Below are 57,671 nucleotides of genomic sequence, written 5' to 3'. Positions count from 1 at the left end.
TACTGCGATCATTTATCTTCCCCCTCCTTTTTGTCTGTTTCCTGTGCCTTCAGAAATTCTTCCGCTTCACTGGCACTGTTGATCTCCGGTTTCTTTTCTTCTTTCTTTTCGGAAGGTTTCTTTTTATCATCCTCGGTCAGTTCAAGGAAGATTTCCTCCAGAGATACTTTCTTAGACTGCATTTCCAGAATCGGGCAATGTACATCTGCCATCTTGAAGAAAACATCTTCGCGGATATCTGTGTCTTCTTTGGTAGAAAGCGTTACATTCCATACATGTTCTTCTTTAGCAGAAGCCACTGTAACGTCTTTGACACCTTCAATCTGTCCAAGAGCCGTACGGATACGATCTTTCTCGCCTTTTACAAGCAGATTCAGGGTATTGGAACCTTCTGCAAGTTTACCGAGATTCTCCGGCGTATCACTGGCAACCAGCTTTCCGTGAGAAATGATCAGTACGTAATCACAGACCGCACTTACTTCAGAAAGAATATGAGAACTCAGAATAACGGTATGTTTCTTTTTAAGACTCTTGATCAGATCACGAATCTCAATGATCTGTTTCGGATCCAGTCCTACTGTCGGCTCATCCAGAATAATCACTTCCGGATAACCCAGAATTGCCTGTGCAAGACCGACCCTCTGTCTGTAACCTTTGGAAAGATTCTTTATCAGACGATTTTTCATGTCTGTGATTTTTACCATCTCCATGACTTCTTCTACCATGGATTTCTTTTGATCTTTTGGAATTTTTTTGAGATCAGCAACGAAATTCATATATTCGCCCACTGTCATATCGAAATAAAGAGGCGGCATTTCCGGCAGATAGCCGATACATTTTTTGGCCTGCTCTGGTTCATCCAGTATATCATGACCGTCGATAGTTACCGTCCCCTCCGTAGATGCTATATAACCGGTAATCATATTCATGGTCGTAGATTTACCAGCTCCGTTTGGCCCCAGAAAGCCGTAGATTTTGCCTTTCTCAATCTTAAAAGAAAGGTGGTCAACCGCAGTATGGTCTCCATAACGTTTGACCAGATTGTTTACTTCAATCACAAGTCTCTCCTCCTTTTTCTATTAACAGAACTTTTTTATTCTGCAATTTTTAAGAATAAAACCCAAAACAAAAGATGCCTCCAGGTGAAACAGAGATAGGGGGTACCTGGAAGCATCTTCCATCATGAGCCGGACTTTTTGTCCGCTCTGGAAATATTCTATGAGGAAGTTGTGATAAAAATAGGATAAATCTGTGATGTTTCTGTGAAAATACAGTGCACTTGTAAAAAGCTTTTGCAGAAAAGTTTTGTGAAAAAGCTTCTTTTCTATGAAAGTGGCTCTTTCAACGGTGTTCCTGCTTTACGCGGATAACGTCCCGGTGTTGCTTTCATTTTCTCGATCACGACAAGAGAACGCTGAATCTCGGAATCCGGAAGGTTAAAATAAACGACATCCTGAATCTTTCCACCGAGAATTTTAACTGCTTTTTCTGCCTGCTGCAGTTCTTCCTGAACTGTCCCGGACTTATAAGAAATAAAATGTCCGCCAACTTTTACATACGGAAGGCAGTACTCAGACAGCGTAGCCAGATTGGATACTGCGCGGGACACGCACAGATCATACTGTTCCCGGTATGCTTTGTTTTTGGCAAATTCTTCGGCTCTTCCATGGATGGCTGTGATGTTTTCCAGCTTCAGCAGAGCAAATGTTTCTTCAAGGAAATTTACTCTCTTTTTCAGAGAATCGAGAAGGCATGCCTCCAGATGTGGAAATGCGATCTTAAGTGGCACTCCCGGAAATCCGGCTCCTGTTCCAATATCCATGATTTTTTCAACTTTTGTCATATCTACAGCCTTCACACAGGCAAGGCTGTCCAGAAAATGCTTTACCAACACTTCCTGAAATTCTGTAATTCCAGTCAGATTCATGACTTTGTTTTTTTCTACCAGATATTCATAAAATGTAATAAACTGCTCTTTTTGCACATCATTCAGGGCAATTCCAAGTTCTTCACAACCCTGCTCCAGTACTTTCAGATCATAAGACACTCTTCGGTCCTCCTGTTCTTGAAAATTTGTTTTCTCATGAATTTCTTCTGTATTGTTCCAGATATACCAGCAATACAGAGATATCTGCCGGTGATACGCCGGAAATACGAGACGCCTGTCCAATGGAGATCGGACGGTACTCTTCCAGTTTCTGTCTTGCCTCAATGCGAAGACTGCCGACTTTTTCATAATCCAGATCTTCCGGAATCTTCTTGGCTTCCAGTTTCTTGAACTGCTCTACCTGTTTGAGCTGTCTCTTGATATAGCCTTCGTACTTCAGATTTATTTCTACCTGCTGTTTTACATCCCATGGGAGTTCTGGTCTCTCCGGATCGATTGGTGCCAGATCTTCATAATTCAGTTCCGGTCTGCGGATCAGTTCTGCAATCGTTGTACCTGATTTCAGAAGAGTGCTTCCTTTTTCTTCCAGCAGTTTCTGCACTTCCGGATTTCCTCCGATCGTTGCATGCTCCGTACGGTCGATTTCTTTCTGGATAGCCTCTTCTTTCCTGAGGACTGCCTGATAAGTTTCCTCATCGATCAATCCAACCTGATAACCTTTCTTGCGGAGACGAAGATCTGCATTATCCTGTCTCAGAAGCAGACGGTATTCCGCACGACTGGTCATCATTCGATATGGCTCATGATTCTCTTTGGTAACCAGGTCATCGATCAACACACCAATATAAGCTTCTGAACGGTCCAGTACCAGCTGTTCCTGTCCCTTGACTTCCATTGCCGCATTGATTCCGGCAATCAGTCCCTGTGCTGCTGCTTCTTCATATCCGGAGCTTCCATTGAACTGGCCGCCGCTAAAAAGCCCCTTGATCTTTTTGAATTCCAGCGTCGGGTAAAGCTGACGTGGATTAATGCAGTCATATTCGATCGCATAAGCATTCTTGACGATTTTTGCGTGTTCCAGTCCCGGAACAGAATGATACATGGCATCCTGAACATCCTCAGGAAGCGAACTGGACATTCCTCCGATATACATCTCATTCGTATACAGCCCTTCCGGTTCAATAAATACCTGATGACGGTTTTTATCTGCAAAACGAACTACTTTATCTTCAATGGATGGACAATATCTCGGTCCGGTTCCCTCGATCATACCGGAATACAACGGAGAACGATCCAGGTTGTTGCGGATGATCTCATGTGTTTTTTCATTGGTATAAGTCAACCAGCAGGATTTCTGTGGAATCTGTACAGACTCCGGATCTGTGGAAAATGAGAACGGAACAACTCTCTCATCCCCAAACTGCTCTTCCATCTTGGAATAATCAATGGTATTTCCTGCGATTCGTGCCGGAGTTCCTGTCTTGAAACGGAACATTTCGATTCCAAGTTCCTTAAGGGAATCCGTCAGATAATTTGCCGCCTGTAATCCGTTCGGACCAGTATAATTACTTACATCTCCATAGATGCATCTTGCTTTGAGGTAAGTTCCTGTACAGAGTACGACCGCCTGGCAATGATAAACAGCACCTGAATAAAGCTGTACTCCGGTAATCTTACCATCTTCCACCAGAAGTTTCGTGACTTCACCCTGTTTGATCGTCAGATTTTCCTGATTCTCCAGCGTTTTTCTCATTTCGGTACTATATGCCTGTTTGTCTGCCTGTGCCCGCAGTGAATGCACCGCCGGACCCTTTGACTTATTCAGCATCTTGGACTGAATAAAAGTTTTATCGATATTTTTACCCATCTCTCCGCCAAGTGCATCCAGTTCTTTGACCAGATGTCCCTTGGAACTTCCGCCTACATTCGGATTACATGGCATCAGTGCAATACTGTCTACGCTTACAGTAAACATTACGGTGTCCAGCCCCAGACGTGCACCGGCAAGTGCAGCTTCACAGCCTGCATGTCCTGCGCCTACTACAACAATATCGCAGGTCTTTTCCAGAGTTCTGTTCTCCATTGTTTTTCTTCCCTTCTTACTTTATTATCTATCTGTTATGATACTTACGGATTGTTACATGCTACGCACTCTTATATTATTTTCCAACACAGAATTTACTGAATATCTCGTTTACAAGATCTTCTCCCACGGACTCACCTACAATGCGTCCAAGACTCTCGTATGCGTTCATCAGATCGATGGAAAAGAAATCCTCCGGCATTCCCATCTCAATACTGCCCAATACAAGTTTCAGACTCTCTTTCGCCTCTTCAAGTGCAGCTCTATGACGTGCATTGGTTATATAAACCTCATCATTAAAAGAAAGCTCTCCATGGAAAAACATTCTCTTGATCTCATCTTCCAACTGGCTGATTCCGGTTTCTTCTACAACAGATACCGAAATTACCGGACTGCCTGTTTTTGTTCTAAGTTCTTCAATATCAACAGCTGCCGTAAGGTCTGTTTTATTATAGATGACAATACTCTTTCGCCCGGCAAGAAGTTCCATGATCTCACGATCATTGTCATCCAGCGGAAGTGACGAATCCACTACATAAAGAATCAGATCTGCGTCCTCCGCCATCTGTTTTGCCTTGCCTACACCAATCTTTTCGACAACATCTTCTGTCTCCCGGATTCCGGCAGTATCGATCACGCGAAGCGTGATCCCATTCAGGGAAATATATTCCTCCAGAATATCTCTTGTGGTTCCGGCAATCTCTGTAACGATCGCACGGTCTTCTCCAACCAGAAAATTCAGAAGAGAAGATTTTCCGGCATTCGGTTTTCCAAGGATAACTGTCTTTATTCCTTCCTGAATCATTCTTCCGTCATCAGCCGTTTTCAACAGCTCGCTGATGTTTTCGCACTCTTTTTCCACAATTCCCTGTAGCTCCTGTGGATAGCCTGTGAGGTCAAAATGCTCCGGATCATCCAGTGCCGTCTCAATATATGCAATCTGATGAAGCAGTTTTGCACGGATTTCCCTAACTGCTCTCTGCACAGATCCTTTTAACTGCTCTACAGAACTCTTTAGTGCCATAGAATTTTTTGCCTGGATAACATCCATAACAGCCTCCGCCTGAGACAGATCCAGCCTGCCGTTCAGAAAGGCCCGTTTTGTAAATTCTCCTGGTTCTGCGATAACTGCACCGTTTTTCAATACAGTTTCCAGAACACGTTTCATGGCGTATACTCCACCATGACAATCTATTTCTACAGTATCCTCACCAGTATAAGTGTGAGGTCCTTTCATGATCATAACCAGTACTTCATCTACAACTTCTTCACCATCATAGATAAATCCATAATGGATGGTATGGCTGCTGACTTCACGGATATCTTTCCTGCCGTTTTTGGAACGGTAGATCTTCGCGATCACATTCATGGCTTCTTCGCCACTGATGCGGACGATACCGATGCCTGAAGCGCTCATTGCTGTAGAGATTGCTGCAATTGTTGCGTCCATATTTCCTCCTTATAAATGAACCACCTGCTGACGCAGATATCTTTATTTTTTATAAAGTACAATTACTCCATGTCTTTGACATTCCCTTAATCGTACAAAAAAAATGTTACCCCAGAAGAAAGCACACGTTCATTACGTGTTATTCACGCTTTCACCTAGAATAACATTTTATATTTCAGTTGTGAACTGTTTTCACTACCGATTTAGTATCTTTTTAATTTAACAACTACATGACGGTAAGGTTCTTCGCCCTCACTGACTGTTTCAACAAATTTGTTGCCCTGCAATGCGGAGTGGATGATTCTTCTCTCATAAGGATTCATCGGCTCAAGTACAACAGGTTTTCTGGTCTTCTTTACTTTGTAGGCAATTCCTCTTGCCAGGTTTTCCAGAGTTTCTTTACGACGTCTTCTGTAATCCTCTGTATCCAGTTTGACACGAATATAATCTGATTTGCCTTTGTTTACAACAAGACTTGTCAGATACTGAAGAGAATCCAGTGTCTGTCCTCTCTTACCGATGAGGATTCCCATATCTTCGCCTTCAAAATCAACTTCCAGACATCCGTCTGTTGTGTTGTATTTGGAAGTAATCTGTACTTCGCCAAGATCCATGGAACCAAATACATCACGAAGGAATACAAGTGCTCTCTCTTCGATATCTTTGATCTCCTCAGGATCTGTAATGATTTCGATCGGTTTTGACGCCTTTACTGTTTTTTCCTTCGCCGGTCTTTCTTTTGGTTCTCTCGCCGGCTTCTCTTTTGCCGGTTTTTCGCGGAACTGTTTTTCCTTTACAGGTCTCGGCTGTTTTTCTTCTTTTGATGCTTTTGCGGTTTCTGTCTTGATTTCCGGTTTCACATCGTTCTGTCTGGAAACGGATTTCGGTGCAGATTTCTTTGTTTCTTTTACGGTTTCTTCTTTAAAAGCATCAAGTTTAACAGAATCAACGATCTTTTCGATCTCGTTTTCTTCGAAATTATTTTCTACCTTACGAGCTTTGATGATTGCCGGTTTGCTTCCGATTCCAAAGAATCCGGAACTTCCCTCGCTGATTACCTGAATATCAAGCTGGTCACTGGATACACCAAGTTCAATACATGCCTTGGTGATTGCTTCGCTTTTTGTTTTGGCGGAAAACTGCATATATTCATCCATGATAAAACCCCGACCTTCCTTTCCTGTTTCTCTTTATTTCTTCTTATTACGTTCTTCGAAATCTCTTACCAGATTTGCTTTGGCTGTGATGCTGCCTGCTTTTGCATGAGACGCATTCTTATAAGCATCTTCTACCTTTTTCGCACGGCTTGCTTCATCTGTTCCGCTCATGCCTTTTTCTACTTTGTTGATATTTCTGGCACTCTGATGAGCCTGGTTTGTGATCTTCTGAGGTGGAAGTCCTTCTTTTGCTCTCTTGGCTTCCATTTTTCTCATATTTTCATTTACAAGATCATCAATATCCATCTTATTCAGATGACGGTTAATAAGTACCTGCTGAATACTTCTTACAACTGCACTGGCGATCCAGTAAATACCAAGACCTACCGGGAATGTAAAACAGAAAAATGCGGACATAAGCGGCATTACTGTATTCATCGTCTTCATGGAACTTGCCATGGCATTGTTATCATCGTTGCCATTCTGTGTTGCTGCCTGCGGCATAAGCTTAAGATTCAGCATCTGTGTTGCCCATGAAAGAAGCGGAATTGCAAGAGCTGCAATGATAAGGATCAGGGATCCTGTCTTAATATAGCTCAGTGGCTGGTCAGCAATGTTCAGTACACCAAATGTCTGCATCTTCTGGATTTCAGAAGCAGTTTTGCTGATCTGATCAGAGAATCCTGAGAACTGACTGATATTCTGTAAAGATTCCCACTGAGACGGAGACAAGGCGTACAGGAAATCTACGATAGAATCTGCATTCTCAGTAACCTGTCTTACTCGTGTCATTTTGTTATCTGTGATAAAGTTATTGATGATATCTGTAAATCCGTCTACTGCGAGGATCTTTGTGCAGACACCATTAAATACATTATAAACACTGCCAACATATGCAGGAATGTTCTGGATTACCTGATACAGAGCATACAGAATCGGCAGCTGAATAGCGAGCTGTACGCAGCTTCCTGTCGCAGATACACCGTATTTCTGGTATACTGCCTGAGTCTCTTCCTGCATCTTCATCATAGAATCCTGGTCTTTTTTACCCTGATATTTCTTCTGGATCTTCTGAATCTCCGGCTGCATGATCGCACTCAGCTTGGAGAATTTCTGCTGTTTGATCTGCAGAGGAGTCATAAAAAGATAGATCAGAATACTGAAAATAATAATACACAGACCAAGGTTCTGAATTCCGAACATGTCCAGTACTTTGTAGATACCGTTCATGATCCAGCCCATTACGACTGCGATCTGACCAATGATCGGGGTACCACTCTTAGTAGCCAAAATCATACTTTCCAATTTTCTAGTTCCTCCTGGATAATCTTATGAAACAGTATGTTATCTGCTCCATTTACCTTTATGGTACGGGATCATATCCTCCATGAGAAAAAGGATTACAGCGTAATATTCTCCATATTGCAAGTAATCCTCCCTTAAGCGCACCATATTTTTCGATTGCTTCCAAACCATATTGAGAACATGTGGGAATATAAGGACATTTTGTTCTCTTCATCGGTGATATATATTTTTGATAGAGACGTATCATTTTAATAAGAAGTTTCTTTATCATCTGATTCTGCTCCTGTGATCTCATGTCTCTGTGCCAGATTCATAAAGGCACTCTCAATCTCCTGATAACTTCTGTCCTTTGCAGAATTACGGGCGATCACAACAATATCAATATTTCTGTCAAATGCTTCTTCATTTAAACGATAACTTTCTCTGATCAACCTGGTGAGTCTGTGGCGGACCACACTATTCCCTACTTTTTTGCTTACTGATATTCCCAGACGATTCTTCATGTGCTGATTAGGCAGCACGTACATCACCAGATACCGATTTGCTTTTGATGTTCCACGCTTGTAAACCTGTTGAAAATCTCTGTTTTTCTTTAAGGACTCTGAATATTTCATCGAATCCTCCTTTTTTCATTATAGAAGAAAAGACCACATCAACTGCGGTCTTATATCTTTAGGCTGATAACTGTTTTCTTCCTTTTAATCTTCTGGCAGCTAATACTTTACGGCCACCCTTTGTGCTCATACGAGCTCTGAATCCATGAACTTTAGCTCTGGATCTTTTCTTTGGCTGAAATGTCATTTTCATAGGTAAAGCACCTCCTTTATCTATTATAGCGTATTCGTAATATTTTCCTAGAACATCATTTCAATTATATTCATAATGTACCTGTTCGTCAAGCCAAAAATATTAAAAAAATCAAGAAAAATCAGCATTCTGGCCTATTGTGGATTAACCCACATATTTATGTGGAAAGTTCAGGTTGACGTAAAGTTATCCACTTTTTGTGGATAACTTGTGGATAACTCACGTTTTCCCTATGAAATTATCCCCATTTTTCGACTATGTTTTACACAATATGCGGAAAAAAGCCTGTATTTTACAATATTTTTGCTGTGGATACAGTTATACACAATCCCCATGGCCTGTTTTCCACTATTTCCAATCTTATGTAAACCTACGGGAAATTATCCACCATTTTAGGGTTATACACATGTGGATAAAGTGGAAAACTATCCTCATTCCCTGTGAATTTTCCCCATTCAAACCCCAAATAATCATTGCGATTCCCTACAATTTATTATAATATATAAAAGGATATTTATGTCTTATCAACAGTTACGACTTATATAATATACTTTCAAAGAAACCAGGAGATAGAAACATGGATAAAGTTATTGAAAATTGGGATGAAATTCTGCAAACAGTCAAAGCAGATTATGATGTGGGCGACGTTGCGTTTAATACCTGGCTCAAACCGCTAAAAGTCTATGATGTCAGAGATAAAGTGATCACGATTCTTGTTCCTTCGGAACAGGTTGTTTTGATAAACCTTCTTAATAAGAAGTATAAGCTTCTCCTTCAGGTCACAATCTGCGAAATCACCGGAATGGAAGAATGCGAAGTCAAATTCATATCTCCTGATGAGGCACCAAAAAAAGAAGTTTCTTCTTATGATAATGCAACATCCGAAAACAGCATGTCGGATATTGACCGCCGCTGTGAAGAAGCTCACCTCAATCCCAAATATATTTTTGATACCTTTATCGTCGGTAACAACAATAAATTTGCACAGGCTGCAGCACTCGCTGTTGCAGAATCTCCGGGAGATACTTACAATCCGCTCTTTATATATGGAGGCGCCGGACTTGGCAAAACTCATCTTATGCATTCCATCGCTCACTATATTATCGAACACGATGAAAACAGCAAAGTCCTGTACGTTACCAGCGAAGAATTTACCAATGAGCTGATCGAGACAATTCGTAACGGAAACAATTCCGCCATGTCCAAATTCCGTGAAAAATACCGAAACATCGATGTTCTTCTCGTCGATGATATTCAGTTTATTATAGGAAAGGAATCTACACAGGAGGAATTTTTCCACACATTTAACAGCCTTCACAGCGCCAAAAAGCAGATCATCATATCTTCAGATAAGCCACCAAAAGATATGGAAATCCTGGAAGAACGCTTCCGTTCAAGGTTCGAATGGGGTCTGATCGCAGACATCACACTTCCAGATTATGAGACACGAATGGCTATTCTTCACAAAAAAGAAGAACTGGAAGGCTATAATATCAGCGAAGAAGTCATCAATTATATTGCAACAAATATCAAATCCAACATTCGAGAGCTGGAGGGAGCTTTCAATAAAGTAATGGCAAGCTCCAAACTGGAGAAAAAAGAAGTTACTCTCGAACTTGCCGAGCAGGCACTGAAAGATATCATTTCTCCGGATGAGCAGAAAGTTATCACGCCGGATTACATCATTTCCGTGGTTGCCGAACATTATCATGTTACCGTTGCAGACCTCTGTGGCAATAAACGAAGTTCAAAAATCGTTATGCCAAGACAGATTGCCATGTATCTTTGCCGTGATATCATCGATACTTCGCTCAAGACTATCGGCAAAAATCTCGGAGACCGTGATCATACTACAGTTATGCACGGGATAGAGAAGATTGAGAACGAATTAAAGACAAATGACAACCTCAGAAACTCTATTGATACTCTTAAGAAAAAAATTAATCCACAGGGTTAAGTGACTTTTCCACATGCATTTTCAGCTTTGAAAGTTGCTTATACACGGAGTTATACAGTTAAGAAATCCCCGTTTTTCAAGCTTTGAAAGACTTTTTCACATTATTCACACCCCCTAAGGCGGCTACGGCGGATTTCTTAATATCTTTTTATTTATAAAGCCAATTCTGAAACATGAAGGGAGTTATACACACAATGAAAATCATCTGTTCCAAAAACAATCTTTTAAAAAGTGTCAGCATATCTTTGAAAGCTGTTCCTTCCAAAACAACCATGCCAATCCTTGAATGTATCCTTATGGATGCAACCACAAATCAGATCAAGTTTACATCCAATGATATGGAACTTGGTATTGAAACAATCGTGGATGGTCATATCGAAGAAAAAGGTATGGTTGCTCTTGATGCAAAGATTTTTTATGAAATTATAAGAAGACTTCCGGATAATGATGTTACTATTTGTACCGACAGCAATTATGTGGCAACTATTACCTGTGAAAAAGCAAAATTTACAATTCCTGGCAAATCAGGAGAAGATTTTGCATATCTTCCGGTTATTGAAAAAGAGGAATCCCTTTCTCTGTCACAGTTTACTTTGAAAGAAATGATCCGCCAGACTATTTTTTCTATTGCAGTAAACGAAAATAACCGTCTTATGACAGGAGAACTGTTTGAGATCAAAGATAACTGTTTGAAAATCGTATCTCTGGATGGACATCGTATTTCCATTCGCAAGATGCCACTGAAAAAAGAATATTCTGATCGTAAGATCGTTGTTCCCGGAAAAACACTGAGTGAGATCAGTAAGATTTTATCCGGTGAAATTGATGATCAGGTCAGCATTTACTTTACAAAAAATCATATCCTTTTTGAATTTGACCAGACTATGGTGGTATCTCGACTGATTGAAGGAGAATATTTCCGTATTGATCAGATGCTTTCCAGTGATTATGATACAAAAGTCAGTGTAAACAAAAAAGAATTTCTGGATTGTATTGACCGTGCAACACTTCTTGTTCGCGAAGGTGACAAAAAACCAATCGTTATTGAGATCAGGGACAACAGCATGGAGCTGAAAATTGATTCTGCAATGGGATCTATGAATGAAGAGATCGATATTGAAAAAGCAGGTAAGGATATTGTGATCGGATTTAACCCGAAATTCCTGATTGATGCTTTGAAAGTTATTGACGATGAAGTGATTCATATGTATCTGATGAATCCAAAGGCACCGTGTTTTATCAGAGATGATGAAGAAAACTACACATATCTGATTCTTCCGGTAAACATCAGTCAGAATTCCAGATAATGCGAGGTGAACTGTTTTGGAAATTACAATAAAAGATGAATTTATTAAACTTGGACAGGCTTTGAAACTTGCCGGAGTTGTAGAAGATGGAGTAGAAGCCAAATATGCAATACAGGATGGACTTGTTCAGGTAAATGGGGAAGTGGACCTGCGAAGAGGCCGTAAGGTTTATGAAGGTGATGTGATCACATTTGAAAACCAGGAAATCAAAGTTATCAGATAATTATGTACATTGAATCTATAGAACTTAAAAACTTCAGAAATTATCAGGATCTGCAGCTGGGACTTGATAAGGGGACAAATATTTTTTACGGAGATAATGCGCAGGGAAAGACCAATATACTGGAATCTGTCTATATCTGCGGAACGACCAAATCACACAAAGGCAGCAAGGATAAAGAAATCATCCGGTTTGGGGAAGATGAATCCCATATCCGGATGATGCTTAAAAAAGACGGGATTTCTTACAAAATTGATATGCATCTCCGCAAAAATAAGGCAAAAGGTGTGGCGATCAATGGATTGCCGATCAAGAAAGCAAGAGAATTATTCGGGATCGTAAATCTTGTATTTTTTTCACCGGAAGATTTGAATATTATCAAAAACGGACCGGGGGAGAGAAGAAGATTTATAGATCTCGAATTATGTCAACTGGATAATATTTATCTGACAGATCTGTCAGGGTATAATCATATCCTGAACCAGAGGAACCGTCTTCTGAAGGATCTGTATATGAATCCTTCTTTGAAAGAAACCCTGGATATATGGGATCTGCAGATGGTACAGTATGGAAAAAAGATTATTGACAAAAGAAGCGAATTTATAAGAGACCTCAACGAAGTGATCCAGGGAATCCACCGGAATCTGACCGGAGGAGAGGAACATATTGAAGTGCTTTATGAGCCAAGCTCTGATGCAGACTGTTTTGAAGAAACTTTGAAACATAACAGAGAACGAGATATAAAAATGAAAATGACTTCAGCAGGTCCGCATCGAGATGATCTCAGCTTTGTTGTAAATGGAATCGATATACGAAAATATGGTTCTCAGGGACAGCAGAGGACGGCTGCACTGTCTTTGAAACTTTCAGAGATCTATCTTGTGAAACAGAAAATCAAAGATACACCGGTTCTTCTTCTGGATGATGTACTTTCAGAGTTGGACAGTAACAGACAGACCTATCTTCTGGACAGCATTCATGATATTCAGACACTGATCACATGTACAGGTCTTGATGATTTTGTAAGTCATCAGTTTCATATCAATAAAGTTTTTCGTGTTGTCAGAGGAGAAGTTTTTAACCCGGTAAATTAGATGATTTTGGGACCGGAAAGAGTTTTGACAAGCATATAAGCATATGTTAAACTGTTTTTAATATTGGAAAGTTGGTGAATACATTGGACAAAGAGGAATTTCGGATCAAGCTTGAAGAAATAAATCGCCTTGTAGAAAATAAGAACTACAAGGATGCCATGGAAGTGGTTGACAGTATTGACTGGCGACGTGTTAAGAATGTCCGTACTTTATGTGTTGTAGGTGAGATTTACGCAGCAAATAAGAGGTACGAGGACAGTAGAGAAATTTTTCTTCTCGCTTATCACAGAGCACCCATCGGCAAAAATATTTTGTACCGTTTAATTGAGATATCTCTCAAGATGAAAGATATCAGTGAAGCAGAAGAATTTTATGAAGAATTTCTGGAAATTGCACCGAACGACAATACACAGTACATTCTGAAATATAAAATCTGCAAAGAAAAACAGGTTCCACTGGAAGATCAGATTAAGATTCTGGAGGAATATAAAGAAAAAGAATTTACAGAGAGATGGTCTTATGAACTGGCGAAACTCTATTATCAGAATGGAGAGACTGAAAAGTGTCTGGATCTCTGTAATGAAATGGTAATCTGGTTCAGTGATGGCAAATATGTTATAAAAGCACTGGATCTCAAGAACCGAATGGGAATGCTCACAGGAGCAGAAAAGGAAAAATACGAAAAAGAATTTGTTCCGAACCTCACTCCGCTTGAAGAGGCCGACTCTGTTGATACAGAAAACAAAGAAAAAGAAGTGGAAGCAACACCGGTTGCAGAAGAAGATGGTCCTGCGATTGACAGCGTTATGATTGATGAACGTGATGTGAACAGTGCAGAGAGTCTTCAGGAAAAGATTTCCAAGGGAATCCGAGATATTTTCAGTGGCAAAAAGAAAGATGAAAAGGAAGAATTCTCAGAGGAAAAAGATGAAACAGAAGCGGAAGTTCAGGAAGAAATGATCAAAGACAGTTCTTCTGACAGTGAAAAGGAAGACGTTCCGGATCTGGAGCCGGAGGATGCTGTTATCCATGAACCGAAACGACCAGGGGAGTCTATCTTTAATGCAGACCGCATGGAAGAGAAGATTGAGGAAGTAACCGAAGAAGAAATCAAAGAAGAAGAGGATCAGGCAGCAGAAACAGAAGTGCAGACTGAGGATAAAACTGCAGAAGAAGTTTCTGAAGACACAACAGAAGAGTCTGTTGAGGCTGTGACTGAGCCGGAGGAGACTGTTTCGGAAGAAGTGGAACCAACAGTTGAAGCTGAACCGGCAGCAGAAGAAAACGCTATAAAAATGCCGAAGCTTGAAATTCCGGATTCTTTAAAGAACATAAACCTGGATGAAACAGGAAAAATTGAAATTCCAAAGGCACCAAATATCATTCTTCCGGGAATGGAAGAACCGGATATGAGTGATTTTGACTTTAATCTGGAGGATACGATTCTTGCAGCGGCAACCGCACAGGGAATCGAAATTCCAAAAGACCCGATACCAGCTCCGAAAAGGGAAGAACTTCCGGCAGAGGATGACGGCGAAGAATATATGTCAGAAGAGGATCTGCAGAGTGCAGAAGATGAATTCCTTAATGGGCCGGCGGACAAAACAGTCAGAGATGACGAGCCGGAAGATGCAGTGGATGATTTTGCAGAGGAAGCCGGATACGAAGATGAAGATGAAGATGATTTCCTTAAGGGAATGGACTTCTTCGAGGAAGCTCCTCAGAAGATGGAAACAATCAGAATTCCGGTAGAGGAAATAAAAGAGACGAGAGCAAATCAAAAATCCAGAAAACCACTCAGTGAAGAAGAGGAACTGGAACAGCTGATTGACTCCATGCAGCCGGATGCGGGAGAGGACATTATTCCTCGTGACAAAGAAATGACAGAAGAAGAAGAAAAGCTGTTTACATACTTTGCAAAGGTTCCGGGGTTAAAAGAACAGATCGTGGATGCACTTTGTGATGTACAGCTTTGTGCTGCTGACAGAACTTCCAAGACGGGTAACGTCATTGTCATGGGTGGTAACGAAACAGGAAAGACCCGACTGATCTCAGGGCTGATTCCTGCAATCTGTAAAGAACTGAATCTGGAAGCATCAAAAGTTGCTTATGTATTTGCAGATCAGATCAATGGTAAAAATATCAAAGAAATTGTAAAGAAGATGTCCGGTGGATTCCTTGTAATTGAAAATGCAAATCAGCTTACAAAGGAAACAGTCAGCCAGTTGAATAAAGCAATGGAAGATCGTACAGACGGAATGATCGTGATCATTGAAGATGAAAAGATCGGTATGCGTAAGCTTATTGCAAGATTCCCGAAATTCACATCCAAATTTACATCTATGATCAATATTCCTGTATTTACTAATGATGAGCTTGTAAACTTTGCAAAGGTATATACAAGAGAAAACGGATATACGATCGATCAGATGGGAATGCTTGCATTGTACAATCTGATCAGCACAAGTCAGAAAGAAGATCAGCCGATGAATGTCGGAGCTGTCAAAGAAATCGTGGATAATGCTATTGCAAAATCCAACGGTGGCCTTCGCAAACTGATCTCAAAGAAAAAAGTAAATCCGGACGGATACATGGTACTTTACGAAAAAGACTTCAGTTGAAAACAAAATAAAGAACATGCGTAATGCATCAGGAGGAAATTTATGACCAGACCTTATCTCGGAAACCCAAAATATACCATTGAAGTTCTTCAAAAGTACGGATTTGTGTTCCAGAAAAGGTTTGGTCAAAATTTTTTGATCGATACACGAGTTCTGGACAGAATCATTGAAGCTTCACATATCACAAAAGAAGATTTTGTATTAGAGATCGGACCTGGAATCGGTACGATGACACAGTATCTGGCGGATGCTGCCAGAGAAGTAACAGCAGTAGAGATTGACGATGCACTGATTCCGATTCTTCAGGATACGTTAAAAGAATGGGACAATGTATCTGTGATCCACGGAGATATTCTGAAAACAGATATCAAAAAAATTGCAGATGAAAAAAATCAGGGACGACCGATCAAAGTCGTTGCAAATCTGCCTTATTATATTACAACACCGATTATTATGGGACTGTTTGAAAGTCATGTGCCGGTAGATTCGATCACAGTTATGGTACAGAAAGAGGTTGCCGACCGCATGCAGACCGGACCGGGATCTAAAGATTACGGCGCTCTTTCTCTGGCGGTACAGTATTATGCAAAACCAGAGATTGTTGCCAATGTTCCGCCGAATTGTTTTATGCCGAGACCAAAGGTTGGAAGTGCGGTGATTCGCCTGACCAGACATCAGGTTCCACCAGTGCTGGCTAAGGATGAAAAGTTAATGTTTCGTATTATTCGTGCATCATTTAACCAGAGAAGAAAGACTCTGGCAAATGGTCTGAAGAATTCACAGGAATTACAGTTTACAAAAGAACAGGTTGAGCAGGCTATCACAGCGTGTGGACTTCCTTTGAATATCAGAGGTGAGGCACTGACGCTGGAGCAGTTTGCAGCATTGGCAGATATTTTTGCAGATATGAACAAATTGTGAGCAGTAAATAAGATTAAAAAAGATTTTTATAACTATAAAAGGCATCCGGTGGCTGGTCGGATGCCTTTTATAGTTATTATATTAAATTTAAAAGGAAGGAGAGTTGATTGCTTGTTCAGCTTTTAAGCAATCAACATATGAAAAAGAAAATTTTATAAAAATAATGTTGGCTGTATTATTTTTATGGTCTTAGTATATCTATAAATTATGATGGAATCGTGTTTAAGTTATGAAAAAACGGTGAACGATTGTCGAAAGTTCTATGAATGAAGAATATTTTACAGTAAATCCGAAAAAGTATGCTATAATGCAGTTCGTATTGTAAATCAATCATGAATTCAGGAGGTAATTAAAATGAAAATAAACAAATTAAGCGCATTGATTCTTGCAGGAGCCCTTAGCTGTGCTACACCGGCGATGGTCTATGCTGACCAGACTACAGATGCAGTTGTGGATCAGGCAGTAGAACTGCTGGAGCAGAATGGTGTAGACGAGCTGTTATCTGATCCGGATAAGGTGGTAGATCTGATCATTACCGCACAGGAAACTCTTGGAACAGTAGATGTTACAGATGACCAGATCGGAAGTGCATTGGATGTAGCTGCGGACAGCATTGGAATCACTCTTTCTGATTCAGAGAAAAGCACGCTTATCCAGATGTATAACCAGTTTAAAAATATGGATCTGGACAAAGAGGAGCTGAGAACACAGGTGAATAAGGTTTATGATAAGCTGGATAGTCTTGGAATCACCAAAGAAGATGTGAAAGGCATTCTCGGAAAAGTAATCGACCTTGTGAGAGGGTTTATTAATTAAACTATGCAATGGGGAGTGTATAAAATATACAACGATAAAAATAAAATGAAATAAAATATATGTTGCATTTTTATAAAAAAATTGAAGAATAGAAATAAAAATTGTGCAAATACACGAAAGATTCATTTCTTGTTCATACTATGTTCATAATTAACTGATACTATGAATATAGTTCGAAAGAGCTACACAAAACAGACGTTGTAATGTTCTTCATTACACATAAATTTTTTCATAATAATCGCCCCGGTAAACCACTGCCGGGGCACTCCTCGTTTACAGGCCCTTATTTTGGGGCTTTTTTTATTTTGTGGGTTATACTATAATTATTTCATAAAATGTATTGAAGGAAATGCATTGCAAAAGTGTGATGCATGTTATAATGCAAATGTTAAGAACGAAGCAAAGGAGAACGGAAAATCATGGCTGAATCAATGAAAGATTATGAAAAAGAACTGGAAGCGTCAATGAAAAAGATAGAAGAAGGCGACATTCTGACAGGAACGGTAATCAGTGTAGATGAAAAAGAAGTAATCCTTGACCTGAAATATTATGCAGAAGGTGTGATTCCGGTAGAAAATTACAGCAGAGAGCCGGGATTCAGTCTGAAGGATGAGGTACATGAGGGCGATGAGATTTCTGCTACAGTTGTAAGAAAAGATGATGGACAGGGCAATATTCTTCTTTCCAGAGTAGAAGCTGTAGACGTTCTGGCATGGGATAAACTGAATGAACTCAAGGAATCCGGTGAAATTCTGGACGTGGTCGTAAAAGGAATTACAAATGCCGGTGTAATCGCATATGTAGAAGGAGTGAGAGGCTTTATTCCTGCATCTAAACTGGCACTGGGATATGTGGAGGACACAGAGGCATATCTGAACAAACCGATTCAGGTACAGGTTCTTGACGTAGATAAAGAAAGTAAAAAACTGATTCTTTCCGCAAAAGAAATTCTCAGAGCAAAAGCGGAAGAAGAAAGAAAAAATAAAGTTTCCAATCTTGAAATAGGACTTGTGACAGAGGGAACCGTAGAAAGTCTGCAGCCATATGGTGCGTTTGTAGATCTTGGAAACGGACTTTCCGGGCTGGTACACATTTCACAAATCTGTGAGAAAAGAATAAAAAAACCGTCAGAAGTTCTGACTGTTGGAGATAAAGTAAAGGTAAAAGTTATTGCGATCAAGGACGGCAAGATCAGCCTCAGCATTAAAGAGGCATCGGACATGATGGCAAAGGAAATTGAAGAAGAGGTTTATGAAGTTCCGGATGCCGGACAGCAGGCAACTACTTCTCTGGGCTCTCTTTTTGCAAATATTAAATTAGATTAAGATAATATATACGAGGATTCTATTTTTATGAAAAATCAGGAAAAAATTTTTGTTATCGGACATAAAAATCCAGATACAGATTCTATCTGTTCTGCTATCGCTTACTGTGATATCAAAAACAGAACTACACAAGACAGCAAATATATTCCAAAGCGTGCGGGACAGATCAATGAAGAAACAGAGTATGTCCTTAATCGTTTTGGCGTACAGCCGCCGGGATATTTAAGTAATATCGGAACACAGGTGAAGGACATGGATATCCGTCTGAGTCCGGAAGCAAATAAAAGTATGTCGTTGAAAAATGCATGGGACCTGATGCAGGAAAACAGTATTGTTTCACTTCCGATCAGGGAAAAAGACGGTACTTTGGAAGGTCTGATCACTATCGGTGATATTGCAAAGACTTACATGGATACGACAGACAGCTATCTCCTGTCCAGAGCCCGGACACAGTATCAGAGGATTGCAGAAACAATCGGGGGAAAGATTGTAGAGGGAAATGGTCATGGATACTTTATTCAGGGCAAGATCATGGTTGCAACTGCAAATCCGGACAAAATGAAAGAGTACGTCGAAGAAAATGATATGATCATCATGGGAAACCGTGAAGAAGATCATCTTCAGGCAATTGAGCAGAATGTAAGCTGTATCATCGTGGGACTTGGCATCGAAGTGACTGAAAAGGTCCTGAAACTTGCACATGAAAAAGATATTATCATTATTTCTTCACCGTATGATACCTTTACGATCTCAAGACTGATCAATCAGAGTATTCCGGTGAAATATATCATGAAAACGGAAAATCTGGTTACATTCAACACAGAAGATTTTACAGATGATATTCAGGATGTTATGATCAAACACCGTCATCGTGCATTCCCGGTCATTAATAAAAAGGGAAAATGTATTGGAACAATTTCCAGACGCAATTTCCTGGACATGCACAGGAAAAAAGTGGTTCTGGTAGATCATAATGAAAAAGATCAGGCTGTAGATAATATTGATAAGGCAGAGATTATGGAAATCATTGATCATCATAAACTTGGAACATTACAGACTATGCAGCCGATCAGTTTCCGTAATCAGCCGGTTGGCTGTACTGGCACGATCATGTATCAGATGTATGGTGAACAGAAACTGGAGATTCCACCTAAAATTGCAGGGCTTCTTTGTGCTGCGATCATTTCAGATACGCTGATGTTCCGTTCACCGACCTGTACACTGCAGGACAAAATGGCAGCAGGGGCACTTGCGCTGATCGCAGATATTTCCATTGAAGAATTTGCAAGAGAGATGTTTAAGGCAGGAAGCAACCTTAAAGACAAATCTCCGGAAGAAATCTTTTATCAGGATTACAAGAAATTTATCGGAGAAGGAGACATCTGCTTTGGCGTTGGACAGATCAGTTCCATGGATGCAGATGAGCTTCGTGAGATTAAGGAAAGACTGCTTCCGTTTATGGTCAGTGAATGTGGTCGTCATGGTGTCTCACGCGTATACTTTATGCTGACAAACATCATTGAACAGTCTACAGAGCTTCTGTTTTATGGTGAAGGCAGCGAAGAGATGGCAGTCAATGCGTTCAAGATCGAGCCACAGGATGGAACCATTTATCTTGAGGGTGTGGTGTCACGTAAGAAACAGTTGATTCCGCCGTTGATGGAAGCAGCACAGATGATCGGTGGAGATTACGTATAAAAAGTGGAGGATAAAAAATGGCGAAACAGACCTGGAAACCAGGAAATATGATCTATCCGATCCCAGCTGTTATGGTGAGTGTTACAGATGGGAAAGGGCAGGATGATATTATTACGGTTGCATGGACCGGAACTATATGTACAAATCCTCCAATGGCGTATATTTCTGTCCGACCGGAACGCTTTTCTTATCATATGATCAGGGAGACAGGTGAGTTTGTCATCAATCTTACAACGGAAGAACTTGCAGCAGCAACAGATTACTGTGGGGTACGTTCCGGAAGAGATGTAGATAAATTTAAAGAAACCGGCCTTACAAGAGAAAAAGCAGATATTGTACAGGCACCTATGATAAAAGAGGCACCTGTATCAATCGAATGTAAGGTCAGGGAGATCAAAGAACTTGGCTCGCACCATATGTTTCTGGCAGATGTGGTAGCCGTGCATGCGGATGAAGCATACATGGATGACAATAACAGATTCGACCTGAATACAGCAAAGCCACTGGTGTATTCGCATGGAGAATATCTTGGCACAGGCAAAAAACTGGGAACATTTGGATACAGTGTAAAAAAGCGTAAAAAGACGGTTAAAAAACGTACAAAAAAGGTCGCAAAGCCTTGATTTAATAGGGATTGCGGAAATATTCCATTTATGTTACAATGTACGTTAAGCAATTCATAAAAACGGGAGAAAATACTCTATGAATAATATAACATTGATAGGAATGCCTGGAGTTGGAAAGAGTACAATCGGAGTTGTTCTTGCCAAAGTAATGGGCTATCAGTTCCTTGATTCCGATCTTTTGATTCAGAAACAGGAAAAAAGAAAACTGTCAAGAATTATTGAAGAAGAAGGATATGAGGGATTTCAGGAAGTAGAGAACCGTGTGAATGCTTCAATCGAAGCGGAAAACACTGTAATTGCAACAGGTGGAAGCGTAGTTTACTGTGAAGAAGCCATGAATCACCTGAAATCAGTTGGTACAGTTGTGTATTTGAAATTATCTTTGGACTCTTTGTCAAAACGTCTTGGAAATCTGAAGGGGAGAGGCGTTTTGCTGAAGGAAGGACAGACCCTTGAGGATCTGTATGAAGAGCGGACTCCATTATACGAAAAATATGCGGACATTGTGGTAGATGAAGAGGGGAAAGATCTGGAAGCAAGTCTGGATGATATTTTGGAGATACTGAAAAAGAAGTCAAAGTAACTATTGTAGAAACAGGGGAGCAGAGGCGTACCAGAGAAATTTTTATTTACAAATGGCGAATATGTGCTATAATACGAAATTGAGCTTTTTAAAAAAGTATGAAAATTGTTAAAAATATAATAAAAATTTATTTCTGATATTCGCTTCGGCTTGCGGAGTGAAAATAATTATAGAGGTGCTTTATGGAACAGTATGTAATTAAAGGCGGCAACCCGTTAGTGGGAGAAGTAGAAATAGGTGGCGCCAAAAATGCTGCACTTGCAATTCTTTCAGCAGCAATTATGACGGATGAGACAATCCTTATCGAGAACTTGCCAGACGTAAGAGACATCAACGTTTTATTAGAAGCAATAGCCGGAATCGGAGCTCAGGTTGAGCGTATCGATCGATCTACAGTTAAGATCAACGGCTCTACGATCAATGACATCAGTGTTGATTATGAATATATAAAGAAAATTCGTGCATCTTATTATCTTCTGGGAGCATTACTTGGTAAATATAAACATGCAGAAGTTCCGCTTCCTGGCGGATGTAATATCGGAAGCAGACCGATTGACCAGCATCTAAAAGGATTCCGTGCACTGGGAGCATCTGTGAATATTCTTCATGGTGCGATCGTTGCAGAAACAGAGAATCTGCATGGAAGCCATATCTTCCTGGATGTGGTATCTGTCGGTGCTACGATCAATATTATGATGGCAGCATCTATGGCATCAGGACGTACGATCATCGAAAATGCAGCGCGCGAACCGCATGTTGTTGATGTCGCAAACTTCCTGAACAGTATGGGAGCAAACATCAAAGGTGCCGGTACTGACGTTATTCGTATCAAAGGTGTTGAAAAACTTCATCGTACAGAATATTCTATCATTCCGGATCAGATTGAAGCTGGAACATTTATGTTTGCAGCGGCAGCGACCGGTGGTGATGTTACAGTAAAAAATGTAATTCCGAAACACCTGGAAGCAACTACAGCGAAACTTGAGGAAATCGGATGTGAGGTAGAAGAATTTGATGATGCGGTACGTGTACGTGCCGGCAAACGTCTTCACCGTACACATGTAAAGACTCTTCCGTATCCGGGATATCCTACAGATATGCAGCCGCAGATTGCTGTTACGCTTGCACTTGCAGAGGGAACCAGCATTGTTACAGAGAGTATTTTTGAAAACCGTTTTAAGTATGCGGACGAGCTTTCAAGAATGGGAGCCTGTATCAAGGTTGAGGGAAATTCGGCAATCATTGACGGTGTCAAGAAACTGACAGGAGCAAGAGTAAGTGCACCGGATCTTCGTGCAGGAGCAGCACTTGTTATTGCAGGCCTGGCAGCAGATGGAATCACAGTTGTTGATGACATTGTTTATATTCAGCGTGGATATGAGAATTTCGAGGAGAAGCTGAGAAGTCTTGGTGCTGAGATTGAAAAGGTTTCCAGTGAGAAAGAAATCCAGAAATTCCGTCTTCGTGTAGGATGATAGATTTTTGATAAAAAATGTCAGATATTATACTTGACAATTATAGTAAATAAGTATATTGTATGTACTGCAATAAATACACAATAACTAAATAAAACGGCCTTTTATTCAGAGTGGTGGAGGTACAAAGGATCTGTGAAGCCACGGCAACCCCTTTTATATGAGGAAGGTGCCAACCTGAGCGAGTCATCGAACAATAAGAGGATTGAAATAAATTTCAAGACAGTCCTATTGTTGGGGCTGTCTTTATTTGTTGTTATGCAGAATTACGAGGATTGCGGAGCAATGGAGTAATTCGTAGAACATTAAGTGAATTTTAGAAAGGGACAAATCATGGAGAAAGAAAAAATTTTATTTACTTCTGAATCAGTAACAGAAGGCCATCCGGACAAAATGTGTGATGCTATTTCTGATGCTATTCTTGATGCAATTATGGAAAAAGACCCGATGGGACGTGTTGCCTGCGAGACTGCAACTACAACTGGTCTGGTACTTGTTATGGGTGAGATTACCACAAGTGCATATGTAGACATCCAGAAGATCGTAAGAGATACTGTAAGAGAAATCGGCTATACTCGTGGCAAATATGGTTTTGATGCTGAGACATGTGCCGTTATCACTGCAATTGATGAGCAGTCAGCAGATATTGCGCTTGGTGTAGACAAAGCTCTCGAAGCAAAGATGGGAGAAGATGAGATCGATGCAATCGGTGCAGGAGATCAGGGTATTCAGTTTGGATATGCTTCCAATGAGACTGAAGAATATATGCCATATGCAATCAACATGGCACACAAGCTGGCTCGTCAGCTGACAAAAGTTCGTAAAGACGGAACTCTGCCATATTTAAGACCAGACGGAAAAACTCAGGTAACTGTTGAATACAGTGAAGAGGGAAAACCGATCCGTATCGATGCAGTTGTATGCTCTACACAGCATGATCCGGAAGTTACACAGGAACAGATCCACGAAGATATCAAGAAATATGTATTTGATGCGATCATCCCGGCAGACATGGTAGATGACGATACCAAGTACTTCATCAACCCGACAGGACGTTTCGTAATTGGTGGACCTCACGGTGACAGTGGACTTACAGGACGTAAGATCATCGTTGATACTTACGGTGGATCCGGACGTCACGGCGGCGGCGCTTTCTCCGGAAAAGACTGCACAAAGGTTGACCGTTCTGCAGCTTATGCAGCACGTTATGTTGCAAAGAACATCGTTGCAGCAGGACTGGCTGACAAATGCGAGATTCAGCTTTCCTATGCAATTGGTGTGGCAAAACCGACTTCCATCAATGTAGAGACATTTGGAACAGGAAAACTTTCCAATACCAGACTTGTTGAGATCATTCGTGAAAACTTTGACCTTCGTCCGGCAGGAATCATCCGTATGCTTGATCTGAGAAGACCAATCTACAAACAGACTGCTGCCTATGGCCATTTTGGACGTACAGATGTAGATCTTCCATGGGAAAAACTGGACAAAGTAGATGATCTTAAGAAATATCTGTAAGATACCTCTGTGTTCTGAAAGACACGGTTTTTTCACGGATTTTATAGAAAATTAAGAGATAAGAATATAGTGATATGATATAATGAACGCATATATATCGAACGGATGTGTCGGTACTATGCGTTCATTTTTTTGTAGAAGTGAGGGAAAAACATGAAGTTAAAAAACAGGATCATCGTAGGATTCCTGATGGTCATTCTGGTTCCTCTTTTGCTGTTTGCAGCAGCATTGTTCGGAATCAGTGAGGCACAGCATAGAAATGCGTCAGGAAATGAGACTGTGCAGGAAGCTGTATATGATTATGATATCACGATATCAGATAATGGCAGCAGCCAGGCACGTATACAGATTATGACGAAAGATCTTTTTTTTACGGCCTTTATCATTCTTATCTTTACAAGTGTATCAGTCGGGCTGTGGATTTACCGAAGTGTTGCTACTCCGCTGGTTAAATTGCGAAAAGCAACGCAGAATATCAAAGACGGAAATCTTGATTTTGTGCTGGATGTGGAGGGAACTGATGAATTTGCAGAGCTCTGCAGGGATTTTGAGGAGATGCGTCGCAGACTCAAAGAATCAGCAGAAGAAAAAGTTCTTCTTGATAAAGAAAATAAGGAATTGATCAGTAATATTTCTCATGATCTGAAGACTCCGATCACTGCAGTGAAGGGATATGTCGAGGGAATCATGGACGGTGTTGCGGATACACCGGAAAAAATGGATCGCTATGTCCGCACGATCTATAACAAGACCAATGAAATGGACCATCTGATCAATGAACTTACTTTTTATTCTAAGATTGATACCAATCGTATTCCATATACTTTCAGTAAGCTTAATGTAGAAGATTATTTTTCAGATTGTGCGGAGGAAGTTGGGCTGGAACTGGAGACACGGGGAATTCAGCTCTGCTATGCCAACTACGTAGACAAGGACGTGCTTGTGATCGCAGATGGGGAACAGATTCGGCGTGTAATCCATAATATCATCAGTAATGCAATCAAATACATGGATAAGCAAAATGGAATGAAAGGCATCATTCAGATTCGAGTGAAGGATGTCGGGGATTTTGTGCAGGTTGAGATTGAAGATAATGGCAAGGGTATTGCTGCCAAGGATCTGCCATATATTTTTGATCGTTTTTACAGAACCGATGTTTCTCGCAACTCGTCCAAAGGTGGAAGCGGAATCGGGCTTTCTATCGTGCGTAAGATTCTGGAGGACCATGGTGGTAAAGTGTGGGCTACCAGTAAAGAGGGAATTGGCACGATTATGTACTTTGTTTTGAGAAAATACCAGGAGGTACCAATGCAATGAGTAAAATATTGATTATTGAAGACGAAGAGGCAATCGCAGATCTGGAAAAGGATTACCTGGAACTGTCTGGATTTGAAGTGGAAATTGCTTCCAGAGGAGATGAGGGCCTTGAAAAAGCACTCCATGAGGAATATGATCTTATCATTCTTGATCTTATGCTGCCGGAGGTGGACGGATTTGATATCTGTCGTCAGGTAAGGCAGGAAAAAAACATTCCCATCATTATGGTTTCTGCCAAAAAAGATGATATTGACAAGATCCGTGGCTTAGGACTTGGAGCAGACGATTATATGACCAAACCGTTCAGTCCGAGTGAACTGGTTGCCAGGGTAAAAGCTCATATGGAGCGATACAACAGGCTGGTGGGTTCTGGCGCAGTCAAGAATGATATCATTGAAATTCGTGGAATCAAGATTGACAAGACAGCAAGACGTATCTGGATCAACGGAGAGGAAAAGACATTTACGACCAAGGAGTTTGATCTTCTTACTTTTCTTGCGGAGAATCCGAACCGTGTATTTACCAAAGCGGAACTGTTTCGTCAGATCTGGGACATGGAATCTGTCGGTGATATTGCAACTGTCACGGTTCATATTAAGAAAATCCGTGAAAAAATTGAGTTCAATACAGCGAAGCCTCAGTATATAGAGACTATATGGGGAGTAGGCTATCGTTTTAAGGTATAACGATTATGGAGAGATTGTACAGAAAACTGGAAGAATACAGCAGATCCGATTATTATCCATTTCATATGCCGGGACATAAACGTAACCCGGAATCAGTCAGAGGAGAGTTTCCGTTTGAGAGGGACATTACCGAGATCGAAGGTTTTGATAATCTGCATCATCCGGAAGATATCCTTCTGGAGGCACAGCAGAATGTGGCGAAAGTGTATGGGGTAAGAGAAAGTTTTTACAGTGTAAATGGAAGCACTGCTGCCCTTCTGGCTGCTATTTCAGCAGCAGTTCCCCGCAATGGGGAAATTCTTGTTGCCCGAAATTGTCACAAGGCGGTTTATCATGGTATCTATCTTAGAAATCTGAAACCGACTTATATTTATCCACAGATGGACAATGAGTGGTGGATAAACGGTGGAATTTTTCCTGATAAGGTGGAAAGATGTCTTGCTGCTAATCCGGAGATCAAAGCAGTGTTGCTGACTTCGCCTACGTATGATGGCGTTGTTTCTGATATCAGAGAGATTGCAGAGATTGTACACAGATATGAGATTCCACTGATCATAGATGAAGCACATGGTGCTCATTTTCATTTTTCAAATTATTTTCCGACTTCGGCAGCAGAACTTGGCGCAGATCTGGTGATACAGAGTTTTCACAAAACACTGCCGGCGATGACTCAGACTGCTGTACTTCATAACTGCAGTGAACGTGTGGACAGCAGACTGATCAGAAGATTTATGGGAATCTACCAGACGAGCAGTCCTTCTTATATTCTGATGGCAAGTATGGATGCCTGCATGGATACAATGAATACAGAAGGGCACCAGATGTTTCGAAATTTTACAATGATGCTGGAACAGACGAGAAAGAGGCTTTCCAAATGTAAATATATCAGACTGGTAGAACCACAGATCGGAGAAAACGGAGTATTTGATTATGACAGGTCAAAGCTGATCTTTTCTACCAGATATTCGTCTTTATCCGGCACCGGCTTGTATCATGTTTTATTGGAACGATATCATATCCAGATGGAAATGGAATCTGAAAATTATGTACTTGCGATTGCAGCAGTTGGTGACAGCGAAGAGGGATTTGAAAGATTGTGCCAGGCGATTGAAGAACTGAATCAGGAGCAGATTACTCTGACTAAAGACAGGGAAGAAAAAGGTGAAGAACTGCTGGATGCCAGATCTATGCATTGTGTACTGACGCAGATGATGTCTATGGCAGATGCAATGGAAACGGAGTCCGAGAGCTGTCCGCTGGAAGAAAGTGTCGGCAGAATATCAGCAGAATTTGCCTATCTTTATCCGCCGGGAATTCCACTTCTTACACCGGGAGAACAGATTACTGGACAGTTTATCCGGAATATGAGAATATATATGGAAAAGGGACTGTACCTGCAGGGACTGGATGATTATTCCAATAAATCCATTCGTGTGGTCGTGCCCCAGGCAGCAAAGGAGCAATTTGAAGAAACCGATGGGTAAGATTTTTTATATAATGGGAAAAAGCGCTTCCGGTAAGGATAGAATTTATTCAAAACTGGCAGGAAATGAGACACTGCATCTGAAAAAACTGATTTTGTATACGACCAGACCGGCGAGAGAGGGCGAAGAAAACGGAAAGCAATATTATTTTACGGATGACAGTCATTTCGAGGAATTAAAAAAGTCCGGCAAAGTCATAGAGGCCCGTTCTTATGATACAGTATATGGAGTATGGACATATTTTACAGCGGATGACGGACAGATCAATTTGACAGAAGGCAGTTATCTGGGAATTGGAACACTGGAATCCTACCAGAAAATGAAAAAGTATTACGGCAGAGAATGTGTAGTACCGATCTATATCGAGGTGGAGGATGGAGAACGACTGATTCGTGCGGTGAAGAGAGAGCAGGAACAGGAAGAACCAAAATACAGAGAACTGTGCAGACGTTTTCTGGCAGATCAGGACGATTTCTCAGAAGAAAAAATAAAAGAAGCAGAGATTGAAATACGTTTTGTTAATGATAATTTGGATTTATGTGTCAAAAATATTATAAAATATATAAATTCCGTATTATAGAGAAAAATAGTTTTGATTGGTTATTAAAGTATGCTATAATGAAAATATAGCGAACAAAGATTCGTATATAGAAACATTATAAACAAGAGAGGTGATTCTGAATGGTCAGTTTCAATAACATTATCGGACACGAGGAAATTATCCGGCACCTGCAGAATGCCATGAAGACAGGAAAGGTATCCCATTCTTACATCTTTACAGGCAGACCCGGATCCGGCAAGAAGCTTCTTGCGACAACCTATGCAATGACGCTTCAATGTGAAGCCGGTGGAACCGAGCCATGTCAGAAGTGTGATTCCTGTAAGAAGGCACTGGGTAAGAATCATCCGGATATTATTACAGTAAATCATGAGAAGCCGGGGACAATTTCTATTGATGAGATTCGTGAACAGGTAATTCATGATGTTGCTGTCAAACCATATTGCAGCCCACACAAGATCTATATTGTTCCTGATGCGGAGATGATGACCGTACAGGCACAGAATGCACTTTTGAAGACAATAGAGGAGCCGCCGGAATATGCTGTGATCATGTTGCTTACCAGCAATGCAGATGCACTTCTTCCGACGATTCAGTCCAGATGTGTGCGTCTGGATCTGAAGGTAGTAGATGACAGTCTTGTCAAAAGATACCTGATGGAGCGGCTTCATGTGCCGGATTATCAGGCAGAGATAGATGCTTCCTTTGCACAGGGAAGTATTGGCAAAGCAAAAGAGGCTGCGACCTCCGAAGAATTTTCCAGAATGACAGAGAATGCATTGAAGATTCTGAAATATGCCAATACTATGGAAGTATATGAACTTGCAGACGAGATTAAGGCTCTTTCTGCTGAAAAGCAGAATATTGGTGATTATCTGGATATTTTTCAGTTCTGGTTCAGGGATGTTCTCATGTTTAAGGCAACTCAGGAAATTGACAACCTGGTATTTAAACAGGAAATTAATTATATAAAGGAACAGGCGAGCCAGCGTTCATATGAGAATCTCGAAAAAATCCTGGAAGCACTGGAAAAAACAAAAGTAAGACTTCGTGCAAACGTAAATTTCGAGCTTGCGCTTGAACTTCTGTTCCTGACGATCAGGGAGAGATAGAATGACAAAAATTGTTGGTATCAGATTCAGAAATGTAGGAAAGATTTATTATTTCGATCCTAAGAACTATAAGATGCAGATCGGTGATCATGTGATCGTAGAAACTGCCCGTGGAGTAGAATTCGGAAGGGTTGTACTTGGACCGAAGGAAGTTGGAGAGAATGAAGTTGTACATCCTCTGAAAGAAGTTCTTCGGGTGGCAACGCCGGCAGATGAAGAACGGGAAAAACAAAACCGCATCAGGGAAAAAGATGCGTTTAAGATCTGTCAGAAAAAGATCCGTGAACATGGTCTGGAAATGAAACTGATAGACGCAGAATATACGTTTGACAATAATAAAGTATTGTTTTATTTTACAGCGGATGGCAGAATTGATTTTCGCCAGCTGGTCAAAGACCTGGCAGCTATTTTTAAGACAAGGATTGAACTTCGCCAGATTGGTGTAAGAGATGAGACAAAGATTCTTGGCGGTATCGGAATTTGTGGCAGACAGCTTTGCTGCCATACTTATCTTTCTGAATTCGCACCGGTTTCTATCAAAATGGCAAAAGAGCAGAATCTGTCTTTGAATCAGACAAAGATTTCCGGTGTATGCGGAAGACTGATGTGCTGTCTTAAAAATGAACAGGAGACTTACGAAGAACTGAACAAGAAACTTCCGGGAACCGGTGATACAGTTACACTTCCGGATGGACTTCAGGGAACGGTGCACAGTGTGAATGTTCTCAGACAACGTGTCAAAGTAATCGTAGAAGTAAATGACGAGAAAGAAATTCAGGAATTTCCGGTAAGCGAACTGAAATTCCGGCCGCGTAAGAAAAAAGTAAAAGTTTCTGATAAAGAAATGAAGGAACTGGAAAAACTGGAAGAAAAAGAAGGAGATTCCAAATCTCATGGAAAGAAATCCGCAGAGTGATCTGATCCATCCCGGAGAACGGTTGGATGATCTTCAAAATGGTTTTTATGTGATTCAGAATCCTGAAAAGTTCTGTTTTGGTATGGATGCTGTATTGCTGTCCGGTTTTGCCGGAATCCGACAGAATGAGAAGGTTCTGGATATGGGAACCGGTACAGGAATCATTCCGATCCTTTTGAAATCAAGAGGCAAGGGAGGGCATCTGACCGGACTTGAAATACAGGAAGAATGTGCAGACATGGCAAAACGAAGTGTTTTGTACAATCATCTGGAATCAGATATTGATATTGTATGCGGAGATATTAAAGAGGCTGCTGCGTTATTTGGGGCAGCTTCTTTTCATGTTGTGACCAGTAATCCGCCATATATGATCGGTCAGCATGGTCTGCAGAATCCGCATATGGCAAAAGCGATTGCCAGACATGAAGTGCTTTGTACGCTGGAAGATGTTGTCAGTCAGGCAGCATCCGTTCTTGAAGAGAGGGGCCGTTTCTACATGGTACATCGGCCATTTCGTCTGGCAGAAATCTTTCAGATACTGATGAAGTATCGGTTAGAACCAAAGAGAATGCAGCTGGTTTATCCATACATAGACAGGGAACCGAACATGGTACTGATTGAAGCAAGAAAAGGTGGGAATTCCAGAATTACTGTAGAAAAACCACTGATCGTTTATGAAAAACCAGGTGTATATACCAGAGAGATTCTGGAAATATATGAAATGGTCTAAAAGAAAGGAGATTTCTCAATGAGCGGAAAATTATATCTTTGTGCTACGCCAATCGGAAATCTGGAGGATATTACGCTCAGGGTCCTTCGAACGCTGAAGGAAGTGGATCTGATTGCGGCAGAAGATACAAGAAACAGTATCAAACTGCTGAATCATTTTGAGATAAAAACTCCGATGACCAGCTATCATGAATATAATAAGATCGAGAAAGCATATACACTGATCGAAAAAATGCAAAATGGTATGAATATTGCATTGATCACAGATGCCGGAACTCCGGGAATCTCGGATCCGGGAGAAGAGCTGGCGGCAATGTGTTATGAGGCAGGAATCGAAGTGACATCTCTTCCGGGACCTGCTGCCTGCATTACGGCACTTACCCTGTCTGGTCTGCCTACCAGACGGTTTGCATTTGAAGCTTTTTTGCCAATGGAAAAAAAGGAACGACGGGAAGTGCTGGATGAACTGGTCAGTGAGACTCGTACCATCATTATCTATGAAGCCCCGCATAAGCTGGTACGAACGTTGAGGGATCTTCAGGAGACACTTGGAAATCGGAGGATCACTCTTTGCAGAGAGCTGACAAAGAAACATGAAACGGCATTTCATTCTACGATTGATGAACTGCTCGCTCATTACGAAAAAGAAAAACCACTTGGAGAATGTGTGTTGGTGATCGAGGGAAAAAGCCGGCAGGAAATAAAGAAAGAAGCCGTTGCTTCCTGGGAAGAGATCACGATAGAGGCACATATGGAGCTATACGAAAAACAGGGAATGTCCCATAAGGATGCCATGAAACAGGTGGCAAAGGATCGTGGCGTTTCCAAAAGAGATATTTATCAGTATTTATTAAAATAAAGGACTTCCGGAAAGTACCTGAAATATGCTTTCCGGGAGTTCTTTTATTTGAAGGTTTCCCTTAATTTTATTGGAAAATAAAGCAGTTTTGTGCTATACTAAATTAGTATTATTGTGCCTAATTATACGCAAAAAACAGGCGAGAGTCTGTATCAAATATAGAATGACAGGAGGAAAGACATGGGCGGAGAGAATACAGAGTATGGAGCGGACCAGATTCAGATTCTGGAAGGACTGGAAGCTGTTCGTAAAAGACCGGGTATGTATATTGGAAGCACATCCAGTCGAGGCCTGCATCATCTTGTGTATGAAATCGTGGATAATGCTGTAGATGAGGCGTTGGCAGGATTTTGTACAGAAATTCAGGTAACGATCAATCCGGATAACTCCATTACAGTTGTAGATAACGGAAGAGGTATCCCGGTAGGAATCAACCACAAAGCAGGAATCCCTGCGGTAGAGGTTGTTTTTACCATTCTTCATGCAGGTGGTAAATTTGGTGGCGGAGGGTACAAAGTATCCGGTGGTCTTCACGGTGTAGGGGCATCGGTTGTAAATGCACTGTCCGAGTGGCTGGAAGTTACCATTTATCACGAAGGAAAAGAATACCAGCAGCGTTATGAGAGAGGACATACCATGTATCCTCTGAAGACAGTGGGAGATTGTGAGGAAGGCAAGAGTGGAACAACTGTTACATTCCTTCCGGACAAAGAAATCTTCGAAGAGACGGTTTATGATTATGACATACTGAAGCAGCGTCTTCGTGAAATGGCATTCCTGACCAAGGGACTTCGCATTATTCTGAAAGATACCAGAGAAGATCAGGAAAAAGAAAAGGTATTCCACTATGAAGGCGGAATCCGTGAGTTTGTTACGTACCTCAACAGAAGCAAGGAAGCACTGTATCCGGAAGTAATCTACTGCGAGGGAGAAAAAGACGGTGTTTCAGTAGAAGTTGCCATGCAGCATAATGACTCTTATACAGAGAACAGCTATGGATTTGTAAATAACATTAATACACCGGAAGGTGGTACACATATTGTCGGTTTTCGTAATGCATTGACCAAAACATTTAACGATTATGCAAGAAAGAATAAGCTGCTCAAAGACAGTGAGCCGAATTTAAGTGGTGATGATATCCGAGAGGGACTGACAGCAATCGTGAGTGTCAAGATCGAAGAGCCGCAGTTTGAAGGTCAGACCAAGCAGAAACTCGGCAACAGTGAAGCACGTGGTGCCGTTGACTTTGTAGTCAGCAGACAGCTTGAGATCTTTCTGGAACAGAACCCATCTGTAGCCAAGGCAACTGTTGAGAAATCTGTTCTTGCACAGAGAGCGAGGGAGGCAGCACGTAAGGCCCGTGATCTTACCAGAAGAAAATCTGCTCTTGACGGAATGTCGCTTCCAGGCAAACTGGCAGATTGTTCTGACAAGGATCCTAAGAACTGTGAGATCTACATTGTAGAGGGGGATTCCGCGGGTGGATCTGCAAAGACAGCCAGAAACCGTGCAACACAGGCAATCCTGCCGCTGCGTGGAAAGATTCTCAACGTAGAGAAGGCTCGTCTGGACAGAATCTATGGAAATGCCGAGATCAAAGCAATGATCACAGCATTTGGTACAGGCATTCATGAGGATTTTGATATCAGCAAGCTGCGTTATCACAAGATCATTATCATGACAGATGCCGATGTTGACGGTGCGCATATTGCAACTTTGCTTTTGACGTTCCTTTACAGGTTTATGCCGGAGCTGATCAAGCAGGGCTATGTATACCTGGCACAGCCGCCACTGTACAAAGTCGAAAAGAACAAAAAAGTCTGGTACGCTTATGATGATGCAGAATTAAACAGCATCCTGGAGCAGATCGGACGTGACAATAATAATAAGATCCAGCGTTACAAAGGTCTTGGAGAAATGGATGCGGAACAGCTCTGGGAAACAACCATGGATCCGGAGAAACGAGTACTTCTTCGTGTGACTATGGATGAATCTGCAACATCTGAGATCGACCTGACGTTTACCACTCTGATGGGTGACAAGGTTGAGCCAAGACGTGAATTTATCGAAGAGAATGCACGCTTTGTAGAAAATCTGGATATCTAGGAGAATAAAAAATGGAAGACAATATTTTTGATAAAATCCATGAGGTGGATCTGCAGAAGACCATGGAAAAATCTTATATAGATTATGCCATGAGTGTTATTGCCTCCCGTGCACTTCCGGACGTCAGGGATGGCCTGAAGCCGGTACAGAGAAGGGTACTGTATTCCATGATCGAGCTGAACAACGGTCCGGATAAGCCGCATCGTAAATGTGCCCGTATCGTTGGTGATACCATGGGTAAATATCACCCTCATGGTGACAGTTCCATCTATGGCGCACTGGTAAATATGGCACAGGACTGGTCTACCAGATATCCGCTGGTGGATGGTCATGGAAACTTTGGTTCTGTGGATGGTGATGGTGCGGCTGCGATGCGATACACAGAGGCACGTCTGAGTAAAATCTCCATGGAAATGCTGGCGGATATCAACAAAGACACTGTTGATTTTCAGCCAAACTTTGATGAGACTGAACGTGAACCGGTTGTACTTCCGGCGCGTTATCCGAACCTTCTTGTAAATGGTACTTCCGGTATTGCCGTAGGTATGGCAACAAACATCCCGCCTCATAACCTCAGAGAGGTGATCGGGGCAGTGGTTAAGATCATTGACAATATTATTGAAGAAGACAGAGACACTACGATTGAAGAACTTCTTGAGATTGTCAAGGGACCGGATTTCCCGACAGGAGCAACTATCCTTGGAACAAGAGGAATCGAAGAGGCATATCGTACTGGACGTGGAAAAATCCGTGTCCGTGCGGTGACAAATATTGAAACTTTGCCAAACGGCAAATCCCGTATCATTGTTACGGAACTTCCGTATCTGGTAAACAAGGCACGACTGATTGAAAAGATTGCAGAGCTTGTCAGAGAGAAAAAGATTGATGGAATTACAGATCTGAATGATCATTCCAGTCGCGAGGGAATGCGTATCTGCATTGATCTCCGTAAAGATGCCAATGCCAATGTGGTTCTGAACCAGTTATACAAACATACACAGCTTCAGGATACATTTGGTGTCATTATGCTTTGCCTGGTGGCAGTCAATGGAAGTCTTCAGCCGAAGGTACTGAATCTCTCTGAAATGCTGAAGTATTATCTGACACATCAGGAAGATGTTGTCACAAGAAGAACAAAATATGACCTGAATAAAGCACAGGAACGTGCCCATATCCTGGAAGGTCTGCTCAAAGCACTGGATAATATTGACGAGGTAATCCGCATCATCCGTGGTTCAAGAAGTGTCCAGATTGCCAAACAGGAATTAATGGACAGATTTGAACTGACTGATGTACAGGCACAGGCAATCGTAGATATGCGTCTGCGAGCTCTTACCGGATTGGAAAGAGAAAAACTGGAAGCGGAGTATGCGGAACTGATGGAAAAAATCCGTAAGTTAAAAGCAATTCTTGCAGACAGAAATACACTTCTTCGTGTAATCCGTGAAGAAATTCTTGCAATTTCTGAGAAATACGGAGATGACAGAAGAACTGCAATCGGTTTTGACGCATACGACATATCCATGGAGGACATGATTCCGAGAGAAAATACAGTTATTACAATGACAAAACTTGGATATATCAAACGTATGACTGTAGACAACTTCCGCAGTCAGAACAGAGGCGGCAGAGGTATCAAGGGTATGCAGACTCTGGAGGATGATTATATTGAAGAGTTGATGATGACTACAACGCATCATTATGTCATGTTCTTTACCAATACTGGTCGTGTATACAGACTGAAGGCATATGAGATTCCGGAAGCAGGAAGAACTGCAAGAGGAACCGCGATCATTAATCTTCTTCAGCTGATGCCTGGTGAGAGAATTACCGCAGTTATTCCAATCAGTAAGTTTGAAGAAGGTCATTATCTGATGATGGCGACCAGAAAAGGTCTTGTAAAGAAAACACCGATCCAGGATTATGCAAATGTACGTAAGATTGGGCTTGCAGCAATCGCTCTTCGAGATGATGATGAACTGATCGAAGTCAAGGCAACGGATGACAAAAAAGATGTTCTTCTGGTTACCAAGTATGGACAGTGTATCCGTTTCAAAGAAAAAGATGTCAGAAGTACAGGTCGTGTTTCTATGGGAGTTCGTGGTATTAATCTGCTTGATGGCGATGAAGTAGTTGCCATGCAGTTAAATACACAGGGATATTATCTGCTTGTAGTGTCCGAGAAGGGTATGGGCAAGAGAACTTCCATCAGCGAATTTACCTGCCAGAACAGAGGCGGTAAAGGTGTAAAATGCTACAAGATCACTGAAAAGACCGGAAATGTAATTGGTGCAAAAGCAGTAAATGAAGAAAATGAAATTATGATGATCACTACAGAAGGTATCATTATCCGCTTGCAGTGCTCAGATATCTCTATTCTTGGAAGAATTACTTCAGGAGTAAAACTGATTAATCTTTCCGATGGCGTAACAGTAGCAAGTTTTGCCAAAGTACGCGAGAAAGATGAAGAAAAAGATGCAAAAGAAGGCACAGAAGACCGTGAGGAAGATGCTTCAGAGGAAAATCCTGCGGAGTCTGAAACGGAGAGCACAGAGGAATAAAGGGGAAATAGATCATCATGGATAAGGGAAAAGACACAACAAATGTCAGAAGAAGCTCTGGTTCTGCTGGAGCAAGAAAGTCCAGAGCCTCATCAGTCAAAAAAGCACGACGTGCAAAAGCAAGACATTCTGTCAGAAAAAGTTCCGGTATAGGGTCTGATATAAGAGAAGTTATTGCCAGACTGCCCAAATCGGTTCTGGCAGGGGCTGCTGCCCTGCTCGTATTGATCATTATTATTGTTTTTGCTGCCAGAGGATGTGGTGGTGTCAGTCATAAAACACCGGAAAGAGTAGTGAAAAATCTGATTGAAGCATATACGAGTGGCAGTGAAAGCAAAGTCCAAAAGTGTTACGGTGTGTCTAAGGCGGATGATACATTACAACAGGAAATTGATGCGACAGTGAAATATTTTCAGGCATTTGAAGCTGAAAAAACAGAGGTTACGCAGTGTGATAAGATCTATGAGGATGGCAAAAATACTTATATGTATATCACCTACAATCTTGTGCTGAAGAATGGTCAGAGTTATCCGTGTATCAGCACTTATATGGTACAGAAGAAAGACGATGGCAAGTACTATGTAATGACACCGTCTGAGATTACAGATGATCTGAGTAAGCAGGCTGCGACAAAATACGCAGACTTTATGAATACACAGGTTTATAAGGATTACACGACTGCTTATGACAAATTCATTAAGAAGAATCCTGGATATGAGGAAAAGATAGCTGCAAAGCTGAAATAGAGATCCTTGAAGGGACGGTGACGGCAGTATGAAAAGAATCATTATGATGGTGTTAAAGAATATTCTGTTTGTACCATGGGGATGGTTCATGCTGAACAGATATGCTTCTCACGTAGATGATTATACAGAGGGAGAGCGTTATGCACTCCTGAAAAAAATTGATCAGCGTGCGAACCGCGGTGGTAATATTACGGTACAGTCTTATGGGGTGGAAAATATCCCAAATGAAAATGGATTTATGTTTTATCCAAATCATCAGGGACTGTATGATGTGTTAGCGATTCTGGATGCATGCCCGACGCCTTTTTCTGTAGTGGCCAAAAAAGAAGTGGGAAATGTTCCATTTCTGAAGCAGGTTTTTGCCTGCATGAAAGCCTACATTATGGACAGAGAAGATATCCGGCAGTCCATGCAGGTGATTCTCAATGTGACGAAAGAAGTCAAAGCAGGACGAAATTATCTGATCTTTGCAGAGGGGACCCGTAGTAAGAATGGAAATCATCCACTGGAATTTAAAGGTGGCAGTTTCAAAGCTGCCACAAAGGCCAGATGTCCAATCGTACCGGTTGCCCTGATCGATACCTACAAGGCATTTGATACAGGATCGGTCGAACCATTGACCGTACAGGTACATTTCCTGACACCAATGTATTATGAAGAATACAAAGATATGAAAACCACAGAAATTGCAGCAGAAGTAAAAAGAAGAGTGGAAGCAACTATCAAAGAGTATGGTGGATGGGATTAATTGAATATCTGAAATGTTTGAAACATGAACAAGAGCAGCTGGGAGCAAAATCCCGGCTGTTTTTTTGTTGAAATAAATGTCGGAAAAAGTCGTTTGCAGATCACAGCGTGAACGGGTACTTTTTGAGCGTCAACTGTGTTTGACTTTGCACAGCTACTGCCCGTATAGTTAAAGTATAAAAGTTTGCATAGGATTGGAAAATGGCAGATGATCCGGGCAACCGGAAAATATAGAAAAACAGGATTTATGGAGGAATTGAAATGGGCAAAAGTTATTGGATCTGGTATCCGGGGGATTTTGAATTATATCATGGGATGAAGCAGAACTTCAGCCGTGTGGAGAGAGGTTTCGGCTGGCCGGCGTTCTGGAAAAGCGAAGGCTTCCGCAACCGCGTAGCTTTTCGCCGCACTTATCATCTGGAAGAAGAAACTTCTTTCACCGTATATTCCAATGCGATTGGACACGTGCTGGCAGGAGAAAAGAAATATCCATTTGGAAAAAAAATCACCTGCGGACCGGGAGAAGTTACAATTGCTGTTCATGCAGGATGTATTGAGGCTTTTCCCTGTATTTATGTGGAAGGCGATGTGATCTGCTCAGACAAAGGCTGGATAGCAGAAGACTATGACCAGGATTCACAGCCGGCAGGAAGAAGTAAATACTTCACCAGACCGGAACAGAATCCGACTGTCTGGGAATACAGCGAGAAAGTATATGAACCAGTCAGCGTAACAGAATACAATGGTGGAACCCTCTATGAATTTGAGACAGAGTTGAATGCAGTTCTGGAAGCAGAGTTCAAAAACGGATATCAGCCGGTATTGATCTGCTGTGGCGAATCCAGAGAAGAGGCAATTGATCCGGTAAACTGTTACTATAGCTGGAAGCCGGACAAAGAAACCGGCAAGTGCCCGTGCTGCGCAGTACGTTTTGCATATATTCCGGACTGCAAGCCGGGAGAGATCACATTGAAGGCAAATCATCAGTATGTAGACATTCCGGTAAAAGCTGCTTTTCACTGCGGAGAGGAACGCCTGAACCAGATCTGGTCTGTGGCAGAGCATACATTCCGACTCTGCAGCGGTATCTTTTTTATTGATGGTGTAAAACGCGATAAATGGATCTGGTCCGGTGATGCGTACCAGAGCTTTTTTGTGAACCGTTATCTGATGGCAGATGCAGATATCGACCAGAGAACAATTCTGGCACTGCGCGGAAATGATCCGATGACGAGACATATCAATACGATCGTAGACTATTCCCTTCTGTGGCTTCTGGGCGTGGATTATCATAATGAAGGATATGGTGACAGAGATTTCCTGGAATTGGTTTATCCGAAGATGGTTTCTCTTATGGAATTCTGCAACGGCAGACGTGATGAACACGGTTTCCTGATCGGAAAAGAAAAAGACTGGATTTATATTGACTGGGCAGATATGGACAAAGATGGTCCGCTCTGTGCAGAACAGATGCTTTATGCAGCATGCTTCCGTGTGATGGCAGAGATCAGTGAACAGCTTGGTAAGGACGGAAGTGCTTACAGGCAGGAATATGAAAAACTGACTGCTGCCATTGAACAGTTTTTCTGGGATGAAGAAAAAGGTGCGTACATTGATTCCTTCACTTCCGGCAAACGTAATGTAACAAGACATGCGAATATTTTTGCTGTTTTATTTTCTATCGCAGATAAGGATAAGCAGGGAAAAATCCTCACAAACGTACTTGAAAATGATGAAATCCCGGCGATCACAACGCCATACTTCAATTTCTTTGAACTGGATGTGCTGTGCCAGATGGGAAAACTGACGGAAGTTCTGGACAAGATCCGTTCCTACTGGGGCGGTATGCTGGATCTCGGAGCAGTCACATTCTGGGAAGAATATGATCCGTCTGTGCCAAAGGAAGAGCAGTACGACATGTACGGCGATCATTTTGGCAAGAGCCTCTGTCATGCATGGGCGGCAAGTCCGATCTATTTCCTGGCAAAATATTTTGCCGGCCTGGATCTTGTGAACAAAGAGGATACTGCTTATGTATTAAGACCACAGATGCAGTACTTCACAGATCTGGACTGCACACTTCCGGTGGGAAGTCACGGGACTGTCCGACTGACCTGGGATGGAGAATATCTGGAAGTAATTCCAGATGCAGACGGTGGAGTTCTGGAACTTGGTGAACAAAAACTTTCTCTGGTCAGAGGAGAAACAAGAAGGGTAAAGATTTGATATGAAAAAAATAGATTTTAACAGAAACTGGACATGTAAATGCCTTACCAGAGATGAAGAACCATATTCCGTGACACTTCCACATGATGCGATGCGGAGCGAGCCACGTACTGCAGAAAGCGTCAGCGAGGGAAACTCCGGCTGGTATCTGGGCGGTGATTACGAATATACGAAACATGTTTTTGTGCCGTCAGAGTACAGCGGCAAAAAGGTTCTTATTGAATTTGAGAGTGTTTACCACAATGCGGAAGTTTATATTAATGGAACAAAAGCAGCGTACAGACCGTATGGCTATACAAATTTTTATGTAGATACAGAAGGGCTTCTGAAATATGAGGCACAGAATGAGATCCGCGTGATCGCACGAAATTCTGATCAGCCAAACAGCCGCTGGTATTCCGGAACAGGAATCTATCGTCCGGTATATCTCTGGACAGGTGCTGAGAAATACATTCCGGTAAATGGGATCAAGATCCATACAGTAAGCTATGCTCCGGCAGTGATCGAGGTTGAGATCAAAACTTCCTGTCCGGGCAAGGTGAAAGTAGAAATCCTGGATGGAGAGCAAAATGTGCTTACAAAAGAAACAGAAAGTACAGGACACCCGTCGGTTTTCCGCATGGAGATTCCGAATGCAAAACTCTGGGACTGCAATCATCCGAATCTTTACACTCTGCGTGCGACATTTGGAGAAGATGTCGTAGAGGAAACGTTTGGAATTCGACTTCTTGAATGGAGCCCGGAAAAAGGCCTTACGATCAATGGTAGGAGAGAAATCCTCCGTGGTGCCTGTGTGCATCACGATAACGGTGTTCTTGGAGCCTGCACTTATCCGGAAGCGGAGGAGCGAAGAGTCCGCATCCTCAAAGAGAATGGCTATAATGCGATCCGTTCATCCCACTATCCATGCTCTAAAGATATGCTGGATGCCTGCGACTGCCTGGGAATGCTGGTGATGGATGAATATGTAGATGTCTGGTATATCCACAAGACAAAATATGACTACGTGAATTATCTTGAGAAATGGTGGCAGCAGGATCTCAAGGACATGGTTGAGAAAGATTATAACCATCCGTCTGTTATCATGTATTCTACAGGAAATGAAGTTGCGGAGACTGCACAGAAAAAGGGAATCGAACTCACCGGCAGAATGACTTCTTACCTTCATAAACTGGATCCGCACAGACCGGTAACCTGCGGAATCAACATTTTCTTTAACTTTTTAAGTTCTATGGGAATGGGCGTTTACAGCGATGACAAAGCAGAAAAAAGTGCGGAGATTGCAGCACAGGAGGCAAAGAAACCGGAAAAAGAAAAGAAAAAACCGGTAGGAAGTGAATTTTATAATACCCTTGCCTGTCTGGTCGGAGATTATTTCATGAAGATCGGCGCGACTCTTCCGCCATGCGACTGGAAAACAAAGGATGCCTATGCAAACATGGATATTGCAGGATACAACTACGGGCTTTTCCGCTATAAACATGACCTTAAGAAATATCCGCAGCGTCTGATCCTGGGAACGGAGACTTTCTGCAAGGATGCGTACAGTTTCTGGGAAATTGCCAAAAAGAATAAACGAATCCTGGGAGATTTTGTCTGGTCAGGATGGGAATATATCGGAGAAACCGGTGATGGTGCGGCTGAATACGAAGACTACAAAGGCAAGATGCCGCACACCAGAATGACGGGAAACAACGGAAGAATCGACCTTCTTGGAAAGCCACGTGCAGAAGCTGCTTACACAAGAGTTGCTTTTGAGCGGGAAACAGGACCGTTTATTGCTGTAAAACCTGTTTATCAGAAGGAGAATCTGCAATTGACCGGCTGGGCTCTGACCAAAGCTCTGGAGAGCTGGTCCTGGGGAGGCTGTGCCGGAGAAAAAGCAGAGGTTGAAGTTTTTGCAAGGGCAGCAGAGGTCGAACTTCTGGTTAATGGAAAGAAAGCTGCCCGCGGCAAAGTAAAGAAATGTAGGACAAAATTCCATATTCCATATGAGGATGGCGAGATCACAGCAGTTTCTTATGATAAGAACGGTCGTGAGATCAACCGTCAGACACTGGTGACAGCGAATGAGGAAACAATCCTTCATATCAAACCGGAACAGGAAACTGTGGAAGCGGGAAGATTACTGTTTGTTCCATTACAGTACGGAGATCTTAACGGAACCTGGAAACCGATGGAGAAACATCACCTGAAAGTTATAGTAGAGAATGCGACTCTTGAAGGTCTGGGAAGTGCCTGCTCCTATGTAGAAGGTAACTATGCACAGGATACAGTTGATACTTATTATGGTGAAGCAATGGCTGTAGTCCGTGCCGGAGAAACCGGACCGGTAAAGATCACTGTCTCCGATGAAGAAAAAACATATACATGTGAGATTCCGGTTACAACACAAAAATAAATCATCTATAGGCAATATAGACAAAAACAAATATCACAATTTGTGCAAGATTTCCTAAAAAATTTTGTTTGTGAAAATTCAATAAAAAAATGCTCCCATTTACGGCTGAAAAAGTGCAGTCTGCGAAAAAAATGTGAGCATTTTTTTAAATGTGATAATCTTATGTACATAGAAATTATGGAAGCACCTGAGCGATGAGGCTTGCCTATATTTCGGGAAAGAAAGGAGATATAATCATGAGCAGAAAAAGAAATCTCTGGCGTGGTATGACTACTCTTACAGCGTCTCTTCTGACCGTTTCTGTTGCGGCAGGACCTGTGGTAGACAGCTATCGTACAGACATCGACAAATTTCTTGGAACCAAGAGCAGTGCGATGGTAACAGACAGTACAGACGAGGATCTGTACACATACAAGTCTGATTATTCCAGTACGACAGAACTTCTGGATTCCATTGAGGATCTTGGAGAACGTATGAGTGAGGAAGGAACTGTTCTGTTAAAGAATGAGAATAATGCACTTCCGCTGACAAAGGATGAGACACAGAAGCTGTCCCTTCTCGGATTTTCCAGCTACTATCCGGTACAGGGTGGTGACATGGGAAGTTCCCTGAATGAGAACGAGGGAACAGATGCAGACACTGTAGACTTTGTTGAGGCATTAGCTGCAAAAGGATTCAGCATTAATGAAGATCTTCATGATCTGTACAAGAGCCTGGAATCCGAATTCAAGACAGAAGTCAATATGTGGGGAAGCATCGTGGAATATTACCACATTACAGCACCTTCAACAGATGGCGTATTTGCAAGCAAAGAGCCTTCACAGGAAACAATGGAAAGTGTAGACAGCCAGTGGAAAGATTCCATGGATGATTATAATGTCATGCTGGTAACGATCGGTCGTTCTTCTACAGAGAACGGAACTTATCTTCCGGGTGTAGATGGCGTAGATGCATCACAGGATCTGAACCAGACCGATCCGCTTGGATTAAGTGATGATGAGCGTGACCTGATCAATGCTGCTGTTGAAGCAAAAGAAAGCAACGGCGGTAAAGTCATCGTTATGCTGAACAATGCCAATGCAATGGAGATCGACGAGATCAAAAATAATGATGGCGTAGATGCGATCATGGAAATTGGTTTCCCGGGTGGATACGGTTTCTATGGTGTGGCAGATATCCTTTCCGGAGAGGCAAACCCATCCGGTCATCTGACAGATACTTATGCAGTGACAAATGCCAATTCACCGGCAGCACAGAACTTCGGAGACTATGAGTGGACAAACGCAGATCCGTCTGTAAACATCAATGCAGAAGAAGTTGAAGCAGAGGGCATTTATACAGGATATAAATACTACGAAACAAGATATGCAGATACTGTACTTGGACAGGGAAATGCAGATGCAATAGTAGGAAGCTCCACAGGAAAAGCATGGAACTATGATGATGAAGTATCTTATCCATTTGGATATGGCCTTTCCTATACAACTTTCGAACAGACTCTTAAGAGTGTAGATGTAGATCTTGACAACAGAACTGTAACTGCTGAGGTAGAGGTTAAGAATACCGGAGATGTTGCAGGAAAAGATGTTGTACAGCTTTATACTTCTGTTCCTTATACAGACTATGATGTAGAGAACAAAGTAGAAAAATCAGCAGTTCAGCTTCTGGACTATGAAAAAACAGATATGATCGAGCCAGGCGAAAGCCAGACTGTTACGATCACAGCAGATGCACAGGATATGGCAAGCTGGGACAGCACCTGTGATAATGAAGCAGGTACAACCGGTAACTGGATCCTGGACAACGGAACATATTATTTCACTGTCGGAAATGGTGCACACGAGGCTGTAAACAATGTACTTGCTGCCCAGGACCAGAAGGTTGACGGAAACAAAGACAATGTACAGACATGGGAACTTGGAGATTTTGATTCTTCTTCTTTCGCTGTAACCTTAAATGGCACACCGGTAGAAAATCAGCTTCAGGATGCAGATCTGAACAACTGGATGGAAGACACCGTTACTTACTTAAGCAGAAACGACTGGGAAGGAACCTGGCCGGAAACATACAAAGACCTGACAGCTACAGACGAGATGATCAGTGCTATGGCTGATGACTACAGTGATATCGAAGCAAACGGAGATCCGTCTTCTGTAACCTTTGGTGCAGATAACGGAATGACACTGGCTAACCTGAAAGGTGTAGATGACATCACAGATGAAAGATGGAGTACTCTGATGGATCAGATCACTCTGGAAGAATGCCTGATCCGTACAGGACTTGGTGGAACCAGTACAAAAACAATTGAATCCATCACTTCTCCGGAAGCAATCCAGAATGACGGACCGAACGGATTCAACTCCTATCCTCTTGGACAGTATGCAAACTCCGACGAGTCCACAGGAGATCCTTGTGTGATCGCGGAAGATGATCCGAACCGTGATTACAAGATGGGTGTTATGGCAAATGAAACTGTTATCGGTCAGACATTCAGCAAACAGTTGGCAGCAGAATGGGGCAAAGCAGTAGGTAACTATTCTCTGTGGGCAAATACAGCAATCTGGTGGGGCGTTGGAACAAACCTTCATCGTACACCATATAACGCACGTAACCATGAATACTTCTCAGAAGATGCAGTTCTGACAGCAGGTCAGGGTGCTTCCATCATCGAGGCCGGACATGAATACGGTGTACTGATCGCACCGAAACATCTGGCATTCAATGATACTGAGATCAACCGTACAGGTATTGCCGAGTTTATGACAGAACAGGCTGCCCGTGAAAATGAACTGCGTGGTACACAGTCCTGTATAGAAGATGCAAATGCACTTGCTGTAATGACTACATACAACCGTGTCGGCTGTGTGACAAGTAATGCACATACCGGGCTGCTCCTGAACATCCTTCGTAAAGAATGGGGATTCAAAGGTCTGATGTCTGAGGACTTCATCCAGGATCCTACCTATACAAAGATCCGCATGGCAGTACATAACGGTGTAACCATGACATGTAACACAGGTGACAATACAATGGCAGCTGTAGAAGAAGTATGGCCATACTGGAGTGTAGAAAATGCAAGCCAGAGTGAGGAACTTCTGACAGATCTGAAACAGGCAATGCTGTATCAGAACTATGCACTTGCAAATTCAAATGCAATGGATGGCATGGCAACTACTACACATATTGAAAAACTGAACACATGGTACGACAATCTGATCACAGGTCTTCGCGTCGGATTCGGTGTGCTGACTGTACTCTGTGCAGCAATGTATCTGCTTGGACTGAAAAAGAAAGAGCAGTAAGGAGGAATAACTATGGCTGAAAAGAAAAAAATGGGTGCAGGCCTGGTCTTAAGCGTAATTACTGCCATTGTAACTGTAGCAGGACTGGTTCTGTATATGAAAAACTGCAAAACAAATTATTTTATAAACAGTGGCGTTGATAATGCAATCGTGGCCTGCCTGGCTGTGGCTGCTATCTTTGAGATAGTTATGATTGTGGCTTCTATGAAAATGGGAGCAAAACCGGTACTGGATATACTTCCGGTAGCGTGTGGTGTGCTGACTGCATATGCACTGATCCAGTTCGTTGGCAGCAGAATCGCTGCAATCGGATCAATCATGACTTTTGAGAACAACGCCCAGAATATGGCGGATTTAAAAGGTGCAATCATTGGAATGATCGTATGTGCGGTCGCTCTGATCTGTACGATTATTTCCTCCTTCTTCAAAGTAGTAAAGGATTGATTTTATGAGCAATACAAAGAAAGATTTCTGGAACGGTCCACTGACCGGTTCCAGAATCAAATCAGATGATGTAAAACTTCCGGAGATGTTGATCGGATATTTTATCGGACCGTTCGGAGCACTTCTGGCTTCCGGTATTTTTACCAGTATCCTTCAGAACTACTTTACAGATGTCCTGAAACTGAACCTGACATTTCTGACAACCTTACAGCTGTTTTCAACCATCCTGATCGTGGCAGCAAACCTGATCGTAGGTCAGCTTATTGAACGCACAAGAACAATGGCAGGAAAGGCGAGACCGTGGATTCTTCTGTCAGCCCTGACGCTGTCCATTGCTTCTGTATTGATGTTTGTGGTTCCTTTTGAGGGAACTGCCAAGATGGTATGGATCGCAATTGCGTACAACCTGTTTTACGCAGTCGCTTATCCGATCTACAATACAGCAAACTCCACACTGATACCTGTATCTACGAGAGACAGTAAGCAGCGAGGAGCACTGGCTTCCTTTACCAATGTGGCAGGACTTGCTGTTATGGGTGCAGGTTCTATGGTGTTCCCGATCCTGGTTTCTTTTGCACTGAAAGAGAATCAGCATCTTTGGCTGGTAGCTATGACAGCGATTGCCATTTTCTCTGCACTGACGATCTTCTTACAGTTTAAGTTCACACGTGAGCGTGTAACAGAAGAACAGATGTCCGAGGGAACAGCAGAGGAGAAAACTGTCAAAACTGCTTCTCTGAAAGAACAGCTTTCTGCGGTTACCAGTGAAAAAATGTGGTGGATCGTTATGCTGTTCTACATGGGATTCCAGTGGAGCGGCGCAATGAAAAATGGTTCCATGACTTATTTCTGTAAATGGGTAATGGACAACACCTTCTTTGGAACAGCAGATGCCTGGGGTGCTTCACAGTCACTCTTAAGCATTATGGGTGCGGTTCCGATGGCTGTGGCAGCAGTGGCGATCGTACTTCTCTGTAACAAATTTGGAAAACGTATCGTGTGTATGATTGGTATGCTTCTGGGAGCTGTCGGCGGTGTGATCGCAATCATGGGAAACGGACAGATCGTTCCTGTAGCGATCGGTGTGGCACTGAAATGCCTTGGCTCTGCTCCGGCATGCTACATGATCCTTGCAATGCTTGCAGATGTCATCGATCATATCGAATACAAATCCGGAATCCGTACAGATGGACTGACAATGTCTATTTACAGTTCCATTATGGTAGCTGCGACTCCTGTATGTAACTCTATCTTCAGTGCGATCTTAAATGCCAGTGGATATGACCAGGCAGCAGATATCGCACTTGGTACTGCGGCACAGACAGCAGCAGCACAGACAGCAATCTCTGTCGGATATATCTGGGTAGAGACAATTGCTTATGTGATCTGTGCAGTTCTGATCTTCTTCTTCACGATAGAGAAGGATCTGCCGGAAGAACAGAAAGCGATCGCGGCAAGAAAAAACAATAAATAAAGAGTCTTAAAAGACTGGCAGTATCAGGCGGTCTTCTGGTATAACTAAGGTTAGTAAGCATTAAAGCTGTGCCTTAAGTCTACCGGAAGGCCGCTGTGCATTTATACGATAAAAAATGGAAGGAGGAATTTGATTTATGTACAAAAGAACATGGAAAATGGCATCTGGGATATTCCTTCTTCTGCTGACAGCAGGAATGACCGGATGCGGTCAGAATAACGCGGAGAAAGAAAATCTCTGTCATATCGTTCTGGAAGCCGGAGAAGGCTATCATGTAACAGATCCTGCCAGAACAATAGAATCTGGAAGTGATGTGAGCTTCACGGTTACGTTGGATGATAACTGGCAGTTTATGGGCACAGATTATCATGGTGAGACCGAAATAACAAAACAGGATGATGGGAAAACAGTAAATCTTGTTTTGCATGAAGTAAATTATTCGGAGAGTATCTGTATTCAGGCTGAAAAAGGAAAATATGAGATTACATATGATGCCAATGGTGGAAAAAACATTTCAGGGGATTCAGACAGAGTAAGTATCTGTTATCGTGGTACGCACCAGAGAATCAATACTTCGACCGGAACAGAGCTTTTTTCCAGAGATGGTTACACGTTACTTGGGTGGAATACCAGAGCCGATGGAACCGGACAGTCTGTGGGTCTCGGAAGTCGGATCGCATGGAAAGAAGGACTTGTTTTGTATGCACAGTGGGTCCCATGGACTGACGAGGCAGAGTTTGTGTACAAAAAAGTGTCAGGCTTTGCAGTCATAACCGGCTACACCGGAAAGGCACAGCAGATCTGCATTCCGTCCAGTCTTGGAGGGCTCCCGGTGCGAACGATCCGGGAACAGGCTTTTGCAGATACAGAGTGCAAAACAGTCGTTCTCTCACCGGGGATTCACGAAGTCGAAAAATGGGCATTCAGGAACAGCCGACTGGAACAGCTGTATATTTACGATGATATGGAGAAGATCAGCGACTATGCATTTCAGGACTGCGATATGCTTCGTACCCTGCATATCAATGCGATCGAGGCTCCGGCTTACAGTGGAAATTATTTTGATACCTTTCAGGATAAATATGATCGTCTGCTGGCGTTGAAGGATAAAAAGAAGATTGTTCTGTTTTCCGGTTCTTCGACAAGATTTGGATATGACAGTGCGATGATGGATCAGGCTTTTCCTGATTATGAGGTGGTCAATATGGGAGTTTTTGCCTACTCACCGGCACTTCCACAGCTTGAACTGATCCGATCCTGCATGAAGGAGGGAGATATTCTTCTGGACTCTCCGGAATTTGATGCGGCAAACAGACAGTTCTGTTATCAGAAGGAACTGGATTATGCGATGTTTGCCATGATGGAATCCAATTATGATGCATTTGCTGAACTGGACCTCCGGGAATATACGCAGGTTTTTACTGCTTTCTCTGCATACCAGACGGCAAGACAGGATATGGAACGAAAAAATTACGATGTCCGGGCTTCAGATTATGATGAGGATGGGAATGAAGTGGAGGAACCAAGCTACAATGAGTATGGGGATTATGTCGTATATCGTCCAAATTCCACGAGTGAACAACCGATTTATGGACTTCCGGTAAATTATACAGTAAACGCATTTCCAAAAGAAACGTATATCGATTCTGTGAATGCAGAGTTTCAGAAATTCTTGGATCAGGGAATAAAAGTTTATTTTACCTATTCACCCAGAAATAAATATGCACTTTCAGAAGACAGCACGCAGGAGGAAAGAGCCCGCCTGCATGAATATTTTAAGAGTCAGTTACATGTTCCTGTTATTTCTGAACTTGAGGATTCTTTGTATACAGGAATCTATCTGTATGGAACCGATAATCATTTATCTACAGAAGGGGCACAGATCCGGACCGAAAAAGTGATCCGGGATCTGAAAGAACAGCTTGCGAAGGAGGAGAAGAAATGAACTTTATATCACTGACATTTGTTTTCCTTTTTCCAGTTGTGGTGTTTCTGTACTGGAAGATTCCGTGGAAACACAGAGAACTCTTTCTGCTGGCAGTGAGTTACTTCTTCTATATACGGGAAAGTTCCTGGGCGGGAGGTCTGCTTCTGCTTACAACGGCGGTTACTTATCTGGCAGGAATTGCTATTGAGAAAGGCAGACACAGAAGATCCTGGCTGATTTTTGCGGTGGCTGTGTGTCTGGGACTTCTGATCGGCCTGAAATATTCGGTCCCGCCGGTGGGAATCTCATTTTATACTTTCCAGACAATGGCATATGTGATCGATGTATATCGGGGTGAGATTTCAGCAGAAAAAAATCCTGCAAGTTATGCCCTGTTTGTTTCGTTCTTCCCACAGCTGGTCGCAGGCCCGATCGAGAGGGCGGGGAACCTTCTCGGACAACTGAAAGAAAACCATACAAAGAGCCGGACAGATCTGCTGAATGGTTTCTGGCTGATGCTTCGGGGATTTTACAAAAAAGTCGTCGTGGCAGATTATCTGGCTGTGTATGTTGACAGAGTGTATGCTGCACCGCAGGATGCCGGTGGGATTGGTGCGGTTCTGGGAACCGTGTTTTTTGCCATTCAGATTTATTGTGATTTTTCCGGATATACAGATATTGCAAGAGGTGCGGCACATATGATGGGAATACGGCTTATGGAAAATTTCAGGCATCCTTACCGTGCAGTAAGCATACAGGATTTCTGGAAAAGGTGGCATATCAGCCTGACGCGCTGGTTTACGGATTATGTATATATTCCACTTGGAGGAAACCGCAGAGGATTTGCGAAGAGATGCCGGAATGTGCTGATTGTTTTCCTTTTAAGTGGATTCTGGCATGGGGCATCCTGGAATTTCGTTGTGTGGGGACTGATCCACGGAATCTATATGGTCGGAGCTATGTGTTTCTCACTGCTGAGGAAAGATAAAAAGAGGATTCTTCCTCCGGCGGCCGGATGGATTCTCACGATGCTTCTTGTGGATATTGCATGGGTGTTTTTTCGGGCATCTTCGCTTATCGATGCGTGGCAGATTTTGTTGCAGCCGTTTGTGAATCCTCTGGGCAGCGGAATCACGGAGACGATGAGTTTCCTGGGAATTCAGGGACTGGCGATTCTGCGGCTTCTTGCGACAGGAATTACCTGGCTGATTCTGGAACAGATTCCCGAGGAAATTGATAAGTGCTGTCAGACCAGGAAGGGACTTTGCCTGGTGGCAGCAGGTTTTGTTGTGATGGTGACTGTAATTGAATTTTCATGGCTTGGCATGATGGCATCGGGCGGTGAAAATGCATTTATTTATTTCAGGTTTTAAATATGGATAAAAAAACAGTAAGACGTGTTGTCATAATTGCGCTGGCAGTGTTTCTGGCAGAGCAGATTTTTTTTCTGATCTGTGGTTTTGGGCTGCCTGCACAGTATGGAGATACGTTTATGGGAGAACTGAAAAGTAAATATGAAAGATTAAAGGAAACTCCGGGACAGAGAATCGTACTTGTTGGAGGCAGCGGTGTTGCTTTTGATTGTGACAGCGAGATGATCGACGAATTTTTTCCTTCGTATGAGGTTGTCAACTTTGGCATGTATGCAGGGCTTGGGACAAAGGCGGTCATGGATCTCTCCGAAGCGTATATTCATGAGGGAGATATTGTGATTCTTTCTCCGGAACAGAGTGAGCAGACACTCTCGGATTATTTTAATGGAGAATATATGTGGCAGGCAGCTGACGGAGCTTTTGGGATGCTGCGTCATATAAAAAGCGAAAACTTTGAGGCGATGCTGGGAAATTTTCTGGGATTTGCACTGGAAAAACTGAACTATGCATGGAAGGGGAAAAATCCTCCGACAGACAGTGTATATCAGAAAAAATCCTTTAATACCTATGGAGATATCGATCTGGATGCGTGCAGGGAGAATATACTTCCGGGCGGCTATGATGTGAACCAGAAGGTAAGATTTACAGAAGATGTGGTGCAGCCGGAATTTCTGGAGTATATGAACGCCTGGGCAGAGCGTCTTGAGAAAAAAGGCGCAGCCGTCTGGTACCGATATTGTCCGGTAAACAAGCTGGCAGTGGAAGATGCAGATGATCTGACATCATATGATGCGTTTTTGCGGCAGGAACTGGATTTCCCGGTTGCAGGAAATCCAGAGAACAGTCTCATGGAAGCGGAGTGGTTTTTTGATACGAATTTTCATCTGAATCAGGCGGGGAAAGAAGTAAATACGGTACAGCTGATCCGTGATATCAAAGCGATGCTTGGTGATGAACGGACTGTAAGTGTGGAACTTCCGGAGAAACCACACAGAACGTGGGAAAATACATCCACAGAGACCAGAATCTGGACTGCAAAGGACAGCGAGGCATATCAGGGCGAAGAAATGATCGTGATTCCGGAGAATGTGACGCAGATTGAAGATCATGCCTTTTCGGGCTGTACAGGTCTTAAGATGATCGTACTTGAACAGAAAGATCCTTCGAAGTGTATCGTGGGTCAGCACCTTCTGGATGGCACCAGTGCAGAAATCGTTGTGCCACCGATGTCATCAGACAGTTATAAACGAAATTATTTCTGGTCGGCGTATGCCGGACAGATCCGGGAAAGCACAGATCACGCAGAAAAATAAACCGACCACGCTAAAAAGAAATCTGACGCAGAAAATCATGCTACAATGCAGACATGATAAAAGTGAGACTATAAATTTTGAGCTATAAAATCAGAACTGCGAAATTGAAAATGTGAAATTTGGAGGGAAAACATGAAAACAAAACAGGCTGTAAATCCATACATGCCAAGCTGGGAATATGTCCCGGATGCAGAACCACATGTTGTAGGAGACCGTGTGTACGTTTACGGTTCCCATGATATCTTCAACGGACTGAATTTCTGTCTGGGGGATTATGTATGCTGGTCCGCACCGGTGGACGATCTGGGCAACTGGCGTTACGAAGGATGCATTTACAAAAGAGAACAGGACCCGGCGGCACCGAGAATCCGTCTGACGAACGGCCTTGCAGCACCGGATATGGTACAGGGACCGGATGGAAGATTTTATCTCTATTATTTTATGGGTGGCACAAAGATGATTTCCGTAGCTGTCTGTGATGAGCCGGCAGGAAAATACGAATTCTACGGATATGTAAAATACAGCGATGGCATTGCAATTGGAAAGAAGAACGAACCGTTCCAGTTTGATCCGGGCATCTTTATGGATGACGATGGAAGACTGTATCTGTATACTGGCTTTGCACTGGCAGGAAACCCGATCCTTCTGGATGGTTCCAAACCGACCGAACATGGCCCGATGTGCTTCGAACTCGATCCGTCAGATATGCTGACTGTACTGGATGGACCGTCCTATATCGGAATCGCAGGCGAAAAGGAATCCATCGGAACTCCTTATGAGGGTCATTCTTTCCTTGAAGCAAGTTCTATGCGTAAATTTAATGGTACATATTATTTTATTTACAGTACAATGAACAGCCATGAGCTCTGCTATGCGACAAGCGACAGCCCGGTAAAGGGATTCCAGTACGGCGGCATTCTGGTAAGCAACGGCGATATAGGTCTTGAAGGCGTACCGGATGTGAAACATGCGAGATTTGATACTGGAAATACACACGGCAGCATCATTGAACTGAATGGAAAATATTTTGTTTTCTATCACAGACACAGTAACCGTAAACAGTCTTCCCGTCAGGCAATGGCAGAGGAAATCCGTTTTGAAGATGGTAAATTTTATCAGGCAGAGATGACTTCCTGTGGTTTAAATGGCGGACCGCTGGAAGGAAAAGGAACTTACCCGTCCTATATTACCTGCAACCTTTATGGAAAAAAAGGCACTCGTTTCTTAAGTATGATCAAGCATCCGAAAAAAGGATGTCCTTACCTGACTCAGGACGGAAAAGACAGAGAGTCCGGACCGGATCAGTACATTGCAAATATGTGCGACGGTGCACTGGCAGGCTTTAAATATTTTGATCTCAGCGAAACAAAAGAGGTCAGTGTGAACGTAAAGGGACGTGCAGAGGGTACGCTGTATGTTCGTACCAGTGAAAACGGAGAAGCTGTAGCCAAGATTTCAATCAATTCAGTTAGGGAACTGAAAGCATTCAAAGCTCCGCTTCAGGCTTCTGGCAACAGAGAGGCGCTGTTCTTTACCTTTGAAGGAAAAGGAAGTTTTGACTTTATTTCCTTCACTTTGAAATAAAACTTTGGAATAAAGCTTTGAAATAAAAAGCTGGAATAAAAAATGCATTGTTTCCTGTGCTTTTTCTTGTTATACTACAGGTATTATTATGTATATGTCACTGTGAACGGAATGAACAGTGACATGGAAAAGGCACGGGGGATGAACGATGCTTCGTATTGCAACAGTGGAAGATGATGCGAACGACCTGGAAGCGTTACGAACTCACCTGAGACGATACGAGAAAGAAAACGGGCTGAAATTTCTGATCACAGAGTTTCGGGATGGCGAAGATATCGTGACGGATTATACCGCGGACTATGACCTTATTCTTATGGATATTGAGATGGCTTTTCTGAATGGAATGAAAGCAGCAGAAAAAATCCGCGAACTGGACAAGGATGTCGTCATTATATTTATAACAAATATGCCTCAGTATGCAATTCAGGGTTATAAGGTAAATGCTCTGGATTACATGTTGAAGCCTATTTCGTATTTTTCTTTTTCGGAGAGTATGGGAAGGGCACTTCACAGAGTAAAAGTGCAGGAAAAAGAATTTATTACCATAGCACTGAAAGGTGGCAAAAAGAAACTGGATATTGCACAGATCTGTTATGTGGAAGTACAGGACCATCTCCTGATCTATCATACAACAGAGGGAAGCTTTGTGACCAAGGGGACGATCCGGGATGCGGAAGGTCAGCTGGATGCAAAGCGCTTTTTCCGGTGTAACAGATGCTATCTGGTAAATCTGGAATATGTAGATAATTACATGGGAAGTGATGTCAGCGTCAACGGAGATACGATTCAGGTAAGCAGGAGCAGGCGCAAACCGTTCCTGGACGCATTAAATGAATATTTGAATGAGGTGGGCAAATGAACACAGCAGAGGTGCTAAATACACCAGGGTATTACTATGCCATAGCTTATGCTTTATCCGTATTTGCAATTACAGGTACGAATGAGAGAAAAATCAGAGGATGGAAGCTGGCAGCAGTAAGCTGTGCTCAGTTTGCCCTCCTTTTGTTTTTTATGACAGTGACAGATGGAGTAAGGCAGGAACTGTTTATTCCGTCGATGGTCGTGATCGTGGGACTTCTTCTGGGATATATTTATATCTGTAATGATTTTTCACTCAGGGAGGCTGGCTTTTACTGTGTAAAGGCTTTTATCAATGGAGAGTTTGCTGCGTCTCTGTGCTGGCAGATTTATTATTATCTGACATATACAAGGGGCATGCATGGAAAAGTCTGGAGATGGACAGAACTGGCAATTGCTTATACAGTGATTTTTGCTGTACTTACATTGATCGAGCTGAACCTTAAGAAAGACCTTGAAGAACTTCATATTACAAGAAGAGAATTACTGGTAGTCATTATCATAGCAGCATCTGTATTTGCCATGAGCAATTTAAGTTATCTTGATCAGAATGGTCTGTTCAGTGGCAGCTTTGTCACGGATATTTTTATAATACGGACGCTTGTGGATTTAAGCGGGATCGCTGTGCTGTATGCATATCATATTCAGGTGAAGGAGATCCAGATCCGTTTCGAGAAGGACACCCTGCGGAATATCATGGAGATGCAGTACAAAAATTATCAGTTGTCCAAAGAAAATATTGATATGGTGAATCAGAAGTATCATGATCTGAAACACCAGATCAATCTTCTCAAAACACAGTCTTATACCGGAAAGTCTACGAGCTATCTGGAGAAGATGGAACGTGAGATCAGAGTATATGAGACACAGAACAAGACCGGAAACCAGATTCTGGATGCGGTACTGACAAATAAGGCAATGCTCTGTCAAAATAAAGAAATCGAGCTGAAATTTATTGTGGATGGGGAAGCTTTGTCTTTTATGGAAGATATGGATGTAAGTGCATTATTTGGCAATATGCTGGATAATGCAATTGAGAGTGCTGAAAAGCAGCAGGAGAAGCAGAAACGACTAATCTGGCTCTACGTAACAAAAGAAAAACAGTTTGTCCGTATCCGTACAGAGAATTACTGCGATGAAAAGATTCAGTTCAAGAACGGCATGCCGGTGACAACAAAAAAAGACAGACGAATCCATGGATATGGAATGAAGAGTATAAAGAGTACGGTAGAGAAGTATCACGGCTCTGTTGTAGCGGCACAGGAAAACAACTGGTTTGAGCTCAAAATACTGCTTCCGTCGGGCATGTAAAAGGCATATAAAAAAATATTAAAAGAAATGCAAAAAAAAGTGTTGACAATGTAAAGTGAGTTATGTATAATTAACCATGCGTTTCGAAAAGAAATGTACTTCAAATTGCATAAAGTATTATGAATTCGGAGTCAGGAGAAGTACTCAAGAGGCCGAAGAGGTGCCCCTGCTAAGGGTATAGGTCGGGTAACCGGCGCGAGGGTTCAAATCCCTCCTTCTCCGTTTGGAGTTAATAACTTCTGAAAAAGAAATTAAAAAACTTCAAAAAAGTACTTGACATTCAGAAATGAATGTGATAAAGTAAACGAGTTGCTGATGAGCAACGAGATCACAAAAGAGTTCGAAAAAAGTTTTGAAAAAACTTAAAAAAGTTCTTGACAAACAAAAACGAACGTGATAAACTAAATGAGCTGTCGCAAGAGAGCAAAACAAAGAACCTTGATAACTAAACAGTGAAACACATACGATTCTCGAAAATTCTTTAAGAATCATCATTCAATAGAATGAACTTTTTATAAACAGTAAAAACGAGAGATAGCTAGTTGTTATCTTGAGTGAATCAAACATTTTATCAGAGAGTTTGATCCTGGCTCAGGATGAACGCTGGCGGCGTGCTTAACACATGCAAGTCGAACGGGAAACCTTTTATTGAAGCTTCGGCAGATCTAGCTGGTTTCTAGTGGCGGACGGGTGAGTAACGCGTGGGTAACCTGCCCTATACAGGGGGATAACAACCAGAAATGGTTGCTAATACCGCATAAGCGCACAGGACTGCATGGTCCGGT

46 protein-coding genes, 1 tRNA gene, 1 rRNA gene and 1 riboswitch (1 of these 49 running past the window's edge) are annotated in these 57,671 nt (G+C 42.2%); of the genes, 38 read left to right on the top strand and 10 right to left on the bottom strand.

All coding sequences use genetic code 11. The features are described 5' to 3' along the window. The 10 genes from KQI91_RS13330 to rpmH form a co-directional block, all read right to left on the bottom strand. A protein-coding gene (locus tag KQI91_RS13330) for an ABC transporter permease (protein WP_216393266.1) crosses the window boundary here: on the bottom strand, positions 1-12 show its start. The gene continues 852 nt to the left of window position 1, outside the view; the window shows 12 of its 864 coding nt (coding positions 1-12); its start codon is at positions 10-12; its stop codon lies beyond the left edge, outside the window. After that, on the bottom strand, positions 9-1,058 hold the full coding sequence (locus KQI91_RS13325) for an ABC transporter ATP-binding protein (RefSeq protein ID WP_216393265.1): 1,050 nt from the start codon (positions 1,056-1,058) through the stop codon (positions 9-11). Before KQI91_RS13325 ends, KQI91_RS13330 begins: the two co-directional genes overlap by 4 nt. Positions 1,059-1,324: 266 nt before the next feature. Continuing rightward, positions 1,325-2,047, bottom strand: coding sequence for a 16S rRNA (guanine(527)-N(7))-methyltransferase RsmG (gene rsmG, locus KQI91_RS13320; RefSeq protein WP_216393264.1), 723 nt, complete (start codon positions 2,045-2,047; stop codon positions 1,325-1,327). 34 nt (positions 2,048-2,081) lie between these two features. Further along, on the bottom strand, positions 2,082-3,971 hold the full coding sequence (gene mnmG, locus KQI91_RS13315; protein WP_216393263.1) for a tRNA uridine-5-carboxymethylaminomethyl(34) synthesis enzyme MnmG: 1,890 nt from the start codon (positions 3,969-3,971) through the stop codon (positions 2,082-2,084). Positions 3,972-4,047: 76 nt separating this feature from the next. After that, entirely contained in the window at positions 4,048-5,421 is a 1,374-nt protein-coding gene (gene mnmE, locus KQI91_RS13310) for a tRNA uridine-5-carboxymethylaminomethyl(34) synthesis GTPase MnmE (RefSeq protein ID WP_216393262.1), read from the bottom strand. Positions 5,422-5,624: 203 nt separating this feature from the next. Next, a complete protein-coding gene (jag, locus tag KQI91_RS13305; RefSeq protein ID WP_216393261.1) occupies positions 5,625-6,578 on the bottom strand; it encodes an RNA-binding cell elongation regulator Jag/EloR in 954 nt (317 codons plus the stop codon). 33 nt (positions 6,579-6,611) lie between these two features. Beyond that, a complete protein-coding gene (locus KQI91_RS13300) occupies positions 6,612-7,874 on the bottom strand; it encodes a YidC/Oxa1 family membrane protein insertase (RefSeq protein WP_216393323.1) in 1,263 nt (420 codons plus the stop codon). Positions 7,875-7,941: 67 nt separating this feature from the next. Continuing rightward, on the bottom strand, positions 7,942-8,154 hold the full coding sequence (gene yidD, locus KQI91_RS13295) for a membrane protein insertion efficiency factor YidD (RefSeq protein WP_216393260.1): 213 nt from the start codon (positions 8,152-8,154) through the stop codon (positions 7,942-7,944). After that, positions 8,132-8,497, bottom strand: a complete 366-nt coding sequence (gene rnpA, locus KQI91_RS13290; RefSeq protein ID WP_216393259.1) for a ribonuclease P protein component — start codon at positions 8,495-8,497, stop codon at positions 8,132-8,134. The genes yidD and rnpA overlap by 23 nt, the downstream gene beginning before the upstream one ends. 58 nt (positions 8,498-8,555) lie before the next feature. Beyond that, positions 8,556-8,690 carry a 50S ribosomal protein L34 gene (gene rpmH / locus KQI91_RS13285; protein ID WP_005423866.1) on the bottom strand — a complete coding sequence of 45 codons (135 nt, stop codon included), beginning with the start codon at positions 8,688-8,690 and terminating at the stop codon, positions 8,556-8,558. A 577-nt stretch (positions 8,691-9,267) separates the two neighbouring features. On the opposite strand from rpmH, the gene dnaA reads away from it, so the two are divergent. The 38 genes from dnaA to KQI91_RS13095 form a co-directional block, all read left to right on the top strand. Beyond that, a complete protein-coding gene (dnaA, locus tag KQI91_RS13280; protein ID WP_216393258.1) occupies positions 9,268-10,647 on the top strand; it encodes a chromosomal replication initiator protein DnaA in 1,380 nt (459 codons plus the stop codon). Positions 10,648-10,841: 194 nt separating this feature from the next. Continuing rightward, positions 10,842-11,954, top strand: a complete 1,113-nt coding sequence (gene dnaN, locus KQI91_RS13275) for a DNA polymerase III subunit beta (RefSeq protein ID WP_216393257.1) — start codon at positions 10,842-10,844, stop codon at positions 11,952-11,954. Between the two features lie 16 nt (positions 11,955-11,970). Further along, positions 11,971-12,177 carry an RNA-binding S4 domain-containing protein gene (locus KQI91_RS13270; RefSeq protein ID WP_216393256.1) on the top strand — a complete coding sequence of 69 codons (207 nt, stop codon included), beginning with the start codon at positions 11,971-11,973 and terminating at the stop codon, positions 12,175-12,177. A 2-nt stretch (positions 12,178-12,179) separates the two neighbouring features. Further along, entirely contained in the window at positions 12,180-13,268 is a 1,089-nt protein-coding gene (gene recF / locus KQI91_RS13265; RefSeq protein ID WP_216393255.1) for a DNA replication/repair protein RecF, read from the top strand. A gap of 74 nt (positions 13,269-13,342) precedes the next feature. Further along, a complete protein-coding gene (locus KQI91_RS13260; protein WP_330654574.1) occupies positions 13,343-15,889 on the top strand; it encodes a hypothetical protein in 2,547 nt (848 codons plus the stop codon). Positions 15,890-15,931: 42 nt separating this feature from the next. Further along, positions 15,932-16,810 carry a 16S rRNA (adenine(1518)-N(6)/adenine(1519)-N(6))-dimethyltransferase RsmA gene (gene rsmA / locus KQI91_RS13255; protein WP_216393254.1) on the top strand — a complete coding sequence of 293 codons (879 nt, stop codon included), beginning with the start codon at positions 15,932-15,934 and terminating at the stop codon, positions 16,808-16,810. Between the two features lie 354 nt (positions 16,811-17,164). After that, positions 17,165-17,626, top strand: coding sequence for a DUF1002 domain-containing protein (locus tag KQI91_RS13250; RefSeq protein WP_216393253.1), 462 nt, complete (start codon positions 17,165-17,167; stop codon positions 17,624-17,626). 419 nt (positions 17,627-18,045) lie between these two features. Further along, positions 18,046-18,951 carry a S1 RNA-binding domain-containing protein gene (locus KQI91_RS13245; RefSeq protein WP_216393252.1) on the top strand — a complete coding sequence of 302 codons (906 nt, stop codon included), beginning with the start codon at positions 18,046-18,048 and terminating at the stop codon, positions 18,949-18,951. Between the two features lie 27 nt (positions 18,952-18,978). Further along, positions 18,979-20,649: a putative manganese-dependent inorganic diphosphatase gene (locus tag KQI91_RS13240; RefSeq protein ID WP_216393251.1), complete on the top strand. Its 1,671-nt coding sequence runs from the start codon at positions 18,979-18,981 to the stop codon at positions 20,647-20,649. A gap of 17 nt (positions 20,650-20,666) precedes the next feature. Beyond that, a complete protein-coding gene (locus KQI91_RS13235) occupies positions 20,667-21,272 on the top strand; it encodes a flavin reductase family protein (protein ID WP_216393250.1) in 606 nt (201 codons plus the stop codon). A gap of 79 nt (positions 21,273-21,351) precedes the next feature. After that, complete coding sequence (locus KQI91_RS13230; RefSeq protein WP_216393249.1) at positions 21,352-21,858, top strand: shikimate kinase; 507 nt, start codon at positions 21,352-21,354, stop codon at positions 21,856-21,858. Positions 21,859-22,040: 182 nt separating this feature from the next. Next, positions 22,041-23,333 (top strand): UDP-N-acetylglucosamine 1-carboxyvinyltransferase, encoded by a 1,293-nt coding sequence (locus KQI91_RS13225; protein ID WP_005423907.1) that lies wholly within the window; start codon positions 22,041-22,043, stop codon positions 23,331-23,333. A 101-nt stretch (positions 23,334-23,434) separates the two neighbouring features. Beyond that, a riboswitch (SAM riboswitch) is annotated at positions 23,435-23,536 on the top strand. A gap of 130 nt (positions 23,537-23,666) precedes the next feature. After that, positions 23,667-24,851 carry a methionine adenosyltransferase gene (metK, locus tag KQI91_RS13220; RefSeq protein ID WP_216393248.1) on the top strand — a complete coding sequence of 395 codons (1,185 nt, stop codon included), beginning with the start codon at positions 23,667-23,669 and terminating at the stop codon, positions 24,849-24,851. Positions 24,852-25,004: 153 nt separating this feature from the next. After that, positions 25,005-26,168, top strand: a complete 1,164-nt coding sequence (locus tag KQI91_RS13215) for a sensor histidine kinase (RefSeq protein WP_216393247.1) — start codon at positions 25,005-25,007, stop codon at positions 26,166-26,168. Beyond that, a complete protein-coding gene (locus tag KQI91_RS13210; RefSeq protein WP_216393246.1) occupies positions 26,165-26,854 on the top strand; it encodes a response regulator transcription factor in 690 nt (229 codons plus the stop codon). Before KQI91_RS13215 ends, KQI91_RS13210 begins: the two co-directional genes overlap by 4 nt. 5 nt (positions 26,855-26,859) lie before the next feature. Beyond that, positions 26,860-28,338 (top strand): aminotransferase class I/II-fold pyridoxal phosphate-dependent enzyme, encoded by a 1,479-nt coding sequence (locus KQI91_RS13205; RefSeq protein WP_216393245.1) that lies wholly within the window; start codon positions 26,860-26,862, stop codon positions 28,336-28,338. Beyond that, on the top strand, positions 28,331-28,918 hold the full coding sequence (locus tag KQI91_RS13200) for a guanylate kinase (protein ID WP_216393321.1): 588 nt from the start codon (positions 28,331-28,333) through the stop codon (positions 28,916-28,918). The genes KQI91_RS13205 and KQI91_RS13200 overlap by 8 nt, the downstream gene beginning before the upstream one ends. Before the next feature lie 101 nt (positions 28,919-29,019). Further along, positions 29,020-30,009: a DNA polymerase III subunit gene (locus KQI91_RS13195; protein ID WP_216393244.1), complete on the top strand. Its 990-nt coding sequence runs from the start codon at positions 29,020-29,022 to the stop codon at positions 30,007-30,009. A gap of 1 nt (position 30,010) precedes the next feature. After that, positions 30,011-30,925: a PSP1 domain-containing protein gene (locus tag KQI91_RS13190; RefSeq protein WP_216393243.1), complete on the top strand. Its 915-nt coding sequence runs from the start codon at positions 30,011-30,013 to the stop codon at positions 30,923-30,925. After that, the gene (locus KQI91_RS13185) at positions 30,903-31,655 is read left to right on the top strand and encodes a tRNA1(Val) (adenine(37)-N6)-methyltransferase (protein WP_216393242.1); all 753 of its coding nucleotides are present in this window, start codon (positions 30,903-30,905) and stop codon (positions 31,653-31,655) included. The genes KQI91_RS13190 and KQI91_RS13185 overlap by 23 nt, the downstream gene beginning before the upstream one ends. A gap of 18 nt (positions 31,656-31,673) precedes the next feature. Next, complete coding sequence (rsmI, locus tag KQI91_RS13180; RefSeq protein WP_216393241.1) at positions 31,674-32,513, top strand: 16S rRNA (cytidine(1402)-2'-O)-methyltransferase; 840 nt, start codon at positions 31,674-31,676, stop codon at positions 32,511-32,513. Between the two features lie 180 nt (positions 32,514-32,693). Continuing rightward, the gene (gene gyrB, locus KQI91_RS13175) at positions 32,694-34,619 is read left to right on the top strand and encodes a DNA topoisomerase (ATP-hydrolyzing) subunit B (protein ID WP_216393240.1); all 1,926 of its coding nucleotides are present in this window, start codon (positions 32,694-32,696) and stop codon (positions 34,617-34,619) included. Positions 34,620-34,630: 11 nt separating this feature from the next. After that, positions 34,631-37,180: a DNA gyrase subunit A gene (gene gyrA / locus KQI91_RS13170; protein WP_216393239.1), complete on the top strand. Its 2,550-nt coding sequence runs from the start codon at positions 34,631-34,633 to the stop codon at positions 37,178-37,180. Positions 37,181-37,197: 17 nt separating this feature from the next. Continuing rightward, positions 37,198-37,926 (top strand): hypothetical protein, encoded by a 729-nt coding sequence (locus tag KQI91_RS13165; protein ID WP_216393238.1) that lies wholly within the window; start codon positions 37,198-37,200, stop codon positions 37,924-37,926. A gap of 28 nt (positions 37,927-37,954) precedes the next feature. Then, positions 37,955-38,674, top strand: a complete 720-nt coding sequence (locus KQI91_RS13160; RefSeq protein ID WP_216393237.1) for a lysophospholipid acyltransferase family protein — start codon at positions 37,955-37,957, stop codon at positions 38,672-38,674. Positions 38,675-38,934: 260 nt separating this feature from the next. Further along, complete coding sequence (locus KQI91_RS13155; protein WP_216393236.1) at positions 38,935-40,899, top strand: alpha-L-rhamnosidase-related protein; 1,965 nt, start codon at positions 38,935-38,937, stop codon at positions 40,897-40,899. A 1-nt stretch (position 40,900) separates the two neighbouring features. Beyond that, on the top strand, positions 40,901-43,300 hold the full coding sequence (locus KQI91_RS13150; RefSeq protein ID WP_216393235.1) for a glycoside hydrolase family 2 TIM barrel-domain containing protein: 2,400 nt from the start codon (positions 40,901-40,903) through the stop codon (positions 43,298-43,300). A gap of 236 nt (positions 43,301-43,536) precedes the next feature. Then, positions 43,537-46,602: a glycoside hydrolase family 3 C-terminal domain-containing protein gene (locus KQI91_RS13145; protein WP_216393234.1), complete on the top strand. Its 3,066-nt coding sequence runs from the start codon at positions 43,537-43,539 to the stop codon at positions 46,600-46,602. Positions 46,603-46,614: 12 nt separating this feature from the next. Next, a complete protein-coding gene (locus KQI91_RS13140) occupies positions 46,615-47,046 on the top strand; it encodes a hypothetical protein (protein WP_216393233.1) in 432 nt (143 codons plus the stop codon). Positions 47,047-47,050: 4 nt separating this feature from the next. Beyond that, positions 47,051-48,520: an MFS transporter gene (locus tag KQI91_RS13135; protein ID WP_216393232.1), complete on the top strand. Its 1,470-nt coding sequence runs from the start codon at positions 47,051-47,053 to the stop codon at positions 48,518-48,520. A 136-nt stretch (positions 48,521-48,656) separates the two neighbouring features. Further along, positions 48,657-50,465 carry a leucine-rich repeat protein gene (locus KQI91_RS13130; protein ID WP_216393231.1) on the top strand — a complete coding sequence of 603 codons (1,809 nt, stop codon included), beginning with the start codon at positions 48,657-48,659 and terminating at the stop codon, positions 50,463-50,465. Next, positions 50,462-51,820: an MBOAT family O-acyltransferase gene (locus KQI91_RS13125; protein WP_216393230.1), complete on the top strand. Its 1,359-nt coding sequence runs from the start codon at positions 50,462-50,464 to the stop codon at positions 51,818-51,820. Before KQI91_RS13130 ends, KQI91_RS13125 begins: the two co-directional genes overlap by 4 nt. A gap of 2 nt (positions 51,821-51,822) precedes the next feature. Then, a complete protein-coding gene (locus KQI91_RS13120; RefSeq protein ID WP_216393229.1) occupies positions 51,823-53,133 on the top strand; it encodes a leucine-rich repeat domain-containing protein in 1,311 nt (436 codons plus the stop codon). 132 nt (positions 53,134-53,265) lie between these two features. Further along, positions 53,266-54,717: a family 43 glycosylhydrolase gene (locus KQI91_RS13115; RefSeq protein WP_216393228.1), complete on the top strand. Its 1,452-nt coding sequence runs from the start codon at positions 53,266-53,268 to the stop codon at positions 54,715-54,717. A 148-nt stretch (positions 54,718-54,865) separates the two neighbouring features. After that, positions 54,866-55,576 (top strand): LytR/AlgR family response regulator transcription factor, encoded by a 711-nt coding sequence (locus KQI91_RS13110; protein ID WP_216393227.1) that lies wholly within the window; start codon positions 54,866-54,868, stop codon positions 55,574-55,576. Continuing rightward, positions 55,573-56,886, top strand: coding sequence for an ATP-binding protein (locus KQI91_RS13105; protein ID WP_216393226.1), 1,314 nt, complete (start codon positions 55,573-55,575; stop codon positions 56,884-56,886). The genes KQI91_RS13110 and KQI91_RS13105 overlap by 4 nt, the downstream gene beginning before the upstream one ends. Before the next feature lie 134 nt (positions 56,887-57,020). Then, positions 57,021-57,108: transfer RNA gene (locus KQI91_RS13100), tRNA-Ser, on the top strand. A gap of 346 nt (positions 57,109-57,454) precedes the next feature. Then, positions 57,455-57,671 (top strand): 16S ribosomal RNA (locus KQI91_RS13095); the annotation flags it as partial.

The sequence above is a fragment of the Blautia sp. MSJ-19 genome, assembly GCF_018918125.1.
GTDB lineage: Bacteria > Bacillota > Clostridia > Lachnospirales > Lachnospiraceae > Blautia_A.
This window is presented reverse-complemented; position numbering and strand designations above follow the sequence as displayed.

What these genes read in the sequence shown, in the direction of transcription:
- yidD (WP_216393260.1), bottom strand. Translation starts at nt 8,154, where the DNA reads ATGATAAAGAAACTTCTTATTAAAATGATACGTCTCTATCAAAAATAT.
- KQI91_RS13150 (WP_216393235.1), top strand. Translation starts at nt 40,901, where the DNA reads ATGAAAAAAATAGATTTTAACAGAAACTGGACATGTAAATGCCTTACC.
- metK (WP_216393248.1), top strand. Translation starts at nt 23,667, where the DNA reads ATGGAGAAAGAAAAAATTTTATTTACTTCTGAATCAGTAACAGAAGGC.
- KQI91_RS13230 (WP_216393249.1), top strand. Translation starts at nt 21,352, where the DNA reads ATGAATAATATAACATTGATAGGAATGCCTGGAGTTGGAAAGAGTACA.
- recF (WP_216393255.1), top strand. Translation starts at nt 12,180, where the DNA reads ATGTACATTGAATCTATAGAACTTAAAAACTTCAGAAATTATCAGGAT.
- KQI91_RS13195 (WP_216393244.1), top strand. Translation starts at nt 29,020, where the DNA reads ATGGTCAGTTTCAATAACATTATCGGACACGAGGAAATTATCCGGCAC.
- KQI91_RS13250 (WP_216393253.1), top strand. Translation starts at nt 17,165, where the DNA reads ATGAAAATAAACAAATTAAGCGCATTGATTCTTGCAGGAGCCCTTAGC.
- rsmI (WP_216393241.1), top strand. Translation starts at nt 31,674, where the DNA reads ATGAGCGGAAAATTATATCTTTGTGCTACGCCAATCGGAAATCTGGAG.
- dnaA (WP_216393258.1), top strand. Translation starts at nt 9,268, where the DNA reads ATGGATAAAGTTATTGAAAATTGGGATGAAATTCTGCAAACAGTCAAA.
- mnmG (WP_216393263.1), bottom strand. Translation starts at nt 3,971, where the DNA reads ATGGAGAACAGAACTCTGGAAAAGACCTGCGATATTGTTGTAGTAGGC.
- KQI91_RS13105 (WP_216393226.1), top strand. Translation starts at nt 55,573, where the DNA reads ATGAACACAGCAGAGGTGCTAAATACACCAGGGTATTACTATGCCATA.
- jag (WP_216393261.1), bottom strand. Translation starts at nt 6,578, where the DNA reads ATGGATGAATATATGCAGTTTTCCGCCAAAACAAAAAGCGAAGCAATC.
- KQI91_RS13120 (WP_216393229.1), top strand. Translation starts at nt 51,823, where the DNA reads ATGGATAAAAAAACAGTAAGACGTGTTGTCATAATTGCGCTGGCAGTG.
- KQI91_RS13210 (WP_216393246.1), top strand. Translation starts at nt 26,165, where the DNA reads ATGAGTAAAATATTGATTATTGAAGACGAAGAGGCAATCGCAGATCTG.
- KQI91_RS13205 (WP_216393245.1), top strand. Translation starts at nt 26,860, where the DNA reads ATGGAGAGATTGTACAGAAAACTGGAAGAATACAGCAGATCCGATTAT.
- KQI91_RS13245 (WP_216393252.1), top strand. Translation starts at nt 18,046, where the DNA reads ATGGCTGAATCAATGAAAGATTATGAAAAAGAACTGGAAGCGTCAATG.
- dnaN (WP_216393257.1), top strand. Translation starts at nt 10,842, where the DNA reads ATGAAAATCATCTGTTCCAAAAACAATCTTTTAAAAAGTGTCAGCATA.
- gyrA (WP_216393239.1), top strand. Translation starts at nt 34,631, where the DNA reads ATGGAAGACAATATTTTTGATAAAATCCATGAGGTGGATCTGCAGAAG.
- gyrB (WP_216393240.1), top strand. Translation starts at nt 32,694, where the DNA reads ATGGGCGGAGAGAATACAGAGTATGGAGCGGACCAGATTCAGATTCTG.
- rnpA (WP_216393259.1), bottom strand. Translation starts at nt 8,497, where the DNA reads ATGAAATATTCAGAGTCCTTAAAGAAAAACAGAGATTTTCAACAGGTT.
- KQI91_RS13145 (WP_216393234.1), top strand. Translation starts at nt 43,537, where the DNA reads ATGAGCAGAAAAAGAAATCTCTGGCGTGGTATGACTACTCTTACAGCG.
- KQI91_RS13185 (WP_216393242.1), top strand. Translation starts at nt 30,903, where the DNA reads ATGGAAAGAAATCCGCAGAGTGATCTGATCCATCCCGGAGAACGGTTG.
- KQI91_RS13300 (WP_216393323.1), bottom strand. Translation starts at nt 7,874, where the DNA reads ATGATTTTGGCTACTAAGAGTGGTACCCCGATCATTGGTCAGATCGCA.
- KQI91_RS13110 (WP_216393227.1), top strand. Translation starts at nt 54,866, where the DNA reads ATGCTTCGTATTGCAACAGTGGAAGATGATGCGAACGACCTGGAAGCG.
- KQI91_RS13200 (WP_216393321.1), top strand. Translation starts at nt 28,331, where the DNA reads ATGGGTAAGATTTTTTATATAATGGGAAAAAGCGCTTCCGGTAAGGAT.
- KQI91_RS13235 (WP_216393250.1), top strand. Translation starts at nt 20,667, where the DNA reads ATGGCGAAACAGACCTGGAAACCAGGAAATATGATCTATCCGATCCCA.
- KQI91_RS13140 (WP_216393233.1), top strand. Translation starts at nt 46,615, where the DNA reads ATGGCTGAAAAGAAAAAAATGGGTGCAGGCCTGGTCTTAAGCGTAATT.
- KQI91_RS13130 (WP_216393231.1), top strand. Translation starts at nt 48,657, where the DNA reads ATGTACAAAAGAACATGGAAAATGGCATCTGGGATATTCCTTCTTCTG.
- KQI91_RS13160 (WP_216393237.1), top strand. Translation starts at nt 37,955, where the DNA reads ATGAAAAGAATCATTATGATGGTGTTAAAGAATATTCTGTTTGTACCA.
- KQI91_RS13215 (WP_216393247.1), top strand. Translation starts at nt 25,005, where the DNA reads ATGAAGTTAAAAAACAGGATCATCGTAGGATTCCTGATGGTCATTCTG.
- KQI91_RS13115 (WP_216393228.1), top strand. Translation starts at nt 53,266, where the DNA reads ATGAAAACAAAACAGGCTGTAAATCCATACATGCCAAGCTGGGAATAT.
- KQI91_RS13135 (WP_216393232.1), top strand. Translation starts at nt 47,051, where the DNA reads ATGAGCAATACAAAGAAAGATTTCTGGAACGGTCCACTGACCGGTTCC.
- KQI91_RS13240 (WP_216393251.1), top strand. Translation starts at nt 18,979, where the DNA reads ATGAAAAATCAGGAAAAAATTTTTGTTATCGGACATAAAAATCCAGAT.
- KQI91_RS13190 (WP_216393243.1), top strand. Translation starts at nt 30,011, where the DNA reads ATGACAAAAATTGTTGGTATCAGATTCAGAAATGTAGGAAAGATTTAT.
- mnmE (WP_216393262.1), bottom strand. Translation starts at nt 5,421, where the DNA reads ATGGACGCAACAATTGCAGCAATCTCTACAGCAATGAGCGCTTCAGGC.
- KQI91_RS13225 (WP_005423907.1), top strand. Translation starts at nt 22,041, where the DNA reads ATGGAACAGTATGTAATTAAAGGCGGCAACCCGTTAGTGGGAGAAGTA.
- KQI91_RS13125 (WP_216393230.1), top strand. Translation starts at nt 50,462, where the DNA reads ATGAACTTTATATCACTGACATTTGTTTTCCTTTTTCCAGTTGTGGTG.
- KQI91_RS13155 (WP_216393236.1), top strand. Translation starts at nt 38,935, where the DNA reads ATGGGCAAAAGTTATTGGATCTGGTATCCGGGGGATTTTGAATTATAT.
- rsmA (WP_216393254.1), top strand. Translation starts at nt 15,932, where the DNA reads ATGACCAGACCTTATCTCGGAAACCCAAAATATACCATTGAAGTTCTT.
- rpmH (WP_005423866.1), bottom strand. Translation starts at nt 8,690, where the DNA reads ATGAAAATGACATTTCAGCCAAAGAAAAGATCCAGAGCTAAAGTTCAT.
- KQI91_RS13165 (WP_216393238.1), top strand. Translation starts at nt 37,198, where the DNA reads ATGGATAAGGGAAAAGACACAACAAATGTCAGAAGAAGCTCTGGTTCT.